This is a genomic window from Streptomyces showdoensis (assembly GCF_039535475.1).
GTDB classification, from domain to species: Bacteria; Actinomycetota; Actinomycetes; order Streptomycetales; family Streptomycetaceae; genus Streptomyces; species Streptomyces showdoensis.
In genome coordinates, this window is sequence record NZ_BAAAXG010000012.1 from 451,206 (window position 1) to 508,876 (window position 57,671).

Annotated in this window: 36 protein-coding genes, 1 tRNA gene and 3 pseudogenes (2 of these 40 cut by a window edge); 25 read left to right on the forward strand and 15 right to left on the reverse strand. The window is 74.2% G+C overall.

The window, feature by feature from the left end:
• The 15 genes from ABD981_RS08770 to ABD981_RS08840 all read left to right on the forward strand — a co-directional run.
• Window positions 1-358 carry the 3' portion of a hypothetical protein gene (locus ABD981_RS08770; RefSeq protein ID WP_046911044.1) on the forward strand. 446 nt of this gene lie to the left of the window's left edge, so only the last 358 of its 804 coding nucleotides appear in the window; the start codon falls outside the window, past its left edge; its stop codon occupies window positions 356-358.
• Between the two features lie 107 nt (window positions 359-465).
• Complete coding sequence (locus tag ABD981_RS08775) at window positions 466-1,611, forward strand: hypothetical protein (protein WP_205628286.1); 1,146 nt, start codon at window positions 466-468, stop codon at window positions 1,609-1,611.
• Window positions 1,612-1,633: 22 nt separating this feature from the next.
• Entirely contained in the window at window positions 1,634-2,026 is a 393-nt protein-coding gene (locus tag ABD981_RS08780; RefSeq protein WP_046911043.1) for a hypothetical protein, read from the forward strand.
• Window positions 2,027-2,028: 2 nt separating this feature from the next.
• Window positions 2,029-2,310, forward strand: coding sequence for a hypothetical protein (locus ABD981_RS08785; protein WP_046911042.1), 282 nt, complete (start codon window positions 2,029-2,031; stop codon window positions 2,308-2,310).
• Window positions 2,311-2,313: 3 nt separating this feature from the next.
• Window positions 2,314-2,814: a hypothetical protein gene (locus tag ABD981_RS08790; RefSeq protein ID WP_046911041.1), complete on the forward strand. Its 501-nt coding sequence runs from the start codon at window positions 2,314-2,316 to the stop codon at window positions 2,812-2,814.
• A 124-nt stretch (window positions 2,815-2,938) separates the two neighbouring features.
• The gene (locus ABD981_RS08795) at window positions 2,939-3,301 is read left to right on the forward strand and encodes a hypothetical protein (protein ID WP_046911040.1); all 363 of its coding nucleotides are present in this window, start codon (window positions 2,939-2,941) and stop codon (window positions 3,299-3,301) included.
• Window positions 3,298-4,995: a hypothetical protein gene (locus ABD981_RS08800; RefSeq protein WP_046911039.1), complete on the forward strand. Its 1,698-nt coding sequence runs from the start codon at window positions 3,298-3,300 to the stop codon at window positions 4,993-4,995. The genes ABD981_RS08795 and ABD981_RS08800 overlap by 4 nt, the downstream gene beginning before the upstream one ends.
• On the forward strand, window positions 4,995-5,339 hold the full coding sequence (locus ABD981_RS08805; RefSeq protein WP_046911038.1) for a hypothetical protein: 345 nt from the start codon (window positions 4,995-4,997) through the stop codon (window positions 5,337-5,339). The genes ABD981_RS08800 and ABD981_RS08805 overlap by 1 nt, the downstream gene beginning before the upstream one ends.
• Window positions 5,340-5,353: 14 nt before the next feature.
• Window positions 5,354-5,752: a hypothetical protein gene (locus tag ABD981_RS08810; RefSeq protein ID WP_046911037.1), complete on the forward strand. Its 399-nt coding sequence runs from the start codon at window positions 5,354-5,356 to the stop codon at window positions 5,750-5,752.
• A gap of 3 nt (window positions 5,753-5,755) precedes the next feature.
• Window positions 5,756-7,066, forward strand: coding sequence for a baseplate J/gp47 family protein (locus tag ABD981_RS08815; RefSeq protein ID WP_046911036.1), 1,311 nt, complete (start codon window positions 5,756-5,758; stop codon window positions 7,064-7,066).
• 411 nt (window positions 7,067-7,477) lie between these two features.
• Window positions 7,478-9,271 (forward strand): hypothetical protein, encoded by a 1,794-nt coding sequence (locus ABD981_RS08820; protein WP_345528629.1) that lies wholly within the window; start codon window positions 7,478-7,480, stop codon window positions 9,269-9,271.
• On the forward strand, window positions 9,268-9,882 hold the full coding sequence (locus ABD981_RS08825; protein ID WP_123955056.1) for a hypothetical protein: 615 nt from the start codon (window positions 9,268-9,270) through the stop codon (window positions 9,880-9,882). The genes ABD981_RS08820 and ABD981_RS08825 overlap by 4 nt, the downstream gene beginning before the upstream one ends.
• 11 nt (window positions 9,883-9,893) lie before the next feature.
• Complete coding sequence (locus tag ABD981_RS08830; protein WP_046911033.1) at window positions 9,894-10,913, forward strand: hypothetical protein; 1,020 nt, start codon at window positions 9,894-9,896, stop codon at window positions 10,911-10,913.
• Window positions 10,914-10,927: 14 nt separating this feature from the next.
• Window positions 10,928-14,587, forward strand: a complete 3,660-nt coding sequence (locus ABD981_RS08835; RefSeq protein WP_345528632.1) for a hypothetical protein — start codon at window positions 10,928-10,930, stop codon at window positions 14,585-14,587.
• A gap of 402 nt (window positions 14,588-14,989) precedes the next feature.
• On the forward strand, window positions 14,990-16,966 hold the full coding sequence (locus tag ABD981_RS08840) for a hypothetical protein (RefSeq protein WP_345528634.1): 1,977 nt from the start codon (window positions 14,990-14,992) through the stop codon (window positions 16,964-16,966).
• Here ABD981_RS08840 and ABD981_RS08845 read toward each other — a convergent pair.
• From ABD981_RS08845 to ABD981_RS08855, 3 genes and pseudogenes are all read right to left on the reverse strand, one after another.
• The gene (locus ABD981_RS08845) at window positions 16,953-18,056 is read right to left on the reverse strand and encodes a trypsin-like serine peptidase (RefSeq protein WP_046909458.1); all 1,104 of its coding nucleotides are present in this window, start codon (window positions 18,054-18,056) and stop codon (window positions 16,953-16,955) included. The genes ABD981_RS08840 and ABD981_RS08845 overlap by 14 nt on opposite strands.
• Before the next feature lie 40 nt (window positions 18,057-18,096).
• Window positions 18,097-23,493, reverse strand: a complete 5,397-nt coding sequence (locus ABD981_RS08850) for a trypsin-like peptidase domain-containing protein (protein ID WP_046909457.1) — start codon at window positions 23,491-23,493, stop codon at window positions 18,097-18,099.
• A gap of 111 nt (window positions 23,494-23,604) precedes the next feature.
• Window positions 23,605-24,466, reverse strand: a pseudogene (locus tag ABD981_RS08855) (DNA/RNA non-specific endonuclease).
• 107 nt (window positions 24,467-24,573) lie between these two features.
• Here ABD981_RS08855 and ABD981_RS08865 point away from each other — a divergent pair.
• The gene (locus ABD981_RS08865; protein WP_046909455.1) at window positions 24,574-25,380 is read left to right on the forward strand and encodes a caspase family protein; all 807 of its coding nucleotides are present in this window, start codon (window positions 24,574-24,576) and stop codon (window positions 25,378-25,380) included.
• Between the two features lie 34 nt (window positions 25,381-25,414).
• Here ABD981_RS08865 and ABD981_RS08870 read toward each other — a convergent pair whose 3' ends face one another.
• The 7 genes from ABD981_RS08870 to ABD981_RS08900 form a co-directional block, all read right to left on the reverse strand.
• The gene (locus tag ABD981_RS08870; protein WP_046909454.1) at window positions 25,415-28,393 is read right to left on the reverse strand and encodes a helix-turn-helix transcriptional regulator; all 2,979 of its coding nucleotides are present in this window, start codon (window positions 28,391-28,393) and stop codon (window positions 25,415-25,417) included.
• Window positions 28,394-28,620: 227 nt separating this feature from the next.
• Window positions 28,621-30,315, reverse strand: a complete 1,695-nt coding sequence (locus tag ABD981_RS08875) for a S8 family serine peptidase (RefSeq protein WP_046909474.1) — start codon at window positions 30,313-30,315, stop codon at window positions 28,621-28,623.
• Window positions 30,316-31,110: 795 nt separating this feature from the next.
• Window positions 31,111-31,959 (reverse strand): GNAT family N-acetyltransferase, encoded by an 849-nt coding sequence (locus tag ABD981_RS08880; RefSeq protein ID WP_046909453.1) that lies wholly within the window; start codon window positions 31,957-31,959, stop codon window positions 31,111-31,113.
• 316 nt (window positions 31,960-32,275) lie between these two features.
• Window positions 32,276-33,169: an NAD(+)/NADH kinase gene (locus ABD981_RS08885; protein ID WP_046909452.1), complete on the reverse strand. Its 894-nt coding sequence runs from the start codon at window positions 33,167-33,169 to the stop codon at window positions 32,276-32,278.
• Window positions 33,166-34,170, reverse strand: a complete 1,005-nt coding sequence (locus ABD981_RS08890) for an SPFH domain-containing protein (RefSeq protein WP_046909451.1) — start codon at window positions 34,168-34,170, stop codon at window positions 33,166-33,168. Before ABD981_RS08890 ends, ABD981_RS08885 begins: the two co-directional genes overlap by 4 nt.
• A gap of 124 nt (window positions 34,171-34,294) precedes the next feature.
• The gene (locus ABD981_RS08895) at window positions 34,295-35,362 is read right to left on the reverse strand and encodes a DMT family transporter (RefSeq protein WP_046909450.1); all 1,068 of its coding nucleotides are present in this window, start codon (window positions 35,360-35,362) and stop codon (window positions 34,295-34,297) included.
• A complete protein-coding gene (locus ABD981_RS08900) occupies window positions 35,359-36,108 on the reverse strand; it encodes a phosphatase PAP2 family protein (RefSeq protein ID WP_123954732.1) in 750 nt (249 codons plus the stop codon). Before ABD981_RS08900 ends, ABD981_RS08895 begins: the two co-directional genes overlap by 4 nt.
• 230 nt (window positions 36,109-36,338) lie before the next feature.
• Between ABD981_RS08900 and ABD981_RS08905 the strand changes: the two genes are divergently transcribed.
• The 3 genes from ABD981_RS08905 to ABD981_RS08915 all read left to right on the forward strand — a co-directional run bounded on the left by ABD981_RS08905 (window position 36,339) and on the right by ABD981_RS08915 (window position 39,120).
• Window positions 36,339-36,968, forward strand: a complete 630-nt coding sequence (locus ABD981_RS08905; RefSeq protein WP_046909448.1) for a TetR/AcrR family transcriptional regulator — start codon at window positions 36,339-36,341, stop codon at window positions 36,966-36,968.
• A 29-nt stretch (window positions 36,969-36,997) separates the two neighbouring features.
• A complete protein-coding gene (locus tag ABD981_RS08910) occupies window positions 36,998-37,378 on the forward strand; it encodes a DUF488 domain-containing protein (protein WP_046909447.1) in 381 nt (126 codons plus the stop codon).
• Between the two features lie 461 nt (window positions 37,379-37,839).
• On the forward strand, window positions 37,840-39,120 hold the full coding sequence (locus ABD981_RS08915) for a cytochrome P450 (protein ID WP_046909446.1): 1,281 nt from the start codon (window positions 37,840-37,842) through the stop codon (window positions 39,118-39,120).
• Here ABD981_RS08915 and ABD981_RS08920 read toward each other — a convergent pair.
• Window positions 39,110-39,604, reverse strand: a complete 495-nt coding sequence (locus tag ABD981_RS08920) for a DUF309 domain-containing protein (protein WP_240495323.1) — start codon at window positions 39,602-39,604, stop codon at window positions 39,110-39,112. The genes ABD981_RS08915 and ABD981_RS08920 overlap by 11 nt on opposite strands.
• 117 nt (window positions 39,605-39,721) lie before the next feature.
• Between ABD981_RS08920 and ABD981_RS08925 the strand changes: the two genes are divergently transcribed.
• Window positions 39,722-39,795 (forward strand) — tRNA-Pro (locus tag ABD981_RS08925).
• 213 nt (window positions 39,796-40,008) lie between these two features.
• Here the strand turns inward: ABD981_RS08925 and ABD981_RS08930 are convergent.
• Both ABD981_RS08930 and ABD981_RS08935 read right to left on the reverse strand, forming a co-directional pair.
• Window positions 40,009-40,488 (reverse strand): BlaI/MecI/CopY family transcriptional regulator, encoded by a 480-nt coding sequence (locus ABD981_RS08930; protein WP_046909444.1) that lies wholly within the window; start codon window positions 40,486-40,488, stop codon window positions 40,009-40,011.
• Window positions 40,489-40,885: 397 nt separating this feature from the next.
• Window positions 40,886-41,656, reverse strand: a pseudogene (locus ABD981_RS08935) (MHYT domain-containing protein); the annotation flags it as partial.
• Window positions 41,657-42,003: 347 nt separating this feature from the next.
• On the opposite strand from ABD981_RS08935, the gene ABD981_RS08940 reads away from it, so the two are divergent.
• The 4 genes and pseudogenes from ABD981_RS08940 to ABD981_RS08955 all read left to right on the forward strand — a co-directional run bounded on the left by ABD981_RS08940 (window position 42,004) and on the right by ABD981_RS08955 (window position 50,529).
• A complete protein-coding gene (locus tag ABD981_RS08940; protein ID WP_046909442.1) occupies window positions 42,004-43,629 on the forward strand; it encodes a PAS domain-containing protein in 1,626 nt (541 codons plus the stop codon).
• 496 nt (window positions 43,630-44,125) lie between these two features.
• Window positions 44,126-45,421: pseudogene (locus ABD981_RS38780) on the forward strand (PAS domain-containing protein); the annotation flags it as partial.
• A gap of 514 nt (window positions 45,422-45,935) precedes the next feature.
• Window positions 45,936-48,491, forward strand: coding sequence for a galactose oxidase family protein (locus ABD981_RS08950; protein ID WP_240495322.1), 2,556 nt, complete (start codon window positions 45,936-45,938; stop codon window positions 48,489-48,491).
• A 226-nt stretch (window positions 48,492-48,717) separates the two neighbouring features.
• Complete coding sequence (locus ABD981_RS08955; protein WP_123954729.1) at window positions 48,718-50,529, forward strand: trypsin-like serine peptidase; 1,812 nt, start codon at window positions 48,718-48,720, stop codon at window positions 50,527-50,529.
• Between the two features lie 174 nt (window positions 50,530-50,703).
• Here the strand turns inward: ABD981_RS08955 and ABD981_RS08960 are convergent, their stop codons facing one another.
• Both ABD981_RS08960 and ABD981_RS08965 read right to left on the reverse strand, forming a co-directional pair.
• Window positions 50,704-51,222, reverse strand: coding sequence for a GNAT family N-acetyltransferase (locus ABD981_RS08960; RefSeq protein WP_046909441.1), 519 nt, complete (start codon window positions 51,220-51,222; stop codon window positions 50,704-50,706).
• A gap of 12 nt (window positions 51,223-51,234) precedes the next feature.
• The gene (locus tag ABD981_RS08965; protein ID WP_123954728.1) at window positions 51,235-52,290 is read right to left on the reverse strand and encodes an AraC family transcriptional regulator; all 1,056 of its coding nucleotides are present in this window, start codon (window positions 52,288-52,290) and stop codon (window positions 51,235-51,237) included.
• Between the two features lie 272 nt (window positions 52,291-52,562).
• On the opposite strand from ABD981_RS08965, the gene ABD981_RS08970 reads away from it, so the two are divergent.
• Window positions 52,563-57,671, forward strand: the 5' portion of a protein-coding gene (locus ABD981_RS08970; protein WP_240495321.1) for a DNRLRE domain-containing protein. It continues 1,086 nt past the right edge of the window; the window shows 5,109 of its 6,195 coding nt (coding positions 1-5,109); its start codon is at window positions 52,563-52,565; the stop codon falls past the right edge of the window.

Consider the following 57,671-nt stretch of genomic DNA (forward strand, 5'->3'; position numbering starts at 1 on the left):
GGAGGACCTGCGCGAGTCCGGCGAGTACCTCCGCACCGAGGTGAAGCTGCGCCGGCCGCCGGTCTTCGACCCCGGACACCCCGCCAACCGCCGGACCGTCGCCGTGGACGCCGCCGTGGTCCTCGGGGCCGCCGACGACGTCGCGGGGGCGGTGCGGGCGGCCCGTCTGGTCGCCGCCGCGGCCCGCGACCGTCCGCTGCCGCCCGGTCCCTTCGGGGTGCGCGTCGCGCCGTACGCCCTCGTCGCCGCCTTCCCCGCCCCCGCGGCACAGCCGCCGCCCGCCGAGCCGGGGCTCACCCGGGCGCAGATCGAGGCGCTGCTGGAGGGGGCGGGCGTGGCGGCGGTGTTCCTGACCTGACCAGAGCAGCTCGGCTCGGTTCGGCTCGGATCTGAGCTGATCCAGCTCTCCGCGTCGCAGTCCGTCCGCGTCGCAGTCCGTCCCCGTTCCGGAAGGAAGCAGGTCCCATGTCCGAAAGTCCCGTCCGCTACGTCCGCGTCAAGACCGAGGGCGTCCCCTTCGCCCCCGCCGTCCGCGCGTACGGCAACGTCGGAATCATCGGCATCGCGAACCCACCGACCACCAACCCGCCCCTGGACTTCCTCGCACCCAACGTCCCCACCCTGTTCACCGACGTCAACGAGGCCCGCAGGATCGCCGCGGGCCCCCTCGGCGAGGCCATCGCGACGGCCCTCATCCAGGAGCCGGGCCCCAGCGAGGTCTGGGGCGTACGGATGGCCCAGGCGAACACCTACGACGACGCGCTCGCCAAGATGGGCACGGTCAACGTGCAGCTGGTCCTCTTCGCCGGCACCGCCCTGAGCCTCACCACCCCGACGGGCGGCCAGCCGACCCCGACCCCCGCCATCGCGAAGCTGGCCGAGCACGTCGTCGCCCCCGTCGCCGACGGCATGGAGCGCATCGGCGTCGCCATGCTCGCCAAGGGCGCCGCCGACCCCGCCGTCCTGGTCGGCAGTCTGGTCACCGAGCGCATGGTCTACGTGGCGCACAAGAGCGACGACGACGTCGCCGCGGCCGTCGCCGGCACCATCGCGGGCTACGAGCCGCACGTCTCCCTGCTCCTGAAGCGGGTCAAGGTGAAGTCGGATCCCTTCTCCGCCGCCGAGCTCATCAAACTCAACGGCTCCGAGTCCGCGGACACCGGCGGGCCGCAGGGCAAGGGGGTCAACTGGCTGGTCGACCCGCCGCTCATCCCCGGCTCCGGGGTCCATCTCGGCGAGGGCTACACCGGCAGTGCGGGCAGCCCGGGCACGAAGAAGTACATCGACATGGTCCGCACCGTCGACGACATCACCTTCCGGCTCAAGGCCCGCCTCATCGGCACCATCGGCAACCTCCGGATCAGCCGCTCCGGTCTGCGCGGACTCGTCGCCGAGATGGAGGCCGTCCTCGAACCCCTGCGCAGGGCCGAGGTCATCGAGGAGTACGAGATCGTCGTCCCCATCCTCGCCCTGCTCGACAAGCCGCAGCGCACCCCGCTGGAGGACCGGCTCGTCCAGGACGCGCAGACCGATCGGGCCGCCGAGGCGATGGTGCGGGTCGACTACGCGGGAGCGATCCACCGCATCAACATCACGCTCAAGTTCGACTGATCCGACCAAGGAGCCGTCCCCCATGTCCGACTGGAACACCCGGCTGGAAGTGAAACTCGCCGGCCGGACGATCTCGCCGATCACCAACTTCTCCCCGTCGTTCAACGTGCCCCACACGGTGATCCACAGCCTGGAGGCGGACGGCGTCGGCTATGTCCGCCAGCCCTTCACCTTCACCTTCACCCTGACCATCCCCGCCATCGCCTCGGCGGTCGCCGACCTCACCGAACTCGCGGTCAACGGCGGCGAGTTCGCCATCGCGGTGGCGGAGAAGAAGGGGACCGACTGGTCGTTCTCCTCGCTGAAGTTCAGCCGCTGCGTGGTCAGCGCCGCCCAGCCCAGCAACATCACCGTCGACGGCGTCCCCCAGGCCACCTTCACCTGCATGGCCCTCAACGTCGGCGTGGAGGAGTGACCGTGACGTCCTCCGAGACCGCCGACGACGGGTCCGTCCCGGCGACGCGCGCCGGCGACCGGGTCGAGCGCACCGGCATCGCCCTCGTGCACGAGGGCGAGTACATCGTGCCCGCCCCCGGCAGCGAGGCCGTGGTGGACCGCCGGAGCGACGCCGGCCAGGTCGTCCACTACCACTTCCCCGTGGAGGTGGAGGTGGTCGGCACCCTCCAGGACCACCACGTCCGACGGATCGCCGCGCACGTCTTCGAGGAACTCGACCGTGAACTCGGCAGCCGGGGGTAGCCCGTGGCGGACCAGGTGCTCGTCGGCACGATCCCCCTGCTGTACGTGCAGAGCATCACCATGACCGAGGGGTACCGGGTCGAACGGATCCTGGGCAGCCGGTTCTCCCAGGCCACCCAGCCGTCCACGAAGACCCTGACCGTCGAGGCGGTGCTGCTCGGCCCGGAGCGGTTCGCGACGAAGAAGGCCCTGGAGGTGCTCGCGCTCACCTCGCGGGCCCTGCTCTCCGCCGCGGGCCCGGCCCTCGCCGCCACCGGCATCCCCGTCGTCTGCGGGCTCACGCTCAGCCTCGACATGCAGATCACCGACCTCCGCTTCGCGCAGAGCGTGCAGAAGCGGGACGCCTTCGACCTCTCCATGACCCTCCAGTACGTGCCCCGCTCCAGCCTGAGCGCGCTGGCCGGCGAGATCGCCGACATGGCGCTCGCCGCCGGGAGCGCCGGCGTCCCCTCCGTACCCGCCCCCGGAGCCGTACCCCGCTCACCCGGCCCACCGCTCCTCTGAGCCCGGCGGCCCCGAGAACCGGCTGGCCCGGGAACCGGCCGGCCCGGAAAGCCCCCGCCCGACTCCGCCCAGCCCCGCCCGACTCCGCCCAGCCCATCCCAGCCCCGTCCCGAGAGGAGGCCCGATGCAGGCGCGTCTGCCCGTCGACGCCGACGAAGGCTTTCCGCAGTCCTTCCGGCTGCGCTTCGGCGAGCACGTCTACCGGATCGAGCTGTACGTCAACGCGGCCGAGCGGACGGTCGAGGAGGCGGCGGCCGCGGGCGGCGTCCTCGACCTGCTCGGCGGCGGCCCCTTCCTCGTGGTCGCCGTGGCCCGCGAGGAGCCCGGCGGACTCGTCCCGCTGCTGCGCCGCAAGGCCGTCCGCGACCTGCCCTGCCCGGCCGGCGGGCTCCGGCTCGTCTTCCGGGAGGCCCTCGTCGACGTCCGCAACCTCAACGGCACCGGCAGCTACGGCTCGAAGGTCCTCGCGGGGGTGTCCGCCGCATGAGCTTCGCCATCCGCTACAGCCTCACCCTCGCCGAGGAGCGGCCCACCGGCGGGCCCGCGGACCTCCTCGGGACCGTCGCCGAGGAGGCGGGCCCCCTCGCGGCCTTCGGCGGCCTCACCAGCCTGCCGCTGAACGTCTCCAACGACGTCCTCGGCGGCTCCCTCGTCCTCGACGCCGACATCACGGTCACCATGGGCGAAGGCGCCGTCGCCGGCACCTTCGAGGCCGTCCTGGTCAACCTGCCCGCCGAGACGGTCAGGACGCTGCGCGCCGCCCTCGCCCGCCGGCCGCTGTCGGCCACCGTCCGGCTCGGCTACTTCGACGACCGGAGCATCGGCCGGCACCCCGTCATGGCCGGCCGCGTCGTCAGACTCGCCTCCTGGGTCGCCGAGGACGGCCTCAGCCGGGTCCGGCTCACCGGCCAGGACGCCGGCGGCTACGCCCTGCGCATGACCTCCGCGAGCGTCCACCGGGCCGAGGCCGCCAGCGCCCTGGACTTCGCCCGGAAGGTCGTGAACGCCGCCGGGCTCACCCTCGCCAAGGACTCCGCGCTCGCCACCGAGCTCACCGACCACACCGTGCGCAACCCCACCGCCCTCGACGCGCTGCGCGAGCTCGCCCGCACCGCCGAGGCCCCCGTCGTCATCCGCGACCGGCTCGTCCTCGTCGGCCCCGCCGTCGGCGCCGACGACCCCGCCCCCGTCGCCTTCGACCCGGAGGTCAACCTCGTCTCGTACGGCGACACGCAGGGCGAGGAGACCCTCGTGGTGGCGCCCGGCGAGGAGCGCCCGCCGGTCCGCAACTCGGTGAACCTGACCGTCCTCGGCCACCCCGACCTGCGGGTCGGCCAGGTCGCCACGCTCCGCGGGATCGACGACGCCCCCGCCGGACCGCTGCGCGTCAACCGGCTCGTGCACCGCTTCGGCGTCCGCACCGGCTACGTGTGCGAGGTCCAGCTCGTCGCCGCGCGCGCCGGGGAGTTCGTCGAGGCCGTCGACGGGGTCCGGGCCGTCACCGACCGGCTGGACGCCGGCGCCGAACGCGCCCTGCTCGCCCGCCCCTCCGTCGACGTCGGCGAGGTCAGCGGCTACCGGCCGGACGGCCACCAGGTCTCCCTCCGCTACGGGCAGTCCCCGCCGCCCTCCATGAGCCTGCCCAGCGTCACCGGCCCGATCGGCGACGACGTCCTGCTCGACAAACCCGTCGCCGCGCCCTTCGCCTTCGGACCCTGCGGCCTCATGACCCCCGTCTACCCAGGCATGCGGGCCCTGCTCGCCCACAACCGCAACCTCGTCAACGACGCCGCCGTCGTCGGCTGGCTCTGGCCGCGCACCCCCGGCGCCCGGGCGCCCGCGCCCGAACCCGGCGACTACTGGCTCGCCCTGCCCACCGGCACCGGCTCCGACGGCATCCCCACCGGCCCCGGGGTCAACGACCTCACCGACGCCAAGGGCGGCCGGGTCATCCAGGCCCGCGGCCTGCACATCCTCGTCGGCACGCCGAAGCTCCCGCAGGTCGGCACGCGCCCCACCCCGCCCGACGACGACTCGGTCACCATCGAGCACCACACCGGCACCACCATCGAGATCGACCCGGAGGGCGCCGTCACCGTCCGCACGAAGGGAAGCGGCATTAAGTTGACCAACGGGACCGTGAGCCTGTCCCTCGACGGCGCCTCGGTCCAGGTGACGTGATGCCCGAAGTCCTCACCACCGCCTCCGTCCTCACCTGCGCCCACGGCGCCACCCTCCGGACCACCGCCTCGCAGAGCGCCCTCACCGTCGACGGCGCCCCCGCCCTGCTCGTCACCGACCTGCTCGCCGCCACCGTCCCCGCCTGCCCCAACACCGACGCGAGCAAGGGGCAGGCGCCCTGCGTGAAGGTCACCGCGGTCAGCGAAGGGGCCAGCCGCCTGCTGAAGGTCAGCGGCACCCCCGTCGCCCTCGCCACCGCGAAGGGCACCACCCAGGCCGTCCCCGTCCTCCCCACCGCCTGGCGGGTCGAGGACCCGGGCCAGACCCTGCTCCGTACGGACTGAGGAGCCGCAAGCCCATGCCACCCCAAGCGCCGCTCGAACCCCTCGGCCACAGCCTGCTCCTCGACGACGGCGACCTCGTCGTCCGCGGCGGCGGACTCGCCGAGGTCCGCGGCCTCGCCAACCTCGTCCAGGCCCTGACCCTGCGCCTGCTCACCCCGTACGGCAGCGACCGCTGCGACCACCGCTACGGGCTCAGCGCGGGAGCCGCCTTCACCCATCCCGGCGGTTCCCGCGTCCTCAAGGACCTGCTGCGCCTGGAGATCGTCCGCACCCTGGCCGCCGACCCACGGGTACGGGAGGTCGCCGAGGTCACGTTCACCGAGGACCCCGCCGTGCGGGTGCTCACCGTCCGGGTCCTCGTCGAGGCCCTCGACGGCCGGACCACCGCCCTGACCGCCGAAGTGGAGGCGTGAACCATGGCGTACGGCGTGACCCCCGACGGCTTCGTCCTCAAGGGCCTCGACGTGATCCTCGCCGAGAGCAAGGCCCGCACCCGGGCCGCCCTCGGCGCCGACGTCGACCTGTCGCCCACCAGCCCCCTCGGCAAGATCCTGGAAGTGGTCGCCCAGGAGGACGCCGAACTGTGGAAGCGGATGGAGGCCCTCTACTACGGGCAGTTCACCGCCACGGCCGACGGCGCCGCCCTCGAACTCCTCGGCGACGACGCCGGACTCGCCCGCCACCCCGCCCGCCGCGCCGGCACCGTCGCGCTCACCCTCACCGGCGGCGTCCCCGGCCGGACCTACGTGGTGCCCTCGGCGACCGTCCTCCTCGGCGCCGGCGACCCCGCCCGGGCCTTCGCCACCACCGCCCCCGTCGAACTGACCGCCACCGCCCCCGCCCGTACCGTACGGGTCCTCGCCGTCGACCCCGGGGAGGACCCGGTCGCCCCCGGGACCGTCGACGACGTGCACCCGGCGCACCGCGCCCAGTACCTCGCCGACTGGCCGCCCGCCGCCCTCGTCGTCACCAACCCGGCCCCCTTCGACGAGCTGGTCCCCGAGGACGACGACGCCTACCGGGCCCGGATCATCGCCCTCCCGCGCGCCCTGTGGACCGTGGAGAGCGTCCGGCAGGCCGCCCTCGGCGTGCCCGACGTCATCGACGCCCGCGTCAGCGACCCGCTCGGCGGCATCGACGTCTCCCAGGCCTACTTCGGCGGCTTCGACTTCGGCGGCCGCACCTTCAGCGACGAACGCCGGGTCGGCGAGCCCTACTTCGCCGAGGTCGCCGTCGCCCACCGCGGCCTGCGCCCCTGGCGCACCCTGGCCGCCCCCGGCTCCGTCACCGGCGTGTACGAGCTCGTGGAGGCGGCCGTGGAACGGGTCCGGCCCATCGGCGTCCACGTGAACATCGCCGAGGCCGACCACATCGACGTCGCCGTCCGCGCCGAGATCGTCCTCGCCCCCGGCTTCGACGGCCCCACCGTCATCGGCCGCATCCGGGCCCGCCTCACCGCCGACATCGGCCGGCTCCGGCTCGGCGACGACGTCCTCTACGCCCGCGTGATGTGCGCCCTCGCCGACCAGCCGGGCGTCGACGACGTCCGCAGGCTCCATCTGCGGCGCTGCCCGCCCGCCTTCGGCCGCTTCGGCTTCGGCGGCGTCCTCTACCAGCTCGGCACCGTCGAGGCCGCCGTCGGCGAGTCCCTCGCCATGGGGCCCACCGAGATGGCCGTCTTCGCCGCCGACCCCGCCCTCAGCAGCATCGAGGTGGTCGGCCGATGAGCAGCGCCTCCCCTCAGGCCGTCCCGGCCCTCGCGCCCGACCCGCCCCGGCTCGCCGCCGCCGACATGGCCGCCCGGCTCACCGCGCCCTTCGCCCGCGGCGCCGACCGGCTGCCGCTGGTCATCCGGGGCACCGCCGTCGCCCCGTACGACTTCGATCTGCACACCGCCCGGTTCGGCGTCACCCCCCGGCCGCTCTACATCCTCCAGGCCCGCCGGGACGTCCCCGCCGGGACCACCGTCACCTTCGGCGTACGCGGCGGCCCGGCGCTGTCGCTGCCGCTGCCCCGACGGGCTCACCGAGGGCACCTCCGTCCCGCTGCCCGACGGCACCGGCATCCTCACCGGCATCCAGTCCGGCCTCGCCGGACCCCAGGAGGACCGGTGGCTGCTCACCGCCCTCCTCGGCACCATGGGCCGGCTGCTGTGGGCCGTCGGCTGGGAACGCGACCACCTGCGCCGCCAGCTCACCCGCACCGTCGCCCAGCGCTCCCCCGCCCAGGCCTTCGGCGTCCACCTCGACCGCAACGGCGCGGGCCTCGGCGTCGTCCGCGCCCCCGCCGAGACCGACGACGCCTACCGGCGCCGCCTGACCGTCGCCCGCCGCTGGACCCTGCCCACCCCCGCGGGCCTCCTCGCCGCCGTCAACGACGCCGTCGGCCCCGTCGACGGCGTCGCCGATCCGCTCGTCCTCGACGACACCGACGCCGAACTCCGGCGCGGCCTGCTGCCGTTGCGGGTCGCCCCCCTCGACCTCCCGCCCGGACAGAGCGTCGACCTCCTCGGCACCCTCGGCACCGACCTGCCCCGGCTCCCCGTCGACGAGGTCTTCCACCCCGGCCTCCTGGTCACCCTGTCCCCCTTCGCCGCCATCCACCGGCCCCTCCCCGGCACCCCCGAACCCCTCCTCGTCCAGAACGTCGTCGCCGCCGCCATCGGCCGGCTCAACCTGTTCGCCTCGCTGTCCGTCGTGCACGCCGGGTACGACCCGAGGGCCACCGACGCCCGCGCCACCGGCCGCGCCGTCCTCCTCAGCCACGACACCATCCCCAGCGCACGGCTCGCCGCCCTCGCCCACTGGTCCGGATTCGACCTGGTCACCCACCGCCCGGACGGACTCGTCCACGCCGAGTGCGCCCCCGGCGAACTCCTCGGCATGGAGACCAGGGACGGCACCGTCGACGTCGACGCGACCCTCACCCTCTCCGTCCGGCCCCTCACACCGCCGCCCGGCTCCCTCGTCCGCTGGTACGTGCTGCGCTGCGGCGCGGGCCGCGGCGAACTCGTCGGACCCACCGAGGGCAACTCCGTCGTCCTCCGCGGCCAGGCCGCCGGCCGTCTCGTCGTCGTCGCCGAACTCCGCCTCGCCGACCTCACGGCCTCCGCCACCCGGGAGATCGTCATCCGTCCCGTCACCGTCGCCGACAACACCGCGATCGGCGCCGACGGCACCCTCGACCCGGCCCCGCCACCGCCCATGCCGCCCGGCGAGGGCCTCCACCCCGCCTTCCTCGTACGCCACGACGACCCCGCCCACGCCGAGTACGGGACCGACGCCGAGACCCACCGGATGCGCCGCGAGCTCGCCGAGCACCTCGACGCGCTGATCGCCCTCGTGCCTCCGGGCACCACCGGCAAGCTGGCCGTCCGCAGGGACCTGAGCGCGACGGCCGGCCCCCTCGCCAAGGAGGCCCGCGAACTGCGCCTCAGCCACCCGGGCCTGCCGCCCGGCACCCTCGGCGCACTCGCCCACCGGGCCGGCTTCAGCCACGTCCGCGTCGCCGGGGGAGTCGTCACGGTCGCCCAGGAGCACCAGGACCCGGTCAGGGTCACCGCCCCCGGCCTCTTCCGCGACGTCCTGCCGATCGGCACCACCGTGCCGCTGACCGTGACCCCCTCGCCCGCCGAGATCGGCGCCGCCGGAGTCCTCGGCTGGTCCACCGGCGACGGCGCCGCCGCCCTCCGGACCACCGCCCCCGGCACGATGTCCGTACGCGGCGAACACGGCGGCCCCGCCTGGGTGCAGGCCTCCTACCGGACGGGCGACAAGTCCGGCGCCTACCAGTTCACGGTCCGGCTCCGCCCCGAACTCGCCGGCCACACCCTGCCGCCCGCCACCCGCTCCCTGATCGTCCAGCTCCTCGACGACCTGCGCCCCCTCGGCGTCGAGGTCGTCACCCGTCTCCTGCCCGGAGGGAACCCGTGACCGACATCGTCTTCAACCCGACCTTCAAACACGTGGCGTGGGTGGACAACCGCGACCGCGTGGCGGCGAGCGGGCAGAACGGCTTCAACGTGCGCTTCGACTCGATCCAGCGGGACCTGGAGGCGCTGTCGTCGGTGGTGCGGCAGGTCGACGTGGGGCTGAAGGCGGCGGGTCAGCGGCCGACGGTGGAGCGGAAGCTGACGCTGGCGCCCGCCTTCACTCCGCTGTCGCCGGCGAAGGCGTGGGTCCTGGACCGCAACGGCGTCGCGGCCCGGACGTCCTCGCTCGACGCCTCCGCCCAAGGGCTCCTGGCCGTGACCCCGCCCGACGGGGGCAGGCTGGGCAAGCTCCGTGCCACCGGCGTCAACAGCGGCAACGCCTCCCTGACCATCGCCCTCTACCGGGCCCCGCTCGCCGACGCCGCCAACCGCGAAGTGCTCGCCCAGCTCGACTGCACCGGCGCCTTCGGCGATGCCCGGGACGTGGCACAGGACAAGAACCGGGTCGACATGTCCGTCTACCGCTACTTCATCACGGCGGCGCTCAGCTCCGCGACCGACAGCGACACCATCTTCGTCTCCAGCGTCCAGCTGTCCTACTTCACCGAGTGAACGGAGTCCCCGTGCCCGGCAACCTCTTCCTCCCCATCGACATCGACCGGGGCGCCAACAGCATCGACGACGGACAGCGCCCCTGGGCCCACGAGGACGTCCACCCCTGGTACAACAACGCCGGCATCCTGCTCCACCTCGTCGAACCGGACCCCACGGGCGAACTGCCGCAGGACGGCTACCAGACCCGGGTGGGAGCGGACACCACCGTCAAGGTCACCGTGAAGAACAAGGGCTCCCAGCCCATGAACGGCGTCGAAGTCCAGGCGTGGGTGTTCCCGCCCGGCATCGGCGTCATGAGACCCGGTCTGGCGATCAGGAGTTTCGTGAGCGACGGCGCGGCCGTCGTCCCGGCGGGCGGCGTGACCCAGTTCACCCTGGTCCAGAACTGGAAACCCGACCAGACCGAGTTGGACAGGTCGAGCGACGGGCACGTGTGCCTCGTCGCCAACTGCTTCCAGAACGACACCGTGCAGAACCCGGAGGGCCATCTGGCGCCCCTGGACGGTGACCACTCCGACCTGCACCCTGACACGAACCAGCATCAGGGACAGCTCAACATCATGCTCCTTCCGGCTCCCAGGGTGACCCGCAAACTGCCCAAGAAGGTGCCGACGACGACCTACCCGCCGCCGGGAGGGGAACAGGCCTTCACGGTCAGCGCCGCGCACGTGACGACGAAGCCGAGCAGCGTCCAGCTCTCCGTCCTCGCCAAGCATCCCGGCGTCGTGGCCACGGAGGCCGGCCTCGCCCGCGGCGAGCTGAGCCTGACGACCTCGAACGGGCCCGTGCCCATCACCGTCGGCACCGAGCCGCCCGGCTTCGAGCTGACTCCGGGCCTCGTCCCCGGGCTCGACACCCGCTTCCGCTTCGACGTGGACCGGCCCGACCGGGTCGAGACCGATCTCGCCGTCCAGCTTCCCGACGACCCGGAGGTCGGCAGCCTGCACACCTTCGACCTGGGTCTCTTCGACGAGCGGGGCGGACTCGTCGGCTCCGGCCTCCGCGTCATGATCCTGGTCACCGAGTAGCCGAGGCCGCCCCCTTGGAGATCCACGTCCACGTCCCGGTGAGGATCACCCTCACCGGCGAGCCCGGCCCCGACGAACTCGCCGCGCTCACCCGGCGGCTCACCGCGCTCGTCGCCGGGCGGCTCGCCCGGGCCGAGCGGGAGCTCGGGCGCGGGCGGCGGGCGCCGGCGTGGGCGGCGGGCGGGGGCCCGGCCCGGGAGGTGCACGAGCCGGGGCGGGACGTGGACGGGGGGTACGCCGTGCCCTCGTACGGGGCCGGCGGGCGCCCCGCCACGGTGCCGGTGCGCGGCAAGGAGCCCTGGACCGTCGTCGGCACCGCGAAGGCGCGCATCGAGGTCGGATGGTTCCTCCGGTACGTGGAGGAGGTGCTGGGGCAGTCGTTCCCGGAGGCCGTGCTGTACCGCTCGCTCGCCGGCACGGTCCGTGACGTGGACGTCTGGCTGGTGCGGCTCCACAAGGCCTACGTCCCCCGCACCTTGGGGGAGGAGCTGGTGGTCGGGAGCTCCGCCCGGGAGAAGGGCGGGCGGACCGTGCCCGCCTGGGCGGTCGCCGGTTCGGCCGCCTCCCTGCACCGCCTCACCGCGGCCGACGAGAGCGGGACCGTCGCCGCCCGGATCCCGCGCGTGCCCCCGCAGCACGTCGTCTTCACGTCCATGCGGCTGCCGCGCGTCGACATCGGCGACGCCGCCGTGCTCGGTCCCGGCCGCAAGGTCCGCATGACCGTGCGCGACGCCGGCTTCTGCGTCGACCCGTTCGCGTTCGAGTGGGCCACCGGTCTCCCCTGGAACCGGTACGCCGAGGAGTACGCCTCCGAGACCGTCCCCGTCCGGTTCCAGCCCGCCGTGCTGCGCCCCGCCTCGAACCCGGTGCGCACCCCGGCCGGCATCGAGCGGGACGCCCTCTTCCTGCTGCTCGACCGGTACGTGGGCGACCACACGGAGCGCCGCGCACCGGCCGCCCGGCTCCTCGTCGCCGAAGGGGACGCCTTTCCCGGGGTGCCCGAAGCGGCGCTGCGGGACCTCGAATGGCCCGGGGAGCCCGGGGAGCGGGTGCTCTACTGCCGGGCCTCGCTCGACCTCTCCCCGGAGGCCCTCGACGCCGCGTACTTCCGGCCCACGGCCCGGCGACTGGCCGCCGGCCTCGTCCCGCTGATCGGCGACCACGGCTTCGGCAACGCCCTCGCCGCACTGCTCGACGAGACCGAGCGGTACCCGCACGGACGGGCCGGCGGCCTCTTCGGTTACGTGCTGGAGAGCATCGAACGGCACGGCAGGCTGGCGGAGTTCTTCGACGCCGTCGACGACACCCAGCGGTTCGCCCTGCGGCTGCACCTGCTCCAGCGGTGCGAGTCCACCCCGTACGCGGGGCACGAGCGGGTCCGCGCCCTGCGCGCCGCCCTCGCCCGGGAGCGCGAGGCCACCACCGCCCACGCCTACACGGTCGGCGGCATCGGACAGGGGGCGGTGCGGCTCGACCGGCGGCCGGACGGCAACGTGCTCGCCGGAGACCTCCTGGGCGGAGTCGACCTCCTCTACGAGAAGAGCACCACCGTCATGCGCCCCAAGCCGGGCAGGGCAGAGGCGCTGCGCGCCGAACTCCTCGCCCAGGGGAAGTCGATGGTCGAGGAGATCCTTTCCGGGCAGGATCAACACGTCTACGAAGAGGGGGAGTTCGCCGAGACGGTCGTCGCCCGGGCCGTGCGCGGCGTCCGGCTGGGGCCCGAGGACTTCGAGGAGGTCGAGGTCGAGCTGGGCATCCGGCTCCTGGAGGTGCTCGCCACCCAGGAACAGGGACTGCCCTCGTACGCGGTGCGGTTCGAGATCGTGTCGCGCGTCGCAGGGCGCGGCGCGCCGTGGGGGCGGGCCGCGGGGCCCGTGCTCGAACCGGTCGGCGCGTTCGAGGCGCGGCTGGTCGAGTGGCGGCTCGGCCGGGCCGGGGAGGCCTACCGGCTGGCCGGCTTCGCCGTGATCGCCGTCGGCGGCCTCGCCCTCGCCTGGGAGGCGGGCGTCGTCGCCTCCCTCGTGCACCTGGGGCGCGGGGCCGGGAGCTCCCTCCTCCGGCTGGGCGGCGGACCGGGCGCGGTGCGCCTCTGGGTCGGGGCCTCCGAGGCCTTCCATCTGGTCAAGGTCATCCTCCACGAGGAGGAGGCCACCCTCGAAGGCTTCGTCACGGCCGCCGTCGACGGCTACCTCGCCCTCGTCGGCTACCGGATCGGCAGCGGGCTCGGCGGTCTGGTCGCGGGCCGGATCGGCACCACCCTGCTGCGCGCCCGGATCGCCTCCTGGCTCGCGGGCAAGCTCGTCACCGGTGCGGTGGGCGGCGGCGCCGCGGCCGCCCTGACCACCTTCGCCCATGACGTCGTCGCCGCGCGGTGGTCGGGCATCGACACCTACGTGCGGACGATGGAGTTCGGCGCGGTCGTCGGCGTCGTCGGCGCCTTCACCGTCGAGCCGCTCCTGCACGGACTCCTCACCCGGGCCGGGCCCACCCTGGTCAAGGCCGCCCTGCTGACCCGCCTGCTGAGCGGCGAGGGCGTCACGGCCGAACGCTGGGCCGAGGCCATGGCCCTGACCCGGCGGCGGATGGAACAGACCCTGTCCCAGAGCCTCCCGGCGGCGGAGGCCAGGACCTGGGCCCGGGCGCTCGGCGAGCGCGTGGACGAGGCGGCGGAAGGGCTCGCCCACGCGCAGGCGCGGCCGCGCGGCACCGCCTCGCGCGTCCCCGCGCGCATCGAGCCCGCGCACGAGACCCCCGCCCGGGCGCCCGCCTCGGCGCCCTCACCCGCTCCCGCGCCCTCACCCGCTCCCGCGCCTGCGCCCGCGCCCGTGCCGGTCTCCGCCGCGGCCGTCGCCGCGGCGGCCCGGCCCGGACCGGCCTCCGCGTGGCCGAGCTGGGCGCGGCTGAAGCAGGCCTCGCTGACCGACCGCGAAGCCGCCCTGGACCGGCAGTGGTACGAGCGGGCGCGCCCCGAGACGCTGCGCGCCCGCGAGGCCCACGACCCGGTGGCCAAGGAGTTCCTGGACGAGCAGTGGGGCGGCCCCAAGCGCCCGTACCAGCCCGAGCGGCCCACCGACCCCGCCGTACAGCAGCGACTGCGCCAGGACCTGGCGGCGGCCCGTGCCGCCGTCGAGGCCGAGCGGCGGCGCCTGGAGGAGGCCGGGCTGCGCGCACCGTCCTCCCGCGAGCCCGCCGGGTTCGAGGAGCGCTCCACCCCGGCCGGCGAGCAGGAGGTGCCGCCCACCGCGAAGGCCGCCGCCGGGTACGAGGGCACGGTCGCCGTCGCCCGCTCCGACATCCCCGCCCTCGCCGGAGAGCTGTTCACCGGCGGCTCGCCGCGCGCCCTGGGCTCGTACGACCCCGCTCACGCCATCCGGCCGCCGGACGACGTGGTCGTCCCGCAGGCCCACGGCCATGCCGAGCAGGACCTCGGCCAGCAGCTGGACGCCCGCCTCGCCCGCCTGACCGAGGCCGAACGGGCCGCCGCGCGCGGCCACACCGTCTCCATCCGGGTCGACCAGGAGGTCTGCTCCGTCTGCGCCGCCGCCCTCGGCGGCGGGCCGCGCGCCGGGGTGCTCTCCCGGCTCAGCGCCCGCCACCCCGAGCTCGTCTTCGAGGTCACCGCCGACGACGTCAGCACCGTCTACCGCATCGTCGGCGGAAGGAGGGTGCGGTGAACACCGGCCGTCCCGAGCGCCGTTTCCACCTGCCCGAGGCCGTCGTCCGGCCCGAGGGGCTGCCGGCGGACACCGCCCGGCTGCTGGAGGCCGCCGTCCGCCAGGCCCTCGCGGACGCCGTCCGGGCAGCCGGCGGGCAGCCCTCGGACCCGCCCGCGGCGGCGGCTCACGACGCGGCCCGCACCGGGGCGGAGGAGCCGTCCGAGGACGGCTACCGGGTGCCCGGTTACGACGCCGCGGGCCGCCCGGTCACCGTGCGGCTGCGCCGCGCCCCCCCGGTGGGGTGCGCCGGGCCCCGCGGGCGGGCTCGGCCTCGGGCCGGGCGCCGGGACCCGCGGGCGCAACCTGGGCGGTGGCGCCCGGACCGGGCCGGAGCTCCCGAGCGCCACCGCGGCGGCTCCCGTGCCCGCACGGCCCTGGACGCCCGAACGGCTCGCGGCCCTGCGGACCCGCATGGGGCCCGAGTACGGGAACGCGCGGCTCGGCAGGATCGACGCCGACACCCTCGTGATCGGCTCGACCGGAATCCGGCTCCTCCCGGGGCTCGGCGGCACCGACGGGGAGCGGACGGTCGCCGCCCGGCTCGGCCCCGGGGCCTTCTACCTCGAACCCGTCGCGCACGACCGGGTCGGCCTGGCCGCCCTGACGGACCTCGGCGGCGGCTACATCGTGCACCGCGTCACCCCCGACGGGCGCCGCCACGACGCCGTCCTCCGCCTCGTCACCCGGGGCACCGCCCCCGTGCCGGCCGGCATCCTCGCGTACACCGGCGATCTCACGACGATCCGCGAGGTCAGGATCGTCGGCCGCCGTCCCGGCGACTTCCGGACGGCCGCCGCGCTGATCGCCGCCGACGTCGACCGCGGCCTTTCCGGCGCGCCCGCATCGGTCGTGGCCGCGACCATGAAGGACCACCTCAAGGGCCTGGACGACGTCGAACTCAGGGCCTGCCTGGAGGAGTTGCGCAGGCGCGGCAAGCTGGGGAAGACCCTCGCCCTGGTCCAGGTACGGGCGTTCCGCACCTACCTGCGGGAGCGCGGGGTGCCCTGGACCTACATCTACGCCAACTGGGAACCCAGCGCGACCGACGGCACCCAGCTGTTCGCCGGGATCCTGTGGGGCGTGGGCGAGTTCGAGTACCAGGCCCTGGAGCTCCTCGGCACGCTCGTCGGCTCGGTCTTCGACGCGCGGCTCGCCGAGGAGCGCAACCTGCTGTGGGCCGCGCTCGTCACGGCCGTCACGCATCCGGTGGTCACCGCGCAGGAGGGTGCGAGGCAGCTGGTCGAGGCCTTCGAGGAGAAGCTGGAACAACTCGAGTTCTTCGACGCCGGGCGCATCATCGGGCAGATCGTCATGTCCCTGATCGCCTTGGCCGAGGCGGTGAAGTCCCTGCCCGGGATCGGCAAGGGCGCAGCCCGCGCGGTGGTCGCCTTCAACCGCGTCGGCGTGGCCGCCCTGGACCGGATCGGCGTGCGGCTGCTCGACGTGTACCGCCTCCTGCTCTCCGAGCGGCCCCTGAGGATCACCACGACAGGGGTGCTGCTCAGCATCGGCGAGGGCGACGAGATCCTCGCCGCCGGGGCCAAGGCCAAGGGCACCTCCGTGATCTCCAAAGCCGAGGCCGTGAAGGCGGTCGTGGAGGCGGGGGAGAAGGAAGCCGAGCGCTTCTTCACCCCGGCGGAGGTCGAGGATCTGCTCAAGGCCCTCGACGAGGCGGAGCGCAGGAACCCCGCGACGCCGCACGCGGGCGCGCCCGCGGCGGCCGCCGTGCTCACCGTGGACGTGCTGGAGGAGCTGGTCGCCCAGGCGATGGCCGAGGTCGGGTCCGGCATCCCCTCGTTCTCCGTCCGCGGCACCAAACTGCACTCCGCCTTCTCCCGCCTGGTCCGCAAGCGCTTCCCGAACAGCGGCCTGACCGTTCTCAGCGAGACCAGACTGCGCAGGATCGCCAAGCTGCCCGCCTCGGTCCTCGACATGCCGATCGAGACCTATGTGAAGTCCACGCCCGGCCTGGCCGAGCTGGAACAGCAGCTCAGGCCCCTGTTCACCGGTGAGTCCGGCCCACGCCGGATCGGCGGCCTGCGCCCCGACCTCGTCGTGCGGGCCCCCGGACGCATCGTCGTCTTCGACCTGACCGGCACCCAGCACATCGAGCACTTCGCGAAGAACATGTTGTACACCCACGTGCTGCGCGAGGCCGGCGAGGCGGCCTTCGTGGGAGAGACGTACTGGCGTCACTTCGACATGACCGCCGCCGAGTTCGCGGAGAGGTACGCGAAACAGATCGCGGCGCACGAGAGCCGGCTCGCGGAGGCGCGGCGCAGGCTCGCGGAGCGGTTCGGCAAGCCGCCGCCCACCGGGCCCGTCACACCCAATTGACCTTCGCCTGCGCGAGCAGCGGATCGTCCACCATCTCCCACAGGGGTACGGCCACGTTGCCGATCCGGTAGCGGCCGCCGAAGTGGAGGCCGAGGACGCGGTGGTCGGTGAGGTCGAAGACCGGGGAGCCGCTGTTGCCGCCCAGGGTCGAGCAGTCGTGCTTCATCACCCGGCCGCCGGGCGCGAACTCCGTCGTCATGCCCGGCTGGAGGCGCTTCACGTTGTAGATGTCCATGAAGATCCGGCGCATCGACTCCGGCTCGTTGCGGCGCCCGTCCCACGCGGGGTAGCCGATGACGTACACGGGCCGGCCCGGCACGCTCGCCGGGGCGTCCGCCGCGACCGCCAGCGGGGTCGGCAGCTGCTCGCCGTCGTGCGGGGCGATCCGCAGCAGCGCCATGTCGACCTCGGGGTGGATGCCGATCACCTCGGTGATCTCGTACGGGAGGGAGTCCGCGACCGGCACCGGGCCCGGGGCCTGGTGGGCGGGCAGCTCCTCGCCGGGGTCGACCCGGGCCGACATGCCGTCCCGGAAGGTCCAGCCGGTGCCTTCGGCCCGGCTGAACTCGGCGGCCACGTGCCGGTTGGTCATCACCGCGTCGGGTCCCACCAGGAAGGCCGTGCCAATCCAGTCGAGGCTCGGGTGCCCGGTGACCTCGACCCGGCCGACCCGGGCGATGGACTCGTGGATCGCCGTCCGGCTCGCGTCGAGCACCGCCCAGTCGCCCGGCTGGGAGGCGAAGTCCTGCCCCTGCACCAGGATCGCGGGGCGGCCCTCCAGGAGGACGATCGCCTCCACGCCGAAGTACTCGTCGTCGTCGACCTCGTCGGCCCGGTCGTCGGCCAGCTTCTCCAGACCGGAGACGCCCGCCTCCAGCACCCGGGCCCGCTCCTCCTGGGCGAACCTCCCGATCTGGGAGGCGGAGGCGACGCCGGGCGGCAGCTCCTCGGCCGACTCCTCGTACTCGATCTCCGCCTCCAGGCCCGCCCGGACCCGGGCGGCAACCTCGCGCAGATCTCCGAAGACCCGCTCGGGTCCGGTCGCGACCGGTGACCCGCCGCGCGAGCCGCCGCGTGATCCGTTGCCCATCTCCCGTCACCTCCGTGTGCGTCCGTCCCGGCCGTGTGCGTCACGGCTGTTCGAAGAGGGCGGTCTGGGCCGCCATGATCTCCTCGTACACCTCCGGCCGGTTCTCCCGCAGATGGGCGAGGACCCGGCTCATCTGGGTGCCGACGTTCACGAACGCCGTCGCCCGGCCCTGGAAGTCGACCTCCTCGATCCGCTTGGTGCCCCGGTGCAGCGCGACCACCGTCCAGCCGTCGTCGAGGACGGGCGAGCCGGAGGAGCCGCCGCGGGTGTCGGTGAAGTAGACGACGTCCTTCTCGTCCGCCTGGTAGACCAGGTTGTTGCGCAGCGCCACCCGCTTCGGGCGGCCGCCGGGGTGCTGGATGATGTTGACGGCGACGGGCTCGCCGCCGACGGAGGCCAGCGGGACCGTCGACACCCGCAGCACCGGCCGCCCGGGCTGCACCGCCGTCAGCCGCATGATCGCGTAGTCCAGGGCCTCGTCCCAGGCGATCAGCGCGCCCGCCGTCGCCTCCTCGGTCTCCGTCTCGTCCGAGCCGTAGTCGAACCGCGAGCGGGAGTTGCGCACCTGGAGCTGGAGGTCGTCGTCGGCGACCAGGGCCCGCGGGGTGCCCGGCGTGCGGGTGCGGGCGGTGACCACGTGGTGGTTGGTGACCAGCAGCCCGGGCGCGATGAGCCAGCCGGTGCCCGCGTGCGGGTACGCCGGCTGGAGCGGCGCCCCCGACTGGTACGGCGGGACGCTGATCCGGGCGACGGCGGCGCCGGCCAGGAAGCCGCCCTGGAGGAACTCGAAGGGGACCGTGTCGTCACGGAAGACGATCTCCTCCTTGAACTCGGCGGGCAGGAAGTCCACCGGGAGTTCGGGTTCGCCGGCCGCGTCGCGGGACACGTCGTCGAGGGCACGCTGGAAGACGGCGACCGGTCCCGGCTGGACCGTCATGGTCAGGGCGTTGCGGAGCCAGACCTCCAGCGGGACCGTGCCGTCGATCAGCCGCTCCACCCGGTTGACGGTCCGCAGGTCGGAGCGGATCTGCTCGAACGGGGTCCGCTGGAGCGGCAGTCCGGCCCGGAAGTGCCGGGTGGTGCCGGCGAAGAGCTTCGGCCGCAGCTCGGTGTCGGCGAGCCCGGCCTCGACGGCCGCGCTCTGCACCCGCAGCAGCTCCTCGTCGGTCAGGTACGGGACCGTCCGCCAGGCCGCCTGGGCGGAGTCGGGCGGCGGGGCGAGGCCGGCCAGGGGCCGGCCGGGCTCCCCGTCGAGCCGGGTGCCGAAGCCGTGGGGGCGGCCCGGGGCGGGGGCCGGGGTGCCGGCGTCCATCGCGGCCACCACGCCGAGCAGCAGGTCGCCGCTCCGGTCGCGGAGGGTCAGGGCCCGGCGCGCGAGGCTGTCCAGGGTGCCGTGCCGCAGGGCCTCCCGCAGCGCGTACTCGACCTGGGCGTGCGGCAGGGCGTGAACGGCGGAGGCCGAGGAGGAGGAAGCCGGGGCGGCGGTGGGGGGCGGGACCGTCGCGGCAGCCGTCGTGGCATCCGCCAGGGCATCCGCCGTGGCACGGGTCGTTGCGCCGGCCGGGGCGCCCGTCACGGCCGGCGGGGCGGGCAGGGGCCGCGGCTCGGCGCGGTCGTCCGCGCCGGCTCCGGCGGCGGCCGAGGCCAGGATCCGGCGCAGCGGCTCCCGCAGTTGGGGTTCGTCGGCCATCGCGGTGTCGATCCAGCGGGTCAGCGCCGCCACCACCGCCTCGTCGTCGCCGGGCAGCCCCACCAGGCGCAGGGTGTGCTCCAGGACGTGCGGGTCGACGCGTCCGGCGGAGGCGGCGGCGGCCCGGGCCAGGGCGGGCTGCTGGGCCAGGGCCTCGTCCGGGATCCCGCGCAGCGTGCGGGCGAGGCGGCGGTCGGTCTCGTCGGAGCCCTCGTCGGCGACGACCGCGAGCCGGGAGCGGGCGACCAGGACTCCCATCGACTCGTAGGGCAGGCCGAGGCCCGCCGCGAGCGACTCGGCCTCCTGGAGCGAGCGGTCGGCGTCCGCGAAGTCGCCCGCGTCCTGGGCGAGCCGCGCGGACAGCTGCAGCAGCTCCAGCCGGGTCTCCGCGCAGCCGGCCTCCTCCGCCCGGTCCACCGCCCGGTCGGCGGCGTCCCGCGCGTCCGCCGCGCGGCCGGAGCGGGCCAGGGTCTCGACGAGGAGGGCGTGCAGCCTGCTGCACGGGGTCCACGGCTGCCGCTCGGCGAGCCGTTCGGCGGCGGCCTCCACGTACCCCTGGGTGAGCAGGTCCTCGACCTCGCGGGCGGCGATCCGCTCCCAGTCCTCCTGATCGGCCTCGGCCATGATCTGGTCGGGCACGTGCCCGCCGATCCGGCCGAGCAGGAAGGCGGCCGAGCGGGGGGACATGTCGTGGTCCGCGCCCACCAGGTAGCTCTCGACGCCCGGCTCCCAGCGCAGCTCCACCGCGCGGGGGTTCTCGCCGAGCCGCAGCCGGTGGTAGATCTCCTCGGCGCGGGCCGACGGCCCCTCGCGCGCCGCGTAGTAGGCGACGGCCCGGGTGTCCACGGCCCGCATCAGGTCGGTGCGGGCGCTGTCGGAGAGCCGCAGCATGATCGTGCGCAGGTCGGCGCGGTGCCGGATGGCCTGCGGTCCGGCCGACTCCATCAGGTCCAGCCGGGAGGTCAGTCTGCCGAAGAGCATGCCCGCCTCGGTGGCCGAGCCGATGCTGAGCCCGGCCGGTTCGGCGAGGACCTCGCGGACCAGCTCGGGGGTGATGAGGCGCAGCGCGAGGCCCGCCTGCACCAGGGCGCGCACGGAGTCGTCGGCGATGTGCTTGAGGATCCGGTCGTACAGCGTGCCCTGGATGAGCATCTGGTCGACCTTGTGGTGGAAGTACCGGCGCCGGGAGGGCAGGGTGGTGAGCAGTTCGCCCAGGGACTCGGACTCCTCGCCGAGGACGACGGCCGTGCGGGCGGCCAGTTTGAGGCTGAGCGGGTGGCCGCCGACCCGGTCGTACAGGCTCCTGGCGACGTCCTCCTCGTCGACGCCGGAGGACATCAGCAGCTCCACGGCGGCCTGTTCGTCGAGTTCGCCGAGTTCCATGGTGCGCGGGGTCATGACCTTGGCGGGGTGGTCGATGGGCGCCCGGCCGGCGACCACGTACCGCAGTCGGGGGTAGGCGGCGCGCAGCGCGGTCCACACCGCCCACATGCGGGACATCACGGGGGAGCCGCGGTACTGCGCCTGCTCGAAGGAGTCGAGCGCGAGCAGCAGCGGCGGGGCCGTCCCGCCGGCCGGTGTGGCGACGGCCCGCGCGACGAGTCCGGCGAGCTCGCGGGCGAGTTCCTGCTCGTGGGCGGAGGCGCGGGCGTGGAAGCCCGCCGAGTAGTCCCGGCCGAGGGTGGCCCGGGTCGCGGAGAGCTGGTAGAGCTCGTCGAGCTGGTTGCGCTCGCCGCGCTGTGCGGCGGCGGTCTCGCCGCACCGGTCGGCGAGGGCGTCGAACGCGGCCCGGTGGGCGGGGTACTGGATGCCGAGCTGCCGGGCGGCCTCGGCGAGCATCGTGGCGGGTTCCTGGATGGAGAGCGTGGGCCGCTCGAAGTCGATGTAGGCGAAGGGGAACCCCTCGGGCGCGGACTCGCGCAGGCTGTCCAGGAGGAACTTGGCGAGCAGGGTGCTCTTGCCGATGCCGCCGATGCCGTGGATGAGGACCGGGGGCTCGGCCGGTTCGGCGGGCAGCGCGAGATAGGAGCGCAGCGCGTCGAGTTCGCGGATCCGGCCGTGGAAGGTGCCCTCGACCAGGAGCCGCATCGGCTGCAGCAGCCGGGCCCGTTCGAGCCGCCGCTGGACCTCCTCGGCCTCGGGCAGCATGCCCTCGGTGCCGGGCACCTGACGGAGCCAGAGCACGGCCTGCAGGAGGTCGGACAGCTCCTCGACGCTCGGTTCGGAGCCGAGCGGCAGGGCGCCCCAGAGCAGGGCGGCGGCGGTCCGTTCGACGCGCGGGCCCTCGGGGAGCGCGTCGAAGTCGGCGGCGCCCAGGGCGGCCTGCGCCGCGGCGGGCCCGCTGAACCCCCGCAGGGCCGCCTCCCGCACCTCGGGCGTGAGCACCCAGCGCAGGGCGTGCTGCGAGGCGGCGAGCGCCGTGCAGTCGTCGACGAGCTCGGCGACGGCCCGGCCGGTGGCCCGCTCCTCGCCGGGCAGCCGCAGCAGCGCGGGGTCGAAGTCGTCGAGCAGGCAGGCCGCCTCGCGATAGGCGCGGCGCGTCTCGGACACGGCCGGCACGGCGGGGGCGGCGGGGCTGCGCAGGGCCCGGCGCAGCGGGCCCGTGACGTCGCGGCCGGGGGCGAGGGCGAGATAGGTGCGGACGGTCTCCTCGACCGCCGTGCAGACCCGGCGCATGTAGCTGTCGGCGGGGTCCGCGGCCTCGGCGGCCCGCAGCACCTCGGCGACCGCCGTCTCCACGAGCGCGGGCCGCAGTTCCTCGTCCGGCGGTGTCGGCGACTCCCGGAAGAACTGCTCGAAGAACGCCCGCAGATCGTCCGCCTCGACCACCCGCGCGGTGTCGCGGACCTCGTTCTTGCGGATGTCGTACGGGAGTTGGCGCAGCGCGGTGGAGTAGCCGAGCAGCACGAGCCGGGGCACGGTCTGGGTCCGCACCGGCGTGTGCTCGTAGATCGCGAGGGCGAGCTTGCCGATGCAGTCCCAGACGTCGGAGTTCGGGTCGAGGGTGTCGCACTCGTCCAGGACCAGCCAGAAGCGCTCCTCGGCGGCGGTGGCGCGGCTGACGATCCGGTGCACGGCGTCGTCGATCGACGGAAGTGGATCGTTCAACCGTGTGGGGTTCAACGGAACTCCGTCGGTGCCCGGCTCCGACACGAACTCGTCGAGCCGCCCGACCAGCCGCGCCGCCGTCGTCGTCCGCGTCAGCGTCACCCGCACCGGACGGAACCCGCAGTGCTGCCCCAGATGACGGATCAGGTGGTACGTGTACGAGCGCCCGCTGTCCGGCTCCCCGTCCACCACCAGGACCGTCTGCTCCGGATCGGCCACGAAGAGCCGCAGCTTCTCGCGCAGCTCCGCCCGGTCGATGAAGACCGCCGTGCCGTCCCGGAGCACCACCGTCGAGAAGGGGTCCCGCTCGGAGTGCGCGACCTCCTCGTCCTCCCGCAGCCGCCCGAGCAGCGACCGGAGCTCCGTCCCCCGGCCGGCCGCGTCCTTGGCGTCGAGCCGGTCGAGCGAATCGAGCCGGGCCAGGGCGGCCAGCAGCCGCCGCTGCTGCCCGATGTCCTTGCGGGCCGCCCCCACGATCCGGCGCGCGTTCTCGTCCCGGTCCGGGGTGAGCGGCAGGTCCGCCACGAAGATCTTGCTGAGGGCGCTGCGCAGCAGCCCTCTCCGGGGGTCGGGGTTGTCGAGAAGGTGGTCCCGCACCCAGCTGGTGACGAGGCCCCACTCCGTCTCGGTGAGAGGCATGGCTCACCTGCCCGCCGTCCTTGCGCCGAATGAGGACGGACTTCCCTGCCATCCTCTCCCCGGCCCCGCGGCGCCGCAATCGCTGCCGGGCCCGGGGCGTCCGGGGCGCGCTCAGCCCTGCATCACGATGTCCTCGAAGCTCTCCAGCCGGCGCCAGCGCTCCTCCGGCGACCGGGTCGGCGGCATCAGGTCGACGTCCGGCAGCGGCCCGAACTCCAGCTCCGTGATCTCCGCGACGTCCGAGACCGGCACCTGGTACGTGCGGTACGGCCCCAGCGGCGGCGGCGCGCCCGCCGTCGCCCCGGCCAGCGCCCGCTCCGCGTCCCTGCTGAGGTCGGGGCTCTGGTCGAGCACGTACGCGGTCGAGGCCAGCGCCCCGTCCTGCATGAAGGCGGCCACCTTCCAGAACCGCAGCGGCACCTGGATGCCCCGGTACGGCGGGTCGGAGTCCTGGAGCACCGGCCCGGTGAGCACCACCAGCTTCCGGTCGTACTCGGCCGCGTGGTCCAGCAGGTAGTTCTCCAGGCCCTGCCACAGCTGCTTGCCCTGGTTGAACACGTCCGCCTGCGGCGCCGCGTTGGTGAAGTGGAAGGTGTCCGTGTTCGCCGCGTCCGCCTCGCCCGCCGCGCCCCACACCGGGTCGAGCCGCCGGACCAGGTGTCCCCCGGTCCAGGCTGTTGTTGCGGTAGACGTCGTCCCCGGTCTGCTGCTCCTGCGGCAGCCGCGGGTCGAACAGCCAGACGTCCTCGCGGGGGACGTCCTCCAGGAGCCGGGCCCCCTCGATGCAGACGCCGGTCGAGGCGGCGAGCCGCCGGTCGGGCCGGAAGACGACGCTGAAGTGCGTGTACGGCAGGACCACGGTCTCGACGGAGGCGCGCACCGGCAGCGGAAGGGGCACCACGGGACCCAGGAAGGCCTCGTCGTAACCGGGGCGGTCGTCGAGCCGGTCGTGCCGGGAATCGCTTGGGTTCATACGATGTAAGTACCGCGCGGGGGAGGGCTGCCCACGGCACCGGCCCCGCAGGCACTCGAACAGACGCCCCCCCGGTGCCCCCTCGCCCCGTCCAAGGAGGCACCACCATGCCCACCGGACTCTCCCTGCACGTCGGACTGAACAGAGTCGATCCCGACCGCTACGACGGCTGGGACGGCACCCTCGTGGCCTGCGAGAACGACGCCCGCGACATGGCGAGGATCGCCACCGCCGCCGGCTTCTCGCCCACCGTCCTGCTCACCGAGGAGGGCACCGTCGACCGGATCACCGCCGCGCTGCGCGAGGCGGCCGACAAGCTCGCGGGCGGCGACATCCTGCTCTTCAGCTACTCGGGCCACGGCGGCCAGGTCCCGGACGTGACCGGCGGGGACCACGAACCCGACAAGCGCGACGAGACCCTCGTCTTCTACGACCGCCAGTTCCTCGACGACGAGGTCCACCAGGAGTTCCTGCGCTTCGACGACGGCGTCCGCATCATCACCTTCTTCGACTGCTGCCACAGCGGCACCAGCATCGAGCTGCCGGGCGCGGCGGACGGCGCCGGGCGCTACGTGCCCGAGCCCAAGCAGATCGAGCTCTACGAGCGCGACCGGGACTTCTACGACGAGCTCCAGCGCTCGCTCGCCAAGGCGGCGGCCTCGGGCAATGGCGCGGGACCCCCGGTCATCCTCGTCTCCGCCTGCCAGGACAACCAGGTCGCCGCCGACGGGGACGTCAACGGAGCCTTCACCGAGGCGCTCCTCGACGTCTGGCGCGACGGCGCCTTCAAGGGCGACTACCGCACCTTCCACCGGGCGATCCAGGGCAAGCTGCCGCCCAGCCAGAGCCCCAACCTCTACACGACCGGCTCACCCACGGAGGCGTTCCTGGGCCAGAAACCCCTCACGGTCTGAGCACGGCCCGGGCCGCCCCCCGGGCCCCCGGGGGTCACGGCCGGAGCGCGGTCGCCAGCTGGGCGCGCGAGCGCACGTCCAGCTTCTGGTAGATCCGCGTCAGCCGCGCCTCCACCGTCTTCACGCTCAGATACAGCTTCGCCGCCGCCTCCTGGTTGCTGGCCCCCTGCCCGACCAGCCGGGCCAGGCGCAGCTCCGCCTCGGTCAGCGAGGACAGCGCGGGAAGCGCCTCCTCGCCCACCGGGGCCTCACCCACCGGGCCGGCCGGCGTCTCGCTCGTCAGCGCGAGCCACGGCGCCGCCCCGGCCCGCTCGAACACCCCGGCCGCCGCCTGCAGCGCGCCCTGCGCCGCCGACCGGCGCCGGCGCCTGCGCTCGACCCGGGCCAGCGCCACCAGCGCCCGGCCCCGCTCCAGCGGCAGCCCCGCCCGGGCGAAGCGCTCCGCCGTACGGGTGAGCAGCTCGGCCGCCTCGTCCGTCCGGCCCTCCGCCGCCAGGCACAGCGCGTACGCCCGGTCGCAGCCCAGCAGCACCGAGGTCCGCCCGAGCCGCTCCGCCACCGGCCGCACCTCCGCGAGGACCGCCGCGGCCTCCTCGACGGCGTCGTGCGCGAGCAGCGCCTCCGCCAGCTCCTCGTGCCAGCGCAGCATCGACGGGTCGACCGTGGACTGGGCGCGCTCGTTCGCCTCCACCCGGCGCAGCGTCTCCAGCGCGGCGGCGACGTCCCCGTTGACCAACTGGACCCGGCCCAGCGCGTACAGGCTGCGGGAGAGGAAGACCCGGTCGCCCTCCTCCTCCGAGGCCTGGACGCTGCGCCGGGCATAGCTCGCCGCCCGGCCGAAACTGCCCCCGGCGGTCTCCGCGAGCGCGAGGGCGTACCACGCCGGCCCGGGGGACAGGCCCGCCTCCAGGGTGAGCGCCAGCGACTGGCCCGCGTGCGCCAGCGCCGCGGAGCAGGGCCCCAGCCGGGACTCGATCTCCGCCAGCGTGCTGAGCAGCTCGATGGTGTCCTCGACGGAGCCGCGCCGCTGCACCAGCGGGAGCAGCGCGTTCAGCTGGTCCCGGGCGTCCACGAGCCGCCCGTCGAAAAGGGCGTGACGGATGGTCAGGATCTGGGCCGCGTTGCGGATCCCGGCCGGCCGCTCGGCCGTCTCCAGCGCCCGCGCCTGCGCCAGCACCCCGTCCGCGTCCGAGGAGCCCAGCGCCCGCTCCATCCGCGCCTGCACGGTCAGGGCCTGCGCCGCCGTCCGCGGATCGCCCATCGAGGCGGCGAGCGCGGCCGACTCCATCGCCGCGGCCCGCGAGCGCAGCGGATCGCCGTCCGCCAGCACGTACTTGACGGCGAGCCGGAGCTGCACCGCCGCCCGCAGCGCGGTGTCGCCCTCGGAGTCCTCCATGGCGTGCACGTACATCTCGTCGAGCCCGGTCAGGCCCTGCCCGGCCGTGTCCAGGACGGCGAGCCGCGCCCGCACCCGGTCGGCGGGCCCGGCGTCGCGGGCCAGCAGGTCCGTCGCCGCCCGCATGGCGAGATCGGCGCGCGCCGCGCGGGCCGCCTCCTCGGCGGCGTCGACCAGCCGGGCGATCCGCCGCGGTCCGTACTGCCCGGGCGTCGACTCGGCGGCCAGCAGGGCGAGTTCGGCGGCCAGTCCGCGGTTGCCGCGCCCGCGGGCCAGGTCCGCCGCCGCCCCGACCGCGGCGGCCAGCTCCTCGTCCGGGGCGTCGGTGGCGAGCGCCCGGTGCCGCACCGCCTCGACCGGGTCGTCGACGACCTGCGCCAAGGCCGCGTGCCCCGCGCTGCGCTCCGCCCAGCAGGCGTCGTGCACCAGGGTGGAGGGCAGCAGCCCGGCGGTGAACGCGACCGTGCCGTCCTCGGCGAGCGACACCAGTCCGGCCCGCTCCGCCGCCGCCAGGTCCGCCTCCGCGTTGGGGCGCCCGGCGCGGCGGACCAGCGCCGCCGTGGGGCGCAGGGCGAGCGCCGCCAGGAGCAGCGTCTCGCGCACGTCCGGCGGTGCGGCTCCCAGCAGTTGCCGGGCCAAGTCCCGGGCCCGGCCGGACAGCGTGAGCGCCTCCGCGTGGTGCACCGGCGTACGGGCGTCGGCGAGCGAACGGCCCACGGCGAGCGCGAGGCGCGGATTGCCGCCGCTCGCCTTGTGGATGCGCCCGGCCATCCGCGAGGGCAGCCGGTGGTGGATGAGGAGTTCGGCGATCTCGTCGGCGTGCAGCGGCGGCACGAGCAGCACGTCCGCCTCGGACGGCACCCACAGGTGCGTGTCGTGCGGGTCCTGCGTGCCGTACGCCTCGTACGCCTCCGGCGTCTCCACCGAGACCACCCGCAGCGCGGGCGGCGCCAGGTGCAGGGCGAACCGGAGCAGATCGGCGCTGTCGGGGTCGATGTGCTGCACGCCGTCGACGACGAGCAGCGCGGGGCCGCAGGCGGTGAGCGCCCGCAGGATCCGGGCGATCCCGAGCCGCAGCGCGATCGGGTCCCAGCCGCCGTCGTGCAGCGGGGCCTCGCGGCAGAGCATGGCGACGGCGGTCCGCTGCGGGCCCGGCAGCGCGTCGAACACGCCGGACGGGGAGGCGCCGAGCGGACCGGGGGCGGCCGCCGGGAGGCCGGCGAGCGCGGTTCCGTACGCGGGAGTGGAGCCGTCGTGCAGGGGGAGGCGCGGCTCCGGGAGCCCGGCGTCCTCGTCGGTGCCGGACGGTGTGCCGGGCAGGGGGCCGGGCGCCGCCTCCGCCCCGGCGGGAGCGGGCCAGCTGACGGTGGCCGCGACCGAGGCCACCAGGGCGGCCGCGGCCGCGCCGGGTATGTCGCGGTCGGCGGGGAGGGTGGCCAGCCACAGCACGGTCTCGCCGCGTGCCTCCGCGCGGGCCGCCGCGGCCAGGGCGACCTCGGTCTTGCCGACTCCGGCCGGCCCGGTGAGCAGCGCCCGGCCCCGTGACTGCAGCACGCGTTCCAGGCGGGCGAGGAGTTCCTCCCGGCCGACGGGCGGCGCCGGTGGCGCTGTCGTCATGCTTCCACCACCCTCCGGCCCGCGGGACCCGGCCCGTGAGCCCCGTTGCGCAGAGAATACGGAGCCTGTCGCCCCAGTCCAGGCCCCATGTCCGGCATACGGACAGCGGGCTCCGGTCGACGGTCCGTCACCGGCACCAGGAAGCGCCCGTGGTGTAGACCACGGGCGCTTCGCTGACCAGCGGTGATGCTGGTGTGGGGGGTGATTCTGAAAAGAACCCGAGTGATTTAGAAGGTCAGGCTCCACGAGTCGATGTAGCCGGTGTCACCCGAGGCCACATCGCGGACCTGGAGCTTCCAGGTGCCGTTGGCGACCTCGCTGGACGCGTCGACCGTGTAGGTCGCCAGCACGTTGTCCGCGCTGTCGGACGAGGAGGAGGCCTTCAGGTTGCGCACGGTGCCGTCGGGGGCGACCAGGTCGATGACCAGGTCACCGCGCCAGGTGTGCTTGATGTCCACGTCGACCTTCAGGGCGGCCGGGGCGTTGCCGGTGCGGCCGGTGACGGCGATCGAGGAGCTCACCGTGGCGTTGTCCGCGATGGTGACGTCGGTCGCGTTGGTGAAGACGGTGCCGGCCGGCGGGGTGGTGGTGACCGCGTCGACCGTCTTGGCGGCGTCCGCGATGCCGGTGCCGCAGCCGCCGGTGCAGGTGCCGGGCAGCGGGCGGGCGTTGGTCTTGATCGCCGACTCGATCTGGGCCGGGGTCAGCGTCGACTTGGCCGACTTCAGGAGCGCGGCGAGGCCGGCGATGTGCGGGGCGGCCATCGAGGTGCCCTGGTAGGGCTTGTAGTTCTCGGCCGACTGCACGGTGGTGCCGGAGTTCAGCGTGGAGTAGATGCCGTTCTCGGGCGTGGTCACGGTGCCGGGGGTGTCGGTCGCGCGGCGGGTCTCGCCGCCGGGGGCCGCCACGTCCACGATGGAACCGTAGTTGGAGTAGAAGGACCGGTTGCCCTCACGGCTGGTCGACGCCACGGTGATGACGCCCGAGCAGTTCGCGGGGGTGAAGCCGGACGCGTCGGCGTTGCTGTTGCCCGCGGCGACGACGACGGTGGTGCCGCGCGAGACGGCGCCGTTGATCGCGTTCTGGTAGACGCTCGGGCAGGTGGCGCTGGCGCCGCCCAGGCTCATGTTGATGACCTTGGCCGGGGTCGGGTTGGCCGGGACGCCCGGCACGGTGCCGCCGGAGGCCCAGGTGATCGCGTCGGCGATGTCCGAGGAGGAGCCGCCGCACTTGCCGAGGACGCGCACGGGCTGGATCTTCGCGTTGTACGCGATGCCCGCGATGCCCTTGGTGTTGTTGGTCACCGCGGCGATGGTGCCGGCCACGTGGGTGCCGTGCCAGGAGGAGTTGGAGGCCTTGGAGCCGGTGCCGCACTCGCCGTCCGTGGCGTTCCAGTCGCCCTCGTCCTTCGAGTCCGCGTCACGGCCGTTGCCGTCGCGGGCGTCGGCGGAGGTGGAGATGAAGTCGTAACCCGAGACGACGTTGGTCGCCAGGTCCGAGTGGGCCGCGTAGCCGGTGTCGATGACGGCGACGGTGACGCCCGAGCCGGTCGTCTTGTCCCAGGCGGTGGGCACGTTCATGCCGCCGGTGGGCTCGAAGAGGTCCCACTGCTTCGCGTAGTCGGTGTCGTTCGGCGTGACCGCCATGGCGTACGCGCGGATGTCCGGCTCCACGGAGGCGACCTGCGGGTCGGCGCGGAAGGCGGCCATGACCTCGGCGACGTCCTGCTTGGTGGCGGAACCGCCCAGGTCCACCAGCGCGGCACCGCCGGCCAGGCGGCGCTCGAAGGAGAGCTTCTCGCCGGTCTCGGCGGCCTTGTCGGCCGCGTCGGTCTTGGCGGCCGTGTTCGAGCCGGCCTCGGCGGACGAGGACTTGTAGGTCACGATGACCTTGTCGACCGGGGCGCTGGGCAGCGCGGCCATCGACTGGGAAGCCGGGACCGGCTTCGGGGTGGCAGCGGCCGGGACGGCGGCGAACGCCCCGGTGGTGGTGGCAGCGGCGCCGAGGATCGCGGCGCTCGCGACGACCACGGATATGACTCTCCGCCTGGAACCGTTCAAGGTGTGGCCCTTTCGAGTACGACGTGAGTGGAGCAGTGGCGGCGGCGCGGGACACGCGGGGCGAAGTGGGGTCGCGACCGTCGTCTCCCTGGGCGTGGGGGCCCGTGCGCCGCCACCGGCGCGACGGCCCGGGTCAAGGCCGTCCCCGGCGGACATCAGCCACCCTTCTCATGCACCTGACAGGTACGGAGAGGGGAGGAATCCGCCGGTGCGGCAGACAGTAGGGAACGCCGAGGTGAACTCGATACGGGGAAAACCCTTGTCACCCCTCGGGGGAGGGAGGGGGGAGGGCGGGGGAGCGGCTCGGGGAGAAGGGGGAGCCGAGAGGTTTGCGGGGCCGCGGCCCGGCGGAGCGCGGGCGTGGGGGCGGATGCCCGGTGCGTGGGGAGGGGCGCCGGAGCGGGCGAGGGGTGCCCGGGGGAGCGGTGAGGGTCGGCCCCGAGGGACGGCCCGATGCGTCGGCCGGGCGGGCGGGATGGGCCGGATGTGCCGGATGTGCTGGATGCGCCGGATAGGCCGATCCGGCCGAGTGCGCCGAGTGGCCTGAAGGTGCGAGGCCGGCGGAACGGGCAGGGTGTGCGGTCGTGCGGGGGCGGGGCGTCCCGGGTGCGGGGCGGGCGGCGGACGCGGGGTGCCGCCGCCCACCCGGCCTCCGGGTCAGCCGAGTTCGAGGGTGGTGACCCCGAACACCCGGTCCCGTGCGACCGGGCGGATCGGCCCCGTGTACATCCGGGCCGTCTCGAAGGTCGGCTCCAGGCCCCGCTCCCCGGCGAGCCGGGCCGCCGCCGGATTGGCCTCCGGCACGTCGACGGCGATCCGCTCCGAACCGAACGAACGGGCCTCCGCCGCGAGGGCGTCCAGGAGCGCCGCCGCGTCGGCGGGGGTGTCGGCGAAGAGGGGCCCGATCCGGGCCTCCTGCTCGGCGGGCCGGACCACGCCGTAGCCCGTGACGCGCCCGTCGGTCAGCCGGACCAGCGCGCGGTGGCCCGGCGTCGCGAGCCAGGCGGCCAGGAAGCGCGGGCGCTCGGCCGGGTGGCAGGTGGCGTCGTACGCGGCGAGGGCGGCCGGCTCCACCCGGTCCACGGGCACCACCCCGGCCACCGCCCCCTCGGGCGCGGGGACTTCGCCCACGAAGCGGGCGGTCCGGTAGGCGGGGGCGAAGCCGGACCGGCGGTAGTTGTCCTGCTGGGCCGGCACCCCGTCGAGCCCGACGGTCCGCCCGCCCGCGTGCGCGAGCGCGGCCCGCCAGGTCGCCAGGCCGTGGCCGAGACCGCGCCGGTCGGGACGGACCAGGTAGAACCCCAGGAAGGAATAGGAGTCGTCGTAGTTGACGACCGAGATCGCCGAGACCGGCTCCCCGTCGATCCGCCCCAGGAAGAACCCCTCCGGGTCCTGCGCGAAGAAGGCGGGAGCGTCGGACACCCCGGGGTTCCACCCCTCGTCGGCCGCCCAGTCGCGCACCAGCGCCCAGTCCTGGAGCGAGGCCCGGGAGATCTGCAGGGTCATGGGGGTCCCTTCGGTGGAGCTGCGGTGGAGCACGGGCGGATCACGGCGAGAGCGGGAGAGGGGAGCCGCCGAGCATAGCGGCGGGCGAACGCCCTCTGACGTACCGCCGTCGCTTTCCGGCCGACTCCCTGCGAAGCCGTCAGGAGCCGTCAGAAGCCGTCAGGTTGTCCGGAGCCGTCAGGTTGTCCGGAGCCGTCCGGAGCCCGCCGGGCAACCGCACCGGAAACCCCGGACGTCCCGCCGGGCACCCGGACCGGAAACCCCGGACGCCCGCCGGGCGGACGACCGCCGGCCAGGCGGCTTCGCGACCGCCGGTTCACCCCACCAGCCGCAGTGCCGCCTCCGCGATCCCGACCCGTACGGACTGGCCCCAGGTCAGCTCCAGGGCATCCGCCTCCATCCCGTCCCCGAACGCCACCAGCCGGTCCGACTCGACCACGAGCCGCAGGGTGTCCCCGGCCCCGAGCAGCCCCTCCACCCGCCCCGTCCCGGAGGCCGGCGAGGGCCAGGCCTCGCGCACCGACCAGGCGAGGCCCGGCGCGGTCGGGGCGGGCAGCGGTACGGTGCTGGAGCGCTGGTGCCAGAGGGAGCGCAGCCAGCCCGTCGCGCCCGTGCCGGTGCCGACGATGACGCCCGAGGAGGCCTGCCGCTCGGCCGGTCCCGCCGGCGCCTGGAGCGTGTAGCGCGCGGTCTGGTGACCGGGCGCGCCGACGTACACCTCGTTGAGCGCGAGCAGCCGCTGCCCGTCGTCCGTGACGGCCTCGGCCATGGTGAGGCCGTCCACCGCCGTCCGCACCCCCGTGGCGGACGGCAGCAGCCGGCGGGCGTCGGCCGGGCGGTGGCGGACCAGGACCCCCGGGTTGCGCCCCGGGTCGACGTCGATCCCCACCACCGGCTGGCCGGACAGGTACTTGGCCGCGTTGGCCACCAGGCCGTCCTGCCCGACCACCACGACCACGTCCTCGGGGCCGAAGAGGAAGCGGTCGAGGTCGGCCCGCTCGACCCGGGCCCGCCGCCACCGCAGCGGCACGGCGGCGGCCACCTCGGCGAGCGCCCGGACGGTCCGCTCGTGGCGCTCGTGCACCTCCTCGACGGAGCGGCCCCGCCCGGCCAGGAAGAACGCGGCCTGCCCGTGCGTCCCGTGCCGGGCGAGCAGCTCCTGGTACTCCGTGGTGCGGTGGACGAGCACCGCGCGCGGGGCCAGGCTCACGCGCCCGCACCTCCGCCCAGCCGGGCGAGCAGCCCGGTGAGGACGTCCGGCGACAGCGTGAGGTGCTCGATCCGGGGCAGCTGCTCGGCCGCCCGGGTCGCGGCGAGGGCGTGCAGCGTCGCCGCCGGGACGTCCGCGTGCGCCCGCAGCCAGGCGGTCTGCGCCTCGGCGCGCGCCGCGCCGACCTCGCGCGCGGCCTCCGCCTCCGCCCGGGCCAGCCGGACGGTGCGGGCCGCCTCGGCCTCGGCCCGTACGGCGTCGGCGGCGGCGCTCTCCTCCGCCTCGCGCCGCGCGTTGATGCCCCGCTGGTCGACCAGCCGCTCCTCCTGCCGGGCCAGCTCGATCTTGCTGGCCAGCTCGTTCTCGGCGATGGCCCGCTCGCGCTCCACGGCGACGGCCCGCCGCTCGTAGGTGGCCCGGTCGGCCTCCTGCTGGATCTGCTCGCGGGCCGGGGTGCGCAGCGCGCGCTCGACCTCGGGCTCCGGGCGCAGGGCCACCACCCTGACGGCCACCACCTCGATGCCGGTGTCCGGGAGCCGCGGTTCGGCGGCCAGTCCGGCCGCCATCCGCTCCCGTACCGCCGTGACCCCGTCGACCAGTGCCTCGGCCAGCGGGATGCGGGCGAGCACGTCCAGGGCGTGCTGCTGGGCGCTCTCGGTGAGCAGCCCGGCGATCTGCTCCAGCGGGGTGCCGCGCCAGACGCCGGTGTCCGGGTCGACGGAGAAGTCGAGCCGGGTGGCGGCGGCGCCGGGGTCGGCGATCCGGTACGTGACGGTGGACTGGACGCTCACGTCCTGGAAGTCGGCCGTGCGGGCGTGGAAGGCCATCGCGAGTTCGCGGTCGTCCACCGGCACCTCGGAGAGGGCCGCGGAGAGCGCGCGGAACCAGAAGCTGAGTCCCGCCCCGTCGTGGACGATCCGGCCGCCGCGGTGGTGGCGGATGTGGGCGGTGGGCGCGGAGCGCAGATGGCGCCAGCCGGCCCGCCGGGTGATGTCGGCCATGGAGGACCTCCCCTTGTCGTCAGTGTGACGATAGGGGTCCCGGTCTCTTGTCGTCAAGATGACGCGATGGGGAGGGGGGAAGGGCGGGAAGGGCGGGAAGGGCGGGGCTGAAGGGAGACGCCGCTCAGCGGACAGGCTCCGGTACGGGTACGGGTACGGGCGTGGTCACGGGTACGGATACGGGCGTGGTCACGGGAACGGGTACGGGTACGGGCGTGGCCGGGAGGTCGGTCGCGAGGCCGGCTTCGCGCGGGGTGGACGCGCTGCGGGTGGGCGGCACGGGGCCCGGGCCACCGGTCGCGTCCGTCGCCGTCCCGGGGCCGGTCTCCGTCCCCAGGCCCGTCGTCAGGAGGACGACACCGCGGGCCGCCACCAGCGACGCGGCGGCGGCGACCACCCAGCCCCAGGCGCCCGCGCGGAAGGTCTCGCCCAGCAGGGCGACGCCGATGACGGCGGCGGCGGCCGGGTTGGAGAGGTTGACGACCGCGAGCGGCGCGGCGAGCCCGCCCCGGTAGGCGGCCTGGGACAGCAGCAGCCCGCCCACCGCGAACGCGGCGATCAGCACCGCGAGCAGCGCCGTCTGCCACCAGCCGGCCGGCCCGCCGGGCAGGTCGCGGGCGAGCGCCGAGGTCAGGGTCTGGGTGAGGGCCGAGCCCACCCCGGAGGCCATCCCGGACGCGGTGGCGTGGCCCAGGCCCCGCCGCCGCGAGGCGGTCCCCTCGTGGGCGCGCGAGCGGGAGGCGAGCAGTCCGATGAGGAGCATCGTGGCCGCCGTGACGACGAGGGCCTCGCGCAGGTTCAGCGCCTCGCCGGGGGCGGCGGGCCCGGTCACGGCCACCAGGCCCACCAGGCCCACCAGGGTCCACATCGCCCCGCGCCACTCCGCGCGGGTGACCCGCCGGTGCGCGCCGTACGCGCCGATCGGCAGGGCGGCGACGAGCGTCAGGGCGCCCAGCGGCTGGACCAGGGTGAGCGGCCCGTAGTGCAGCGCGGCCACGTGGGCGAGGGCGCCGGCGGCGTTCAGGCCGACCGCCCACCACCACTGGGGGCGGGCGAGCAGCCGGCGCAGCGCGCCGGGGCCGCCGGCGGAGGCGGAGGCGAGCCGCGACTGGGCGACGGCGGCCAGGGCGTACCCGGCGGCGGAGACGAGCGAGAGGAGGATCGCGACGGCGGTCCCGGCGGCGGGGTTCATCGCAGGGCTCCGGCGGTGACGGGGGTGAGCGGGGCGAGGGGGCTCGGTCCGGCCGCCCGGCCGGGCGCGGGCACGGCGAGCAGCGCGAGCGCGAGCAGGACGGCGGCGGCGAGGGCGTCGAACCAGTAGTGGTTGGCGGTGCCGACGATCACGAGCAGGGTGAGCAGCGGGTGCAGCAGCCACAGCACGCGCCACCGCGAGGAGGTCGCGGCGATCAGCCCGATCGCGAGCATCAGCGCCCAGCCGAAGTGCAGGGAGGGCATCGCGGCGAACTGGTTCGCCATCGAGTCGGCCTCGGGCGTCGCGCCGTACACGGAGGGCCCGTAGATCCGGGCGGTGTCGATCAGGCCGCTCTCGGCGAGCATGCGCGGCGGCGCGAGCGGCAGCAGCAGGTGCAGGGCGAGCGCGGCGGCGGTCAGCAGGGCGAGGACCCGGCGCGACCAGACGTAGTGGGCGGGCCGGCGCCAGTAGAGCCAGGCCAGGAAGGCGAGGGTGGCCGGGAAGTGCACGGCCGCGTAGTACGTGTTGGCGGCCCGGACCAGGCCCTCGCCGTGCAGCAGCAGCTGCTGGATCGTTCCCTCGCCCGGGAGGTGCACCGCGCGCTCGAAGTCCCACACCCGGTCGGCGTTGTGGAAGGCGCGGGTCTCGTGCCCGTTCGCGAAGAGCCGGCCGAACTTGTAGACGAGGAAGAGCGCCGTGACGAGCAGCAGCTCGCGCACGAGGGGCGGTCTGGGGGTAGCCGCCATCCCCGGTCCGGCAGGACGTGGTCTCCGTATCCCGCGTATCCCGGCAGCCATGGCGTGGCCCCCTTTTTCCGTCAATTCGGACAGCAAACGGAGGAACTCTAGATCCGAATTCATCGAGACGCAAGCGTATCGATACGTTTGCGTCTCGATTGTGCACCCCCTACTCTCGTATGTGCAGAGTTGTGCGGAGACAGCTGTCCGCTGGGTACGGGGTGTCCGGGAGGAAATCGATGTCCACGCAGGCCGCGACCGCCGCCGCCGCGAGGCGGGGCAAGCTCACTCCCGAGCGGGAGACGGAGCTCTACGAGGCCGTCATCTGCCTGCTCCGCGAGGGCGGCTACGACTCCGTCACCATGGAGGGGGTCGCGGCCCGCACCAAGTGCGGCAAGGCCACGCTCTACCGTCAGTGGGGCACCAAGCCCCGGCTCGTCACCGCCGCCCTCGACAAGCGCCGCTGCGCCGTCTTCACCGGCATCGACACCGGCTCCCTCGTGGGCGACCTGCGGGAGGCCGCGGGCGTCGCCGCCTCCCGCCGCGACCGCGACGCGGAGCTGATGGAGGCCGTCAGCCAGGCCTACATCCAGCACCCCGACCTGCGCGCGGCCCTGCGCGAGACCGTCATCGAGCCGGAGGTCGCCGCCCTCGACGCGATGCTGCGGCGGGCCGTCGAACGCGGCGAGATCGAGGCGGACAACCCCGCCATCGGCTTCGTCGCCCCCAGTTTCCTCGGCATGCTCCGCATCGAGCGCCTCTTCGAGGACCGCTTCGCCGACCCGGACACCCTGCGCCTCTTCGTGGACGCGGTCCTGCTGCCGGCCCTCCGGGTGCGGTCCGCGCCCGGCGACCCGTCCGAGGTGTGAACCCCCCGGCCGTCCGGCACCCTGAACCCATGCCCGACACCTCATCCGCCCCCCGCGTCCGCGTGCGGCGGATCTACGAGCGGCCCGAGCCGGACGACGGACTCCGGGTGCTCGTCGACCGCCTCTGGCCCCGCGGCCTCGCCAAGGCCGACGCCCACGTCGACGAGTGGCCCAAGGCCCTCACCCCCTCCGCCGAACTGCGCCGCTGGTACCACGGCCCGGAAGGGGAGTACGAGGAGTTCCGCCGCCGCTACGCCCGCGAACTCGCCGAACCGGCCGCCGCCGAGGCCCTCGCCTCCCTGCGCGCCCGGACCGAGGAGGGCCCGGTGACCCTGCTGACCGCCGTGAAGGACCCGACGGGGAGCCATACGTCGGTGCTGGTGGAGGCGCTGGAGGAGCACCGGGGCTGAGGCCGGTCCGGCCGCGGACGCGGACCGGGCCGGGCCGGGACGGCGGTCCCACCGGCCGGTGGCAGCGTAGGGGCGTCAGGGGCGCCCGTGCCGCACCCTCACCCCTTCCCCACCCCGTCCCTGCCCCGTCCCGCGACCCGCCCCGTCCCGCGACCCGCCCCGTCCCGCGACCTGCCCCGTCCCGCGACCTGCCCCGTCCCGCGACCTGCCCCGTCCCGCGACCTGCCCCGTCCCGCGACCCGCCGCGGCCCGTCGCACGTCCGAGCCGTTCACGCCACCTCCCGGTGGCCCCCTGGCCACCGGGCCGTGCCCCCGGCACCATGGGCGCCAGGGCCTGCCGCACCGGTGCGGCGGCGCACCGCACCCGCACGGGGGCGGCGCGCCGGACCGGGCGGCGCCGCACGGCGGCCCGTACGACAGTGGACGTCCCACCCCGCACCCCGACCGCGAGGAGGCACCACGTGGACCCGACCCCCGACCAGGGCCAGGCCCAGCGGGAACGGCACGCCGTGCTCGACGCGCTCCAGCGCGACCCGTACCCCCTCTACGCCCGGGCCCGGCGCGCCGAGGGCCTGACCTTCGTGCCCGCCCTCGACGCCTGGCTGGTGGCGCGCGACGCCGACATCCGGGAGGTGCTGCTGCGGCCGCAGGACTTCTCGTCGGCGCAGGCGCTGCGCCCGGACGTGCTGCCCTCGCCCGCCGCGCTCGCGGTGCTCGCGAAGGGCTTCGCGGCCCGGCCGACCGTCGTCTCCACGGACGGCCCGGCCCACCGCCGCCACCGCGCGCCGCTCAACAGCGGCCTGTCGGCCGCCCGTACGGCCGCCCTCACCCCGTACATCCGCCGAGAGGCGGACGCCCTCGCGGCCGCCTTCGCCGACACCCTCGCCGCACACGGCCGGGCCGACCTCATGGCCCACTACGCGCGCCGCCTGCCCGGCGCCGTCATCGGCAGGCTGCTCGGCCTCGATCCGGCCGACGTGCCCGCCGCCGTGCACGGCTCGTACAGCGCGGAACGACTGCTCTTCCGGCCGCTCCCGGAGGAGGAACAGGTCGCCGCGGCCGAGGACGTCCTCGGCCTCCAGCAGCTCCTCGACGGCTACGCCCGCGACCGGCGGGCCCGGCCCCGGGACGACCTCATCAGCACCATGGTCGGCGCGTTGGCGCCCGACGCGGGGCTCGGCCCGGGACCGCGCGAGCTCACCCCCGACCAGCGCTGCGAACTCGTCTCCAACCTGCAGAACCTGCTCATCGCGGGCCACCTCACCACCACCGCGCTGATCGGCGGGACGGTCCTCCACCTCCTGCGCCACCCCGACCAGTGGCGGCTGCTGCGCACCCGGCCCGAGCTCGTGCCCGCCGCCGTCGAGGAGGCCGCCCGCTACGACACGGCCGTCCAGGGCTTCCGCCGCACCACCACCCGCCCCGTCGTCCTGGCCGGCACCGAACTGCCCGCCGGGGCGACCGTCTTCGTCGCGTACGGCGCCGGGAACCGGGACCCGGCCCGCCACCGGGAACCCGACGCCTTCGACATCACCCGCCCCCACCCGCAGCCCCGCCACCTCGCCTTCGGCCACGGCCCGCACGGCTGCCCGGGATCCCAGCTGGCCCGCCTCCAACTCCGCTCCACCCTGGAGGCGTTGACCCGTCGACTGCCCGAACTCCGCCTGGCCGACGGCCCTCCGCCGGTGATGCGGCCGACCCTCATCCACCGCTCGCCCGAGGAGCTGCTCCTCACCCGCTGAGCGGCAGCAGCCGCGGCGCCTCCGCCGCGGCGTCCGGCACCGGGGCGCCGGCCGTCTCCACCCGGGCGGCCAGCTCCCGGCCCCACGCCACCACCCCGGCGACGTCGAGTCCGTACGTCACGGCCCCGGGGCCGTCCGCGTACCCGGCGACCCGCTCCGCCCCGCGTCGCAGCAGCCGCGCGCCCCCGGTCGCGTTGCCGCGCGCCGCGTGCGTCAGCCCCACCGCGAGCTGGGCGAGCCCCTGCCACAGATCCCGCTCCCGGCCCGGACCCGACTTCCAGGCGTCCTCGAACACCTCGTGCGCGTGGAACGGCATCCCGGCGTCCAGCAGCCGCTGCGCCTCCCGCACCGTCTCGCCCGGCGCCCGCACGACCCCCTCCGGCTGCCGCGCCACCCCGGTGGCCCCGTACGGCAACGGCCGCCCGAGCCCGTCCCGCGGCCGGGCGCTCCGCGCCCGCCCGTCCCCGTCCCGATCCCTGTCCATGCCCTCATTCTCCGCCGCCCCCATCCGGTGACACCCCGTGTGGTGATCCACCCCGTGAAGTGAGGTAATGTTCTCTTGCACGCAGCCGCGGGGGACAGACCCGGGGCGGTCGGGCACCGGGACGTGGCGCAGCTTGGTAGCGCACTTGACTGGGGGTCAAGGGGTCGCAGGTTCAAATCCTGTCGTCCCGACTCGAAAGAGTCGTCAACCGGAGGCCGTTTCAGAGAGATCTGGAACGGCCTCCGGTCTTTTCCGGGGTCGGCCGCGCACGGTGCCGCGTCCCGCCCGGTTAACTATCTTTAAGGCATCAGAAAGCAACAGTTAACCCCACCCACGCACATCGGCACCCTAAGATGGCATGTGCCGGGGTCCCCGAGAAGCGGGAGGGCCGACGACGGCACCGGTCACCGCGCGGGCGCCGCCGCGGTGTAGAAGACGGAGGACCCCTGCTTGCTGCGGTGGGCGTGCCCCTTGGCGACGAGGTTCTCCAGGGACGTGCGCACGACGGTGGTCTGGATGTGCCGGTCGCGGTGCCGCTCGCTGAGCGCGGTCGTCACCTCGGTCGCGGAACAGGGCGTGCTGCTCGTGGCCAGGTAATGGCGGATCAGCTCGACGAGCGTGACCTTTCCGGCCCCGGAACTCTTTCCGTCCTTCGCGGCCTTCCCGGCCTTCTGCCGGGGAACCTGGCGGCCGGCGCCCTGGGCGCCCGCCTGAAGGGCCTGCTGAAGGTTGAGCAGAACGCCGTGGTCGTGCATCAGGCCGTCGAGTTCCGCCGTCAGGCGGGCCAGCTCGGCGCGGATGCGCTCCTGTTCCGCCACATTGCGCTCGAGATCCTCGGCGACCTTGCTGCTGTAAGCGGACGTGAGTTCCGTTTCTCCCGGCATGCTTCTCTCTTCGTCGAATGGAGTCGGAGGCGCATGACGCCGCCCCGTCGCTATTCCGCCGTCCGCTATTCCGCCGGCCGCTCTCCGTTCCTCGGGAGAGGGCTCGCATCAGCGGTGTCGCGCGACGGCGGGCTCGCCCCAGGCCCCGCCCGAGCTGCGTCGACGCGAGGGCGCTGAGTCGCGACACGTCGCTGTGCCTGCTGCCGGGTAAGCCGACGACCACTCTAAGGCATCGTCTTCACATACTCGGTTTTCGATCGCGGGCATGCCATACGGGGAGCATTATTGGCCGTACGACCAATTTCGATCTAAGAAATTGCAATGTAAACGAAAATGCCCGCTTCGACCGGTGGAACCACCGGGAAGCGGGCGCGGGGTGACCGGCCGCGGTCGGTCAGCGGCGGGCGCTCGGCACGCGCCGGTCGATGTCGGCCTCGTCGTCGCCCAGGATCAGCAGGGGGTCGAAGACCACGATCGTCCCGGCCACGATGAGGAAGGCCAGCGCTCCGACCAGCGTCGGCAGGACGACCGCGGTCGACCCCGTCCCGGCGGCGGCCGTCGTGTGGGTGTGGAGCTGCACGGAGAAGGCGGCCATGCCCGTGTAGTGCATGCCGGTCACCGCCACCCCCATGACCAGGCTCGCGCCGATCGCGGCCGACAGGCCCCGGACCGAGACCGCGGCCCAGAGCGCCGCGGTCGCGGCCACCACCGCGATCAGCACGGAGACGGCGACGGTCGTCGGGTCGTACCGTACGGTGCCCTCCATCTGCATGGCGGCCATGCCCGTGTAGTGCATGCCGGCCACGCCCAGGCCGGTGAAGAGGCCCGCGGTCAGCAGGACGGGGAGGCGGGTGCCCCGGTAGACGACGGCGCTGACGCCGACACCCACGGAGACCACCGCGAACAGCAGGCTCGCCAGGGTCAGCGGCCCGTCGTAGCCGATCGCGGTCTCGCGCACCTTGAAGCCGAGCATTCCGATGAAGTGCATGGTCCAGATGCCGCATCCGATCGACGCCGCCCCCAGGGCGAGCCACCCCGGCATCCTGCGCCCGCTGCGCACCGACCGGACCGTGCACCGCAGCCCCAGCGCGGAGCCGAGGCAGGCCATGATGTATCCCGCGACCGGAGTGATCAGCCCGTAGCTGTAGCCGTCGATCGTGCCCTGCATGAATGTTCCCTGGCCGTTGGTGAAGTGGATATGTGTCAGGCCCCGCAAGGCCCCGGCGGACTCTACATGACATATGTCTTGCGTCTGTCCCGCGCTCCCGGGATTTGATGGCACTATCGACGTCTTCCTTAACGAAGTCCTAAGCGTGGACGCGAAGACATATGCGGCTGCTTCTCCTGTGTTTCCATGTGGCGGTGGCACAGGGCATATGACCGGCAGTGGCCGGGCGCCGGCGCGGCTCGCACGGATGCCGGGGAACGCGGGCGGGAAGCCCGCCGCCGCTCATGCCCTGCCCCGAAGACGTGTGAGAGTCCAGGGACGGCCTGACAGGCAGGAAGAAATCAGCGGTGAACTTCGAGAACAGCCATGCGGTGCTTTCCCTCGTCGAGGGGGCGGCGGTGCGCGTCCGGGCCCGGCCCCACGAGCACGTGCTGGACGTCATTCCGGACGCCGTGCTGGTCGTCGACGACAACGGGACCGTGGTCAGGGCGAACCTGGCGGCGGCCACCCTGCTCGGACGCGAACGGCACGCGGTCGAGGGGCGGGGCGTGCTGGACTTCCTGCCGTCCTTCGACTGGAACCTGACCCGCCTTCCGGCGGACCCCGAGTCCTCCGCGGGCCCGCCCGCGGCCCGGCTCCGGACCACGGCCCGGGCCGCCGACGGCCGGAGCTTCGCCGCCGAGACCGGGATCGTGCGGCTGGACCGGCACGCCCGGCACGAGGGCCTCCCCTACGGCTCCGCCCTGGTCGTCTCCCTCCGGGACCTGACGCCGGACGAGGACGCCCGGGCGGCGCTGTCGCGCTCCCTCCTCCAGGCGGAGGCCGTGCTCCGGACCGCCGACGAGGCGCTGATCGGGACCGACGCGGAGGGCAGGATCAACCTGGTCAACCCGACCGCGGCCCGTCTGCTCGGCGGAAGGGCCGCCGAACTCGGCGGACGCGAACTGCTCTCCGTCCTCACGTCCGTCGGGCACGACGGCGAGCCGCTGGACGAGGAGGACGCGCCGCTGGCCCGGGCGCTGAGCGACGGACGGGCGAGCAGGATCCCCGCGCAGGAACTGAGGACGGGCGACGGCACCCGCCTGGCGGCGGACGTCTCCGTCCATCCGGTCACCGAGGACGGCCGGAACGTCGGTGCCGTCGTCGCGCTCACCGACCGCCGCCCCTACGAGAACCTCGCCGACGAGTACGTCGCCGCGCAGCTCCGCTGCCTCCGCAACCACAAGGCCGAACTCGAACGGCAGCAGCAGCGCACCGACCGGGCCGTGGACCGCACCCGCGAGCTCACCGAATTCCTCTCCGGCCCGCTGACGACGGCGCTCCACCACCTCCACGCCGAGCTGGGCCGGCTCGTGGACGACGGCTCCCGCGCGCTGTGGCCCGAGGCGACCGGAAGCCTCGAATCCCTGGCCGCCGACGTCCGCATGACGATGGCCCTCGTGGACACCCGGTCCCAGCCGTACCCGCACGACAGCACGCCGGTGGGACCGCGGCGCCGCACCGTGCCCATCGACGACGTGGTGCAGGCGGGGGTACGGGCCGCGGCGGCCTTCGCGGGGCCGAGCCGGGTGCAGTTCTCGGTCCACGCCCCGAGGTTCTTCGTCCATGTGGACCCCGAGGACATGACGACGGCCGTCGGCCGGCTGATAGCCGACGTGATCCACACCGACGCCGAACCGGCGGCACCCGGCCCGCACCACGTCTTCGTCGCGGCCCTCCACCAGCGCAGCCTCCTGCGCATCGAGGTGCGCGGCCCCTACAACGGCGGCGCGCCGGAGCACTTCGACGTCGTCCAGGACATCGCCACCGCCCACGGAGGGACGCTGCGCACCCATCGGGCGCCGGGCGTCAGCGGCAGCACCTACGTCCTGGAGCTGCCCTCGGCCGTCCAGGACGAGGTGGTGGCCGGCGCGGAAGAGACGTCCGCGGCCGCCCTGCGGCCCACCGGCCGGCACCGCTCCCTGACGGCGTAGTGGACGCCGGGAGGCGGGAGGGTTCGGCGGGGAGCGCGAGAGGCTGGGAGGTACACGGCGCGGACGACCGAACGGGGGAGACCGGACCGTCCGCGCCGTGTGGGTGCGTGCCGGTGACGCCCACCCTTCAGCGGGGGCGGAGGGCGGAGGCGGAGGTGTTCCAGGAAGACCGGAATTCCTCGGGCACGCAGAAGAAGTATGACACAGGTGTTCGTCGCATGTGTCATATGAGGCAACGGATGTGACACCTCTTCATGCCATGGGACGGCACCGCGACTCCCGTCTCATCCCCGCCTGATCGCGACCTCAAGGGTCTCTTAAGAAACGCCGGCCGGCGCTTCCGCGGCTCCTATATGCCATCACCGGATGGTTAGGTTCCAGCAGCTCACCGCATCACCGCTAGGCCTCCCCTCATCACCGCGCAGGTCCGGGCGTCCCGACCGCCCGGCACCGCACGGCCCCTGCCGGTTCCAAGGCCCGGAAAGGAAACGTCGCCATGGTCCTGTCCTTCCCCCGAGGCACTGCCCGCCTCTCCGCCATACTCGACGCCCTCCCCGACGGTCTCGTGCTCGTCAACCGCGACGGCACGGTCGTCAACGCCAACACGATCGCCCTGGGCATGTTCGAGACGCCCGGCACCACGCTCATCGGGTGCGGGGTGCTCGACCTGCTGCCGTCCTTCGACCTGCGCCTGATCCCCGGCCCGCCGCGCCGCGCCGCGGCCGCCGACGAGCGGGGCCGCACCGAGCCCACCCGGATGATCGCCCGCCGCACCGACGGCAGCGAGTTCCCGGCCGAGTTCACCTGCGCCGGCCTGGAGGAGGGGAGCGAGGGTGACCCGAACCGGAGCCGCACCGGCGACGAACTGCTCATGCTGGTGGTACGGGACCTCACCGGCACCCTCGACGCGGAGGCCGAGCTCGCCCGGTTCCGGCGCCAGACCGAGATGATCCTGCGTGCCGCGGACGAGGGCGTCGTCGGCACCGACACCGAAGGGCGCGTGGTCCTCGTCAATCCGGCCGCCGGGCAGATCCTCGGCTACCGCGCCGACGAGTTCGACGGCGCCGAGCTGCACGCCCTGATCCTCGCGCGGCGCGCCGACGGCAGCCCCTTCCCGTACGCCGAGTCGCCGCTCGCCGACACCCTCAGGTCCGGCCGCAAACACCGCGTTCGCGGCCAGGTGCTGTGGGCGAAGGCCGGCGAGGGGGTGCTGGTCGACCTGACCACCGCGCCGGTACGGGACGGGGAGCGGCTGGTCGGCGCCGTCATGACCTTCACCGACCGCAGGCCGTACGAGGAACTGGTCGCGCGGCACACCGCCGAGCGCGAGGAACTGGTGCAGCGGTACGACGCCCTCGCCTCCCGCTGCGCGCAGCTGACCGCCGCCCTGGCCGGGTTCGGCCCGGAGCGGACGGGGCCGCCGGACGTGCGCCGTCCGGAGCCCCGTCGGCGGGAAGCGGCGACGACGGCCGCCGTCACCCGGCACCCCACCACCCTGGGCACCATCGTGACCGCGGGCATCGACAAGGCCTCCGAGCTCACCGGGGCGCACCGGACGCGGTTCGCCGTGCACGCGCCGCCCGTGGTCGTCGCGCTCGATCCCGTGCGCGCGTCGACCGCCCTGGCCCACCTGATCGCCGACGCGTCCGGAGTCACCTCCACGGGCGCGACCCACCCGTACGCCGGGGCCGCCTCCCGCGCGGACGACACCGTGGTCATCACGGCGGCGCTGCGGGGCGACCGGCTGCACCTCGAGATCTCCGGCCCCCGGGCGGTCAACGACCCCGCCCACGTACTCGTCGCGCAGCGGATCGTCGACGCCCACGGCGGCGACCTCACCGCGCGGGAACACCCCGGGGGTCCCGGCCTCACCTACGTCATCCGGATCCCTCTCGCGCCCGCGCCCCCGCCCGCCCCCGCGGTGCCGTACCTCGCGCACTCCCGGCCGCCGGAGGCCGTCCAGATCCCGGTCGCCGGCTCCTGGATCATCGGCGCCGCGGTCGGCGCGCACCGCGACCGGAAGGCCGCCCGCTCCCGTCCGTACGCCCTCGCCGCCGAGCCCGCCGCGCACGTCCGCGGCGGCGGCGACGAGGCGGCGCAGCAGCGCATCGTCCATCTCCTCGCCAGGATCAGGAGCCACTCCGCCTGACCGGTGTCCCGGCTCCGGCCGAGGACGGCCGAGGCGGGGAGACCGCCGCCCGGACGCGCTTCGCGTCAACTCCGTCACCCCACGGTTGTTTTGGACCGCGTTGCCCGTATCTTCTAGGGGCCCGTACGTCTGCTCACGGCTCGCCCAGGAGGTCCGCTTGCAGCCCAGACGCGTCCACGCCCGTGCCCGAGCGTTGCGCCGTTCCCCTCTCCTCATAGGCTTCGGCCTCGGCTCGCTGCTCGTCGGAGTCACCCCGTGGCTCGGCGTCGCGAGCCCGGGGCCGGGCGGCCCGGCGCCGACCCCCACGGCGGCCGTGCCGTTCAACCAGCGGACGGCGCAGCAGTCGCCGCACCACGGCCTGGCCCCGGCGAACGCCATGGAGCCGGCGGCCCCGGTCCTGTCCCGGACCGGATGGACCGCCACGGCCAGCGACGAGGAGACCGTCGGCGAGAACGGCCGCGCGGCCAACGTCCTCGACGGCAAGGCGACCACCCTCTGGCACAGCAGGTGGAAGGGCACCCCGGCCCCGCTGCCGCACAGCATCACCCTCGACATGCACCGCACGACGGTGGTCTCGGGGCTCATCTACCAGCCCCGCACCGACAACAAGGCCAACGGGCGGATCGGCGAGTACAGCATCAGCGTGAGCACCGACGGGCGCACCTGGGGCTCTCCGGTCGCCACCGGTACCCTCGCGGACGACGCCTCCGCCAAGACACTCGGATTCGCCCCGCAGGGCGCGCGGTTCGTCCGGCTCACCGCCTCCACCGAGGCCGGCAAGCGCGGCCCGTGGACCTCCGCCGCCGAGCTCAACCTGCTGGGCGACCCCGGCACCCCGGCCGCCACCGTCGACCTCCCCCGGACCGGCTGGACCGCCACGGCGAGCGACGAGGAGACTGCCAAGGAGAACGGCCGCGCGGCCAACGTCCTCGACGGGGACGCCGCCACCCTCTGGCACAGCCGGTGGTCCGGGACCCCGGCCCCGCTGCCGCACAGCATCACCCTCGACATGCACCGCACGGCGGTCGTCTCGGCCCTGGTCTACCAGCCCCGCAGGGACAGCCCGAACGGCCGCGCGGGCGCGTACACCGTCACCACCAGCACCGACGGCACCACCTACGGCGCGGCGGTCGCCACGGGCACCTGGCGCGACGACGACACCGTCAAGACCGCCACCTTCACCCGCGCCACGACCGCCCGCTTCATACGCCTGACCTTGACCCGCGAGGCCGGCAACCGCGGGCCCTGGACCTCCGCGGCCGAGATACGCCTGAGCGGACCGGCCAACCCCGCGGCCCACGGCTCCTGGAGCAGGATCACCGGCTTCCCGCTGGTCCCGGTGGCCACCGCGGTCCTGCCCGGCGACAAGCTCCTGGCCTGGTCGGCGTACGCGGTCGACCGCTTCGGCGGCAGCAACGGCTACACCCAGACCGCGATCCTGGACCTGAAGACGGGCAAGGTCACCCAGCGCCGGATCGACAACACCGGCCACGACATGTTCTGCCCGGGCATAGCGATGCTCGCCGACGGCCGGGTCCTGGTCACCGGCGGCAGCAACGCGGACAAGGCGAGCATCTACGACCCGGCCACCGACGCCTGGTCCTCGACCACCAGCATGAACATAGCCCGCGGCTACCAGGCCATGACGCTGCTCTCCACCGGCGAGGCCTTCGTCCTCGGCGGCTCCTGGAGCGGGACCGCGAGCACCGACAAGGCCGGTGAGGTCTGGTCCCCGGACACTCGCACCTGGCGCAAGCTCCCCGGCGTCCCCGCCGCCCCGGCACTGACGGCCGACCCGGCCGGACCGTACCGCGCCGACAACCACATGTGGCTGTACGCCACTTCGGGCGGCAAGGTGCTCCAGATGGGTCCGAGCAAGCGGATGCACTGGATCACGACCACCGGGGACGGGAGCATCACCTCCGCCGGCGACCGGGCCGACAGCCCGGACGCCATGACCGGCAACGCCGTCCCGTACGACATCGGCAAGGTGCTCACCCTGGGCGGCTCGCCCGGCTACCAGAACACGCCCGCCACCCGGCGCGCGTACACCGTCGACATCGACGGGGACCAGGTCCGGGCCGCGCGCACCGGCGACATGGCGAACGCCCGCGCCTTCGGCAACAGCGTCGTCCTGCCCGACGGAAAGGTCGCCGTGTTCGGCGGGCAGGCGTTCCCCGTGCCGTTCAGCGACGCCACGTCCGTGCTGACCCCCGAGCTGTGGGACCCGGCCACGGGCAGGTTCACCCCGCTCGCCACCATGGCCATCCCGCGCAACTACCACAGCGTGGCCAACCTGCTGCCCGACGGCCGGGTCTTCTCCGGCGGCGGCGGCCTGTGCGGCGACTGCGCCACCAACCACGCCGACGGCTCCGTGTTCACCCCGCCGTACCTGCTCAACGCGGACGGCTCGGCCAAGGCGCGTCCCGTCATCACTGGCGGCGTGCCGCCCCGCGCCGCCGCCGGCAGCTCGCTCACCGTCGCCACCGGCGGACCGGTGGCCTCCTTCGTCCTGATGCGGGCCGCGGCGGCGACCCACTCCACGGACAACGACCAGCGGCGCGTCCCGCTGACCTCCACGGCCGCGGGCACCGACACGTACACGGTGTCCCTCCCGGCCGACAAGGGCGTGGTCCTGCCGGGCACCTACATGCTCTTCGCCCTGGACGGCCACGGCGTGCCGAGCGTCGCCCGCTTCATCACCGTCACCTGACGGCACGAGACCGGAATCGGCCCCCGGCAGGTCACCTTGCCGGGGGACCTCCGCGAGGTGCCCCCGACCGGCGGCTGTGCGGGGTTCCGCTCCCTCCGGAGGCGATGCGGCTCCGCGTGCGGCTTCCCCCGACGGTGTGATGTGGTGTCGACTCGACGGCGGCAGGCGATTTCCCTCACCCGCAGGATGTGCAGTGGACCGAACGTTTTCCCGAAGGAGCGCGATCGTGCTGATCGCCCTGGGCATGGTCGCGCTCCCTGTCGGCCCGTACGCGCCGGCCCCGGCCCGGGTGACGGGACGGCAGCAGGCCTCGGCGGACGCGTCCTCGGCGCACGAGCCCGCGGAGGGGTTCTGGACGCCCGACCGGATGGCCGGCGCCCGCCCCCTTCCTGAGGACCGGGACGGCCCGCCGGAACGAGCGGCGGCGTCCGGAACGGCGGACGACGGCATGCGGGCGGCCCGGACGGACGTGGAGGGCACCCCGTTCGACGGAGTCCCCTCCGTGGGGACCTTCTTCTCCTACGACGAGCCCTCCGACACCACCTACGCCTGTACCGGCAGCGTGGTCAGCAGCCCCGGCCGGAACCTCGTCGTGACCGCCGGTCACTGCCTGACCGAGGAGGCCACCCGGTACGCCTTCGTGCCGCAGTACCGGTACGGCCGCCGGGCGGAGGAACAGCCCTTCGGCGTGTTCGAGGTCGAGCGCCGGTTCGTCCATCCCGCCTACGTGCCCGGCAGCAGGAGCGTCCCCGTGTCCGGTCTGGACACCGCGTTCCTGCGGGTGAAGCCCAACGCACGGCACCAGCAGGTCGAGGACGCGGTCGGCGGCGGGAACACGCTCGCCCGGCCCGCGTCGTACACCGGCCGCGTCACGGTGATCGGATACCCCGGCCCCGAGCACAACCCCACCGGGCGGCCGATCCGCTGCGATGCGGCCACCACCCCCCTGCCGGGGTACGCGCAGCTGCGTATGGAGTGCGGCGGTTTCTACAGCGGCGTCTCGGGCAGTCCGTGGATCGCCGACTTCGATCCGCGGACCCGGACCGGCAAGGTCGTCGGTGTGCTCGGCGGGTGGAACGGGGGCGGCCCGTCGGACGACGATCCCGGCGTCTCCTTCGCCGTGCCCGCGGAGGAGGCCACGTTCCGGTTGTACGACGACGCCGTCCACGACCGGACACCCCGGCGCACGGAGCCCCCGTACCACCCGGGTGGCGGGGAGACGTGGCAGCAGGCCCGTCAGATCGCGTCCGGCGACTTCGGCGGGAGCGGCGGCGGGAGCACGGGCGGGAGCGGCGGCGACAGCGTCGTGGTCTGGGCCGACGGCGAGGTGACCCTGTTCCGGGGGGACGGGAACGGCGGGTACGCGGGCGAGGAGCGGCTCGAGCCGCCGAACGACACGTGGCAGCACGTCAGGTCGATGACCGGGGGCGACTTCGACGGCAGCGGCCGCTCCGAGCTCCTCGTCGTCTGGACCGACGGCGAGGTCTCCCTCTACCCCGACGTCTCGCCCGGAAAGCCGCTGACCGGGGAGCGGACGCTGGCCCCCGCCGGATCGGTCTGGGCGGACGCCGCCCATGTCGCCGGCGGGGACTTCGGCACCTCCGGCCGCGCCGCCGACCTCCTCGTCGTGTGGAAGGACGGCGAGCTCTCCGCGTACACGGGCGTCGGGGAGAACGGATGCGGCACCGAGCACACCCTTCGGAACCCCGACCCTTCCTGGCGGGAGGTCGAGGCCGTCGGCGTCGGCGACTTCGACGGCCGGGGCCGCCGGGACGTGGTGGTCGGCCGCGCCGACGGCGAGCTCGACCTCTACGCCGGCACGGGCCCCGACTCCCTGGGGGACGAGCACGTGCTCCGGCCGCCCGGGGACGCGGGACCGTCGGGGGTCCGCCTGATGACCGTCGGATCCCGCCTCCCGGGAGGCCGCGCCGACGACCTGACGATCACCCGCCTCGACGGCGGACTCACCGACTACGTCGGGACGACGACGACCGCGCTCGGAACCGCGCGCGTGGTCGTGCCGCCCGAGGTGAGGTGAACCGGACGGCCGACCCGCGCAGCCCCTCGCCGGCCGGCCCGGCGGCGTACCGCTCGGACGGATTCCCCCGCCCCCCGGTCCGACAGTGCGGGCAGGTCCTGCGGTCTCCCTGCGGTCCCCCTACTGTCCCGCTGCGGCGCGCAAGGCGCGAATCGCCTTCCCGCGCAGGGAAGTTCACCCTTGGGGGAGCTCCTTCTCCAGCAGCGTGAAGGACTTGGGCGCCCCGCCCGGTTGCGGCTTGCCCTCCTTGTGTCCCACCACGCGGTAACCGGCCTTCCGGTAGTAGGCGTTGAGCGGGGCGTTGCCGGCCAGGCAGTCCAGGCGCACGCGGCTCCGGCCGGTCTCGGCCACGCGGTCCTCCGCGGCCGCAAGCAGCCGCCGCCCCGTGCCCGGCGCGGCGGTGACCCGGTCCACCATGAGCCGGTGCACGTACCCGGCGACGGGCGGCTGGGGGCCCCAGGCGTCCTCGTCCCGCCACCAGAGCTCCCAGGCGCCGACCACGTGCCCGGCGCTCTCCGCGAGCCACACCTCGTCCCGCCCCATGATCCGGCGGAAGTGCTCCTCGTCCAGCTCCCCAGGCCGCCACTGGCCGGTGATGCCGCCGGCCAGCATCCAGCGGGCGGCGTCGTCACGCAGGCGGACGAGGGTGGACAGGTCGGCCTCGGTGGCGGGGCGTATGCGCAGGTCGGTCACCCGGGGATCCTTTCACGCCCGCCGGACCGCGGGGTGGGGCCCGGCCGCCCGGCGCAGGGCGGTGGGCGTGTGGCCGGTCCAGCGGAGCACCGCGCGGCGCAGGGCGCGGGCGTCGGCGTAGCCGTTGCGGTCGGCGATCGCGTCGACCGACAGGTCGGTGGTGCGCAGCAGCGCCGTGATGCGCGCACGGCGTACGGCTTCGAGCTCGGCCGTCCAGGTGGTGCCGTGCTCGTCGAGACGGCGCTGGAGCGTGCGGGGGCTGACGGTCAGGCGTGCCGCCGCCGCGGCCAGCGTCGCCTCTTCGCCGCCGGCCAGGTCCTTGAGCGCGGCGCGGAACATGCCGAGCCAGTCGTGCAGGGGGATCGCGGTGGCGAAGGACTGCTCGGCGTGGCTGCGCAGCACGGCGGACAGGCCCGGCTGGAAGTGCGGCGTCGGGCTCCGCAGGTCGCCGGCGTGGAAGGTGAGGGAGCTGACCGGGCGCTCGAACTCTATGTTCCGGGTCGCGTAGAGGGCCTGCAGGGCGTCATGGCGACGCGGCGCCTCGGTGGCGAGGGCGACCCGGACGGGAACCAGCTCCTTGCCCAGGGCCGTACTGAGCCGTTGGCGGATGAGACCGAGTGCGTACGCGCGGATGGCCGAGGCGGCGTCGTAGCTCAGGTCGGCGGCGTTGACGTGGCTGAGGGTGATCTCCCCGTCGGCCTCGCTCACGAGCATGGTCTCGGTGCCGGGGTCCGCGACGCCGGCGAGGAACTCCGCGCCGTCGCGGAGCCCTTCGAGCGGAGTGGGCGCGGAGGTGAGGAGGTAGTCCCACACTCCGAGCTGGCCGAAGCGCGTCTGCTCCATCATCAGCTGGGCGACCTCGGTCCAGGGGGCCTTGGCGACCATCAGCTCCCAGATGCGGATGTTCGTGGACGCCGGGGGCCGGTACTGGTCACCGTTCAGGTGCACGGGGTCCATGCCCAGCAGGTGGGCGTAGCGGTCCTTGGGGACGCCGAGACGGTCGGCGGCTCTGGCGTTGATGCGGGTGAACGCGGCCGTCGTGGTCCCCGGAAACGTATGCGATGACACGAGCGGCGACTTTAGGCCAGCGGGTTCCCGATGATCACGCCGCGGAACAAGAGTTCGTCAATCCGCTTGGCGCGAGAAGTCCCCCCGATGACGTCCACGGCCCTCGGCCCGGTCACGCTCAGGCATCTAGCGTCGCGTTCGGTGCCGGGGCGGAGGCACGGGGAGCGGCAGGTCGGCGCGGGGGAAGGGGCGCGGTCGACGGCCGTCTCTCCTGGGTCTCCGCCGCCTGGCGCGTGAAGTGAAGACGTGTTTTCCGGGGAGGGATTCGAGCAGTGAGCGAGCATGTGAACCTGTCGGGCAGACGGGGCGGGGGGGCGAGACGGCTGCGCCGTGGCGCGCTGCCCGGCATAGCCCTGTCGGTGGCCGGCCTGTTGGCCTTCGAGGCCGCGGTCGTCGTGGCGACGACGGGGCAGGCGGTGGCGCTGTCCTCGCAGGAGCAGTCGGCTGTCGACCGGCCCGCGTATCCGACGGAGGCGGCGGACCTGGCGTCCGCGCAGGTCGCGGCCCGGCTGTCGGGCAAGCGGGTGGAGGCGAAGTCGGAGCGCACGGAGTCGTCGACGACGTGGGCGAACCCGGACGGGACGGTGACGACGGACAGTGCGTCGGGTCCGGTCCGGTTCCGTGACGGGGCCTCCGGCGAGTGGCGGGACATCGACGTCGCGCTGACGAAGCGGGACGGCGTGGTCGCGGCCAGGTCGCATCCGCTGGGGCTGCGGCTGGGCGGGAAGACGCCGGCCGCGCAGGCGGCGAAGGTCCGCGCCTCGGGCGCGGCGGGTGAGGCGGGTACGGCGGAGGTTCCGCTGGTGACCCTGGCCGCGGGCGAGGGCCGTGAACTCGGTCTGTCGTGGCGGGGCGTGCTGCCGGAGCCGCAGCTGTCGGGGACGACGGCGCGGTACGTCGACGCGCTGACGGCGACGGACCTGGTCATCGAGTCGACCCGGACCGGTTTCGAGCAGTTCCTTGAGCTGAAGAATCGTTCCGCTGTGGCGGCGAACGGCTCGGTGACCCTGACGCTGAACGCGAAGGGCGTCAAGGCGCGGGCGAACGCGGACCGTTCGGTCACGTTCCTCGACGCGAAGACGGGCAAGCAGGTCGGCCTGCTGCCGGCGCCGGTGATGTGGGACGCGACCGTCGACGCGAAGTCGGGCGAGCACACCCGCCGCGCCGACGTGGGTCTGAAGGTCACCCAGCGCGGCGGCCGGGTGGACCTGACGCTGACGCCGGACGCGAAGTTCCTGGCCGACCCGGCGACGAAGTTCCCGGTCACGGTCGACCCCGCCGTGAACATCGGCGCCAGCTTCGACACCTTCGTCCAGCAGGGCTACACGACCGACCAGTCGACGTCGACCGAGCTCAAGCTGGGCAACAACGGCTCCGGCCAGATCGCCCGTTCGTTCCTGCACTTCCCGATGGCGGGCATCACGGGCAAGCAGATCCTGGGCGCCAAGCTCAACCTGTTCAACTTCCACTCCTGGTCCTGCACGCCGTCCAGCTGGGAGGTGTGGGACACCCCGCACGCCTCGACCGCCAGCCGGTGGACCAGCCAGCCCGGCTTCACCAACAAGTGGGCCACGTCGACCGCGACGAAGGGCTTCTCGTCCTCCTGCGCCGACGGCTGGGTCAGCCAGGACATCAAGAACCTCGCCGTCGCCTGGGCCGCGAACGGCAACGGCAGCAACTCGATGGGCATCAAGGCGACCAACGAGTCCGACCCGTACTCGTGGAAGCGCTTCAACTCCGGCAACGCGGCGACGAACACGCCGTACATCTCGGTCACGTACAACACGATCCCGGTCGCCGGGAACCCGATGACCGCGACGCCGGGCCGCACGAACGCCGGCAAGAACTGGGTCACCACCACCACGCCCGACCTCTCGTACGCCGCGAGCGACGCGGAGACGTACTTCCTGCGCCAGAAGTGGGAGGTGTGGGAGGGCACCACCAACCTGGAGGTGTACGACACCGGCACCGAGGACCCGGTCCTGGGCAAGACGGTCTCCCACCAGGTCCCGGCGGGCAAGCTGGTCAACGGCAAGACCTACTGGTACAAGGGCCGCATCTACGACGGCAGCTCGTGGTCGAACTGGACGCCGTCGGTGTACTTCACCGTCGACACCACCAAGCCGGCCGCCAGCACCATCACCTCGGGCGACTTCCCGGCCAACACCTGGTCGGGCACCCCGGACGCCAACGGCAAGTTCACCGGCTCGTTCACCGTCAAGCCCCCGGCCAGCGACGTCGCCGAGGTCCAGTACAAGCTGGACGGCGCCACGACCTGGCAGTCGGCCACCACGACCGCCGGCACCGCGGTCACGAAGACCCTCTCCTTCCCCGCGGGCAAGCACACGGTCACCGCGCGTACCGTCGACCCGGCGGGCAACGTCTCCGCCGAGTCCGCCTACGTCTTCTACGCCGGCTCCGGAGCCGCTCTCCTCACCCCCGGCCAGGGCGAGCGCCCCGCGCGCCGTGTGGGTCTGTCGGCCGAGGGCCTGACCTCGTACACCGGCGTCACCTACCAGTACCGCCGGGGCGAGACCGACACCTGGAAGAACGTTCCGGTCGCCGATGTCCGCAAGGGCACGGACACGGTGTCCGCCTGGCCTCTCGCCATCACTGGCGGCAAGCCCGCCGGGCTGACGTGGAACGTCACGGACAGCCTGACCGAGGACGGTCCGATCGAGGTCCGTGCCGCCTTCACCGACGGCACCGCCACCGCCTACTCCCCGGCCGGGGACATCACCGTCGACCGCAATGCCGGCACCGCCCCCGCCGAGGGCGTCGGGCCGGGTTCGGTGAATCTGCTGACCGGTGACTACACCCTGTCCGACACCGACGTCTCGCTCTTCGGCCTGACGGTGTCCCGTACGGCGTCCTCGCGCCGCGCCGACGCGGGCGGCAAGCAGGAGGGCCAGGCGGCGATCTTCGGTCCGCAGTGGACCTCCGGCACGGTCGCCGCGATCACCGAGTCGGACTGGGCGTTCGTGAGGAAGACGTCACCGACCTCGGTCGCGGTCGTCGACGTCGACGGCAGGGAACTCGGCTTCACCGCCACCACGGGTGGTGGGTGGAAGCCGGAACCGGGTGCCGAGGACATGACGCTGACCGGCTCGCTCACCGGTTCGTTCACCATCAAGAACTCCGAGGGCAGCGCCACCGTCTTCACCAAGGCGGACGCGTCGGCCACGACCTGGCAGATCGCCTCCTCCGCACGGGACGGCCGCACCCAGTCGACCACCACGGTCGTCTCCGAGACCGTGACCGTGGACGGGAAGAAGCTCGCGCGGCCGAAGCTGGTCATCGCCCCGACGTCCGCCGTCTCGGCGGCGACCTGCACGACGACGCCGTCGACCAAGGGCTGCCAGGCGCTGGAGTTCGTCTACGCCACCTCCACCACCGCGACCGCCACCGTCTCCGGTGACTTCACGGGCCAGGTGAAGGAGATCCGCGGCTGGTCCACCGAGCCCGGCGCCGCCACGGCGACCGTGAAGACGGTGCAGAAGTACGCCTACGACACCACGGGCCGACTGCGCGAGGCGTACGACCCGCTCATCACGCCCGCGCTGAAGAAGCAGTACGCCTACGACTCCGCGGGCCGGATCACCGGCCTGACCCCGCCCGGGCAGCTGCCGTGGTCCTTCACCTACGGCAAGGCGGGCAACGCCGCCGTCGCCGGCGACGGCATGCTCCTCAAGGCGTCCCGTTCCGGCCTGCAGCAGGGCACCAAGGACGTCGAGTCGGGCACGGCCTCGACGAGCGTCGTCTACGACGTGCCGCTCTCCGGCGCCAACGCCCCCTACGCTCTGGGCGCCACGGACGTGCGGGCCTGGGGCCAGACGGACGCTCCCACGGACGCGACCGCGGTGTTCCCCGCCGACGTGGTCCCGTCCTCCCACTCCGGCAGCGCACTGACCGCCGGTGACTACCGCCGCGCCACCGTCACGTACACCAACGCCTCCGGACGCCGGGTGAACACCGCGACGCCGGGCGGGAACATCGACACCATCGAGTACGACCAGTTCGGCAACACCGTCCGTGAGCTCGCGGCCGGCAACCGGGCCCTCGCCCTCGGCGGGACGGCGGCGGACCAGGCGAGGCTCACCGACCTCGGCATCAACGGCATGCCGTCCCAGGACCGTGCAGACCTCCTCAGCACCACCTCCGTGTTCGACGCGCAGGGGAGCCGTGAACTGGAGAAGCTCGGTCCGCTCGACCGCATCAGCCTGAACGGTGACTCGGCGGTGGCCCGTACCCGGGTCGTCAACGAGTACGACACGGGCCGCCCGACGGACGGCACGGCGACGGTCGAGGACCAGGTCACCAAGGTCACCACGGGTGCCCAGGTGCTGGGTACCACGACCGTGGCAGACCCCCGCGTGACCCAGACGTTCTACGACTGGGCCAAGGGCCTCCCCGTCAAGACCGTCAAGGACCCGTCCGGTCTCGCCATCACGGAGACCGCCGAGTACGACAGCCAGGGCCGCGTCACCAAGCAGCTGGTGCCCGGAGCGACCGGTACCGATGCCGCGACCCGGGTGACCGCCTACTGGACGGCGACCGGCACCGGCGCCTGCGCGGGCCGCCCCGAGTGGGCCGACCAGGTCTGCTCCACCGGGCCGGCGGGCGACATCACCGGCGGCGGCTCCCAGCCGGCGCAGCTGCCGACCACCACCACCGAGTACGACTGGTGGGGCAACCCGACCAAGGTCACCGAGACCGCCAACGGCGTCACCCGCATCACCACCGACGCCTACGACGCCGCCGGCCGTCCGACCGGGACCACCCTCACCGGCGGGCTCGGACAGGCGGTGTCGGGGTCGACCGTCGAGTACGACCCGTCCACCGGGCTGACCCGCAGCGCGACCTCGGCGACGGGCGGCACGATCACCAAGGAGTACGACAAGCTCGGCCGTCAGACCTCCTACACCGACGCCGACGGCGGCGTGACCAGGACCGAGTACGACCTGCTCGACCGTCCGGTGAAGACCACCGACTCGGCTCCGTCCACCACCACCTACACCTACGACACCGCGATCGAGCCGCGCGGCCTGGTCACGAAGACGACCGACTCGGTCGCCGGTGCCTTCGAGGCCCGCTACGGCGCGGACGGCTCCGTGACCTCGGAGAAGCTCCCCGGCGGCTACACCCTCACGATCGGTGAGGACACCGTGGGCACCACCCTCTCCAGGGTCTACACCCGCGACAGCGACGGCCAGGTCGTCTACTCCGACACGGTCGAGGACTCCGCCCACGGCCAGACCGTCCGCCACAGCGGCTGGTCCGACCAGGACTACGCCTACGACGCCACCGGTCGCCTCACCCGGGTGAACGACACCGTCGGCGACGTCTGCACCACTCGCGCGTACGCCTTCGACAAGCGGGCC

Coding starts and splice junctions, on each gene's coding strand:
- ABD981_RS08775 (WP_205628286.1), top strand. CDS start 466: ATGTCCGAAAGTCCCGTCCGCTACGTCCGCGTCAAGACCGAGGGCGTC.
- ABD981_RS08780 (WP_046911043.1), top strand. CDS start 1,634: ATGTCCGACTGGAACACCCGGCTGGAAGTGAAACTCGCCGGCCGGACG.
- ABD981_RS08795 (WP_046911040.1), top strand. CDS start 2,939: ATGCAGGCGCGTCTGCCCGTCGACGCCGACGAAGGCTTTCCGCAGTCC.
- ABD981_RS08800 (WP_046911039.1), top strand. CDS start 3,298: ATGAGCTTCGCCATCCGCTACAGCCTCACCCTCGCCGAGGAGCGGCCC.
- ABD981_RS08805 (WP_046911038.1), top strand. CDS start 4,995: ATGCCCGAAGTCCTCACCACCGCCTCCGTCCTCACCTGCGCCCACGGC.
- ABD981_RS08810 (WP_046911037.1), top strand. CDS start 5,354: ATGCCACCCCAAGCGCCGCTCGAACCCCTCGGCCACAGCCTGCTCCTC.
- ABD981_RS08815 (WP_046911036.1), top strand. CDS start 5,756: ATGGCGTACGGCGTGACCCCCGACGGCTTCGTCCTCAAGGGCCTCGAC.
- ABD981_RS08820 (WP_345528629.1), top strand. CDS start 7,478: ATGGGCCGGCTGCTGTGGGCCGTCGGCTGGGAACGCGACCACCTGCGC.
- ABD981_RS08845 (WP_046909458.1), bottom strand. CDS start 18,056: ATGGGCAACGGATCACGCGGCGGCTCGCGCGGCGGGTCACCGGTCGCG.
- ABD981_RS08850 (WP_046909457.1), bottom strand. CDS start 23,493: ATGCCTCTCACCGAGACGGAGTGGGGCCTCGTCACCAGCTGGGTGCGG.
- ABD981_RS08865 (WP_046909455.1), top strand. CDS start 24,574: ATGCCCACCGGACTCTCCCTGCACGTCGGACTGAACAGAGTCGATCCC.
- ABD981_RS08870 (WP_046909454.1), bottom strand. CDS start 28,393: ATGACGACAGCGCCACCGGCGCCGCCCGTCGGCCGGGAGGAACTCCTC.
- ABD981_RS08875 (WP_046909474.1), bottom strand. CDS start 30,315: ATGGCCGCGCTGCCCAGCGCCCCGGTCGACAAGGTCATCGTGACCTAC.
- ABD981_RS08880 (WP_046909453.1), bottom strand. CDS start 31,959: ATGACCCTGCAGATCTCCCGGGCCTCGCTCCAGGACTGGGCGCTGGTG.
- ABD981_RS08890 (WP_046909451.1), bottom strand. CDS start 34,170: ATGGCCGACATCACCCGGCGGGCCGGCTGGCGCCATCTGCGCTCCGCG.
- ABD981_RS08895 (WP_046909450.1), bottom strand. CDS start 35,362: ATGAACCCCGCCGCCGGGACCGCCGTCGCGATCCTCCTCTCGCTCGTC.
- ABD981_RS08900 (WP_123954732.1), bottom strand. CDS start 36,108: ATGGCGGCTACCCCCAGACCGCCCCTCGTGCGCGAGCTGCTGCTCGTC.
- ABD981_RS08905 (WP_046909448.1), top strand. CDS start 36,339: ATGTCCACGCAGGCCGCGACCGCCGCCGCCGCGAGGCGGGGCAAGCTC.
- ABD981_RS08910 (WP_046909447.1), top strand. CDS start 36,998: ATGCCCGACACCTCATCCGCCCCCCGCGTCCGCGTGCGGCGGATCTAC.
- ABD981_RS08920 (WP_240495323.1), bottom strand. CDS start 39,604: ATGGACAGGGATCGGGACGGGGACGGGCGGGCGCGGAGCGCCCGGCCG.
- ABD981_RS08930 (WP_046909444.1), bottom strand. CDS start 40,488: ATGCCGGGAGAAACGGAACTCACGTCCGCTTACAGCAGCAAGGTCGCC.